The 57,671-nt window shown below is 57.8% G+C and carries 52 protein-coding genes and 2 tRNA genes (1 of these 54 running past the window's edge); 11 read left to right on the top strand and 43 right to left on the bottom strand.

Features of this window, described 5'->3' with window-relative positions:
* The 36 genes from Q666_RS47575 to Q666_RS47415 all read right to left on the bottom strand — a co-directional run.
* A protein-coding gene (locus Q666_RS47575; protein ID WP_022999931.1) for a WD40 repeat domain-containing protein crosses the window boundary here: on the bottom strand, positions 1 to 2,243 show its 5' portion. It extends 850 nt beyond the left edge of the window; 2,243 of the gene's 3,093 nt are visible here — the first part of the coding sequence; it begins with the start codon at positions 2,241 to 2,243; the stop codon falls past the left edge of the window.
* Complete coding sequence (locus Q666_RS47570; protein ID WP_152533337.1) at positions 2,240 to 2,824, bottom strand: hypothetical protein; 585 nt, start codon at positions 2,822 to 2,824, stop codon at positions 2,240 to 2,242. The genes Q666_RS47575 and Q666_RS47570 overlap by 4 nt, the downstream gene beginning before the upstream one ends.
* Before the next feature lie 134 nt (positions 2,825 to 2,958).
* A complete protein-coding gene (locus Q666_RS47565) occupies positions 2,959 to 3,669 on the bottom strand; it encodes a DUF2793 domain-containing protein (RefSeq protein ID WP_022999929.1) in 711 nt (236 codons plus the stop codon).
* Between the two features lie 11 nt (positions 3,670 to 3,680).
* Positions 3,681 to 6,095 (bottom strand): phage tail protein, encoded by a 2,415-nt coding sequence (locus Q666_RS47560; protein WP_081713256.1) that lies wholly within the window; start codon positions 6,093 to 6,095, stop codon positions 3,681 to 3,683.
* Positions 6,085 to 6,288: a hypothetical protein gene (locus Q666_RS47555; RefSeq protein ID WP_022999927.1), complete on the bottom strand. Its 204-nt coding sequence runs from the start codon at positions 6,286 to 6,288 to the stop codon at positions 6,085 to 6,087. Before Q666_RS47555 ends, Q666_RS47560 begins: the two co-directional genes overlap by 11 nt.
* A complete protein-coding gene (locus tag Q666_RS47550) occupies positions 6,285 to 6,518 on the bottom strand; it encodes a hypothetical protein (RefSeq protein WP_022999926.1) in 234 nt (77 codons plus the stop codon). Before Q666_RS47550 ends, Q666_RS47555 begins: the two co-directional genes overlap by 4 nt.
* Before the next feature lie 8 nt (positions 6,519 to 6,526).
* On the bottom strand, positions 6,527 to 7,360 hold the full coding sequence (locus Q666_RS47545) for a phage BR0599 family protein (RefSeq protein ID WP_022999925.1): 834 nt from the start codon (positions 7,358 to 7,360) through the stop codon (positions 6,527 to 6,529).
* A 65-nt stretch (positions 7,361 to 7,425) separates the two neighbouring features.
* A complete protein-coding gene (locus Q666_RS47540) occupies positions 7,426 to 8,643 on the bottom strand; it encodes a hypothetical protein (protein WP_022999924.1) in 1,218 nt (405 codons plus the stop codon).
* Positions 8,643 to 13,496 (bottom strand): tape measure protein, encoded by a 4,854-nt coding sequence (locus Q666_RS64865; RefSeq protein WP_022999923.1) that lies wholly within the window; start codon positions 13,494 to 13,496, stop codon positions 8,643 to 8,645. Before Q666_RS64865 ends, Q666_RS47540 begins: the two co-directional genes overlap by 1 nt.
* A gap of 297 nt (positions 13,497 to 13,793) precedes the next feature.
* A complete protein-coding gene (locus Q666_RS47530) occupies positions 13,794 to 14,222 on the bottom strand; it encodes a hypothetical protein (RefSeq protein ID WP_022999921.1) in 429 nt (142 codons plus the stop codon).
* 34 nt (positions 14,223 to 14,256) lie between these two features.
* Complete coding sequence (locus Q666_RS47525) at positions 14,257 to 15,066, bottom strand: hypothetical protein (RefSeq protein ID WP_022999920.1); 810 nt, start codon at positions 15,064 to 15,066, stop codon at positions 14,257 to 14,259.
* Between the two features lie 73 nt (positions 15,067 to 15,139).
* Complete coding sequence (locus Q666_RS47520; protein WP_022999919.1) at positions 15,140 to 15,655, bottom strand: hypothetical protein; 516 nt, start codon at positions 15,653 to 15,655, stop codon at positions 15,140 to 15,142.
* On the bottom strand, positions 15,652 to 16,254 hold the full coding sequence (locus Q666_RS47515) for a phage tail protein (protein WP_022999918.1): 603 nt from the start codon (positions 16,252 to 16,254) through the stop codon (positions 15,652 to 15,654). The genes Q666_RS47520 and Q666_RS47515 overlap by 4 nt, the downstream gene beginning before the upstream one ends.
* Entirely contained in the window at positions 16,251 to 16,598 is a 348-nt protein-coding gene (locus Q666_RS64860; RefSeq protein ID WP_152533336.1) for a hypothetical protein, read from the bottom strand. Before Q666_RS64860 ends, Q666_RS47515 begins: the two co-directional genes overlap by 4 nt.
* A 55-nt stretch (positions 16,599 to 16,653) precedes the next feature.
* Positions 16,654 to 17,031, bottom strand: a complete 378-nt coding sequence (locus tag Q666_RS47510; protein ID WP_022999916.1) for a hypothetical protein — start codon at positions 17,029 to 17,031, stop codon at positions 16,654 to 16,656.
* A gap of 69 nt (positions 17,032 to 17,100) precedes the next feature.
* Entirely contained in the window at positions 17,101 to 18,177 is a 1,077-nt protein-coding gene (locus Q666_RS47505; protein WP_022999915.1) for a major capsid protein, read from the bottom strand.
* 52 nt (positions 18,178 to 18,229) lie between these two features.
* The gene (locus tag Q666_RS47500; RefSeq protein ID WP_031268951.1) at positions 18,230 to 18,640 is read right to left on the bottom strand and encodes a head decoration protein; all 411 of its coding nucleotides are present in this window, start codon (positions 18,638 to 18,640) and stop codon (positions 18,230 to 18,232) included.
* Between the two features lie 48 nt (positions 18,641 to 18,688).
* Positions 18,689 to 20,032 carry a S49 family peptidase gene (locus Q666_RS47495; RefSeq protein ID WP_022999913.1) on the bottom strand — a complete coding sequence of 448 codons (1,344 nt, stop codon included), beginning with the start codon at positions 20,030 to 20,032 and terminating at the stop codon, positions 18,689 to 18,691.
* Complete coding sequence (locus Q666_RS47490) at positions 20,025 to 21,698, bottom strand: phage portal protein (protein WP_022999912.1); 1,674 nt, start codon at positions 21,696 to 21,698, stop codon at positions 20,025 to 20,027. The genes Q666_RS47495 and Q666_RS47490 overlap by 8 nt, the downstream gene beginning before the upstream one ends.
* Positions 21,698 to 21,916, bottom strand: coding sequence for a gpW family head-tail joining protein (gene gpW, locus Q666_RS47485; protein ID WP_022999911.1), 219 nt, complete (start codon positions 21,914 to 21,916; stop codon positions 21,698 to 21,700). The genes Q666_RS47490 and gpW overlap by 1 nt, the downstream gene beginning before the upstream one ends.
* A gap of 67 nt (positions 21,917 to 21,983) precedes the next feature.
* Positions 21,984 to 24,068 (bottom strand): terminase gpA endonuclease subunit, encoded by a 2,085-nt coding sequence (locus Q666_RS47480; protein WP_022999910.1) that lies wholly within the window; start codon positions 24,066 to 24,068, stop codon positions 21,984 to 21,986.
* Entirely contained in the window at positions 24,065 to 24,763 is a 699-nt protein-coding gene (locus Q666_RS0133230; protein ID WP_022999909.1) for a DUF1441 family protein, read from the bottom strand. Before Q666_RS0133230 ends, Q666_RS47480 begins: the two co-directional genes overlap by 4 nt.
* Positions 24,763 to 25,029, bottom strand: a complete 267-nt coding sequence (locus Q666_RS47475) for an AlpA family phage regulatory protein (RefSeq protein ID WP_022999908.1) — start codon at positions 25,027 to 25,029, stop codon at positions 24,763 to 24,765. The genes Q666_RS0133230 and Q666_RS47475 overlap by 1 nt, the downstream gene beginning before the upstream one ends.
* Positions 25,030 to 25,150: 121 nt before the next feature.
* A complete protein-coding gene (locus Q666_RS47470; RefSeq protein WP_022999907.1) occupies positions 25,151 to 26,374 on the bottom strand; it encodes a hypothetical protein in 1,224 nt (407 codons plus the stop codon).
* 77 nt (positions 26,375 to 26,451) lie between these two features.
* Entirely contained in the window at positions 26,452 to 27,696 is a 1,245-nt protein-coding gene (locus tag Q666_RS47465; protein ID WP_022999906.1) for an integrase arm-type DNA-binding domain-containing protein, read from the bottom strand.
* Between the two features lie 224 nt (positions 27,697 to 27,920).
* Positions 27,921 to 27,996 (bottom strand) — tRNA-Phe (locus tag Q666_RS47460).
* A 378-nt stretch (positions 27,997 to 28,374) separates the two neighbouring features.
* Positions 28,375 to 29,970 (bottom strand): bifunctional metallophosphatase/5'-nucleotidase, encoded by a 1,596-nt coding sequence (locus Q666_RS47455; RefSeq protein ID WP_022999905.1) that lies wholly within the window; start codon positions 29,968 to 29,970, stop codon positions 28,375 to 28,377.
* Between the two features lie 487 nt (positions 29,971 to 30,457).
* On the bottom strand, positions 30,458 to 30,661 hold the full coding sequence (gene yacG, locus Q666_RS0133220) for a DNA gyrase inhibitor YacG (RefSeq protein ID WP_031268946.1): 204 nt from the start codon (positions 30,659 to 30,661) through the stop codon (positions 30,458 to 30,460).
* Between the two features lie 88 nt (positions 30,662 to 30,749).
* Positions 30,750 to 31,376 (bottom strand): Maf-like protein, encoded by a 627-nt coding sequence (locus Q666_RS47450; protein ID WP_006939342.1) that lies wholly within the window; start codon positions 31,374 to 31,376, stop codon positions 30,750 to 30,752.
* Between the two features lie 43 nt (positions 31,377 to 31,419).
* Complete coding sequence (gene infA / locus Q666_RS47445) at positions 31,420 to 31,638, bottom strand: translation initiation factor IF-1 (protein ID WP_006939340.1); 219 nt, start codon at positions 31,636 to 31,638, stop codon at positions 31,420 to 31,422.
* A 117-nt stretch (positions 31,639 to 31,755) separates the two neighbouring features.
* Positions 31,756 to 32,370, bottom strand: coding sequence for a GNAT family protein (locus Q666_RS47440; protein WP_022999903.1), 615 nt, complete (start codon positions 32,368 to 32,370; stop codon positions 31,756 to 31,758).
* 15 nt (positions 32,371 to 32,385) lie between these two features.
* Positions 32,386 to 32,838 carry an arsenate reductase ArsC gene (locus tag Q666_RS47435; protein ID WP_022999902.1) on the bottom strand — a complete coding sequence of 151 codons (453 nt, stop codon included), beginning with the start codon at positions 32,836 to 32,838 and terminating at the stop codon, positions 32,386 to 32,388.
* A 5-nt stretch (positions 32,839 to 32,843) separates the two neighbouring features.
* The gene (locus Q666_RS47430; RefSeq protein ID WP_022999901.1) at positions 32,844 to 33,347 is read right to left on the bottom strand and encodes a UPF0262 family protein; all 504 of its coding nucleotides are present in this window, start codon (positions 33,345 to 33,347) and stop codon (positions 32,844 to 32,846) included.
* A 30-nt stretch (positions 33,348 to 33,377) separates the two neighbouring features.
* Positions 33,378 to 34,685: a histidinol dehydrogenase gene (gene hisD / locus Q666_RS47425; protein ID WP_051990123.1), complete on the bottom strand. Its 1,308-nt coding sequence runs from the start codon at positions 34,683 to 34,685 to the stop codon at positions 33,378 to 33,380.
* 42 nt (positions 34,686 to 34,727) lie between these two features.
* Positions 34,728 to 35,165 carry a DUF2948 family protein gene (locus Q666_RS47420; RefSeq protein ID WP_031268943.1) on the bottom strand — a complete coding sequence of 146 codons (438 nt, stop codon included), beginning with the start codon at positions 35,163 to 35,165 and terminating at the stop codon, positions 34,728 to 34,730.
* A gap of 148 nt (positions 35,166 to 35,313) precedes the next feature.
* Positions 35,314 to 35,526 carry a hypothetical protein gene (locus tag Q666_RS47415; RefSeq protein ID WP_022999898.1) on the bottom strand — a complete coding sequence of 71 codons (213 nt, stop codon included), beginning with the start codon at positions 35,524 to 35,526 and terminating at the stop codon, positions 35,314 to 35,316.
* A 155-nt stretch (positions 35,527 to 35,681) separates the two neighbouring features.
* On the opposite strand from Q666_RS47415, the gene Q666_RS47410 reads away from it, so the two are divergent.
* The gene (locus Q666_RS47410) at positions 35,682 to 36,170 is read left to right on the top strand and encodes a DUF3124 domain-containing protein (RefSeq protein ID WP_022999897.1); all 489 of its coding nucleotides are present in this window, start codon (positions 35,682 to 35,684) and stop codon (positions 36,168 to 36,170) included.
* Positions 36,171 to 36,249: 79 nt separating this feature from the next.
* Here the strand turns inward: Q666_RS47410 and murA are convergent, their stop codons facing one another.
* On the bottom strand, positions 36,250 to 37,539 hold the full coding sequence (gene murA, locus Q666_RS47405; protein WP_022999896.1) for a UDP-N-acetylglucosamine 1-carboxyvinyltransferase: 1,290 nt from the start codon (positions 37,537 to 37,539) through the stop codon (positions 36,250 to 36,252).
* A gap of 175 nt (positions 37,540 to 37,714) precedes the next feature.
* Complete coding sequence (locus Q666_RS66400) at positions 37,715 to 37,897, bottom strand: hypothetical protein (protein WP_022999895.1); 183 nt, start codon at positions 37,895 to 37,897, stop codon at positions 37,715 to 37,717.
* A 605-nt stretch (positions 37,898 to 38,502) separates the two neighbouring features.
* Between Q666_RS66400 and Q666_RS47390 the strand changes: the two genes are divergently transcribed.
* The 3 genes from Q666_RS47390 to Q666_RS0133215 all read left to right on the top strand — a co-directional run bounded on the left by Q666_RS47390 (position 38,503) and on the right by Q666_RS0133215 (position 40,931).
* Positions 38,503 to 38,577: transfer RNA gene (locus tag Q666_RS47390), tRNA-Thr, on the top strand.
* A gap of 251 nt (positions 38,578 to 38,828) precedes the next feature.
* A complete protein-coding gene (locus Q666_RS47385) occupies positions 38,829 to 40,133 on the top strand; it encodes a hypothetical protein (protein WP_022999893.1) in 1,305 nt (434 codons plus the stop codon).
* Positions 40,134 to 40,139: 6 nt separating this feature from the next.
* Entirely contained in the window at positions 40,140 to 40,931 is a 792-nt protein-coding gene (locus tag Q666_RS0133215) for a hypothetical protein (RefSeq protein WP_152533335.1), read from the top strand.
* A 41-nt stretch (positions 40,932 to 40,972) separates the two neighbouring features.
* On the opposite strand, the gene Q666_RS47380 is transcribed toward Q666_RS0133215, so the two are convergent.
* The 3 genes from Q666_RS47380 to Q666_RS47370 form a co-directional block, all read right to left on the bottom strand.
* Positions 40,973 to 41,593 (bottom strand): PhzF family phenazine biosynthesis isomerase, encoded by a 621-nt coding sequence (locus Q666_RS47380; RefSeq protein ID WP_022999891.1) that lies wholly within the window; start codon positions 41,591 to 41,593, stop codon positions 40,973 to 40,975.
* A gap of 68 nt (positions 41,594 to 41,661) precedes the next feature.
* Positions 41,662 to 42,591 carry a DNA-binding response regulator gene (locus Q666_RS47375; protein ID WP_035908266.1) on the bottom strand — a complete coding sequence of 310 codons (930 nt, stop codon included), beginning with the start codon at positions 42,589 to 42,591 and terminating at the stop codon, positions 41,662 to 41,664.
* On the bottom strand, positions 42,578 to 45,991 hold the full coding sequence (locus Q666_RS47370; RefSeq protein ID WP_022999889.1) for an ATP-binding protein: 3,414 nt from the start codon (positions 45,989 to 45,991) through the stop codon (positions 42,578 to 42,580). Before Q666_RS47370 ends, Q666_RS47375 begins: the two co-directional genes overlap by 14 nt.
* Positions 45,992 to 46,507: 516 nt before the next feature.
* On the opposite strand from Q666_RS47370, the gene urtA reads away from it, so the two are divergent.
* The 7 genes from urtA (at position 46,508) to Q666_RS47335 (ending at position 53,165) form a co-directional block, all read left to right on the top strand.
* Positions 46,508 to 47,686: an urea ABC transporter substrate-binding protein gene (urtA, locus tag Q666_RS47365; protein ID WP_208984573.1), complete on the top strand. Its 1,179-nt coding sequence runs from the start codon at positions 46,508 to 46,510 to the stop codon at positions 47,684 to 47,686.
* A gap of 168 nt (positions 47,687 to 47,854) precedes the next feature.
* The gene (urtB, locus tag Q666_RS47360; protein WP_031268940.1) at positions 47,855 to 48,781 is read left to right on the top strand and encodes an urea ABC transporter permease subunit UrtB; all 927 of its coding nucleotides are present in this window, start codon (positions 47,855 to 47,857) and stop codon (positions 48,779 to 48,781) included.
* 10 nt (positions 48,782 to 48,791) lie between these two features.
* Complete coding sequence (gene urtC, locus Q666_RS47355) at positions 48,792 to 49,955, top strand: urea ABC transporter permease subunit UrtC (protein WP_022999886.1); 1,164 nt, start codon at positions 48,792 to 48,794, stop codon at positions 49,953 to 49,955.
* Between the two features lie 9 nt (positions 49,956 to 49,964).
* Positions 49,965 to 50,720, top strand: a complete 756-nt coding sequence (gene urtD / locus Q666_RS47350) for an urea ABC transporter ATP-binding protein UrtD (protein ID WP_022999885.1) — start codon at positions 49,965 to 49,967, stop codon at positions 50,718 to 50,720.
* 9 nt (positions 50,721 to 50,729) lie between these two features.
* Positions 50,730 to 51,419 (top strand): urea ABC transporter ATP-binding subunit UrtE, encoded by a 690-nt coding sequence (urtE, locus tag Q666_RS47345; protein ID WP_022999884.1) that lies wholly within the window; start codon positions 50,730 to 50,732, stop codon positions 51,417 to 51,419.
* Positions 51,420 to 51,477: 58 nt separating this feature from the next.
* Positions 51,478 to 52,707, top strand: a complete 1,230-nt coding sequence (gene fmdA / locus Q666_RS47340) for a formamidase (protein ID WP_022999883.1) — start codon at positions 51,478 to 51,480, stop codon at positions 52,705 to 52,707.
* 83 nt (positions 52,708 to 52,790) lie between these two features.
* The gene (locus Q666_RS47335; RefSeq protein ID WP_022999882.1) at positions 52,791 to 53,165 is read left to right on the top strand and encodes an FmdB family zinc ribbon protein; all 375 of its coding nucleotides are present in this window, start codon (positions 52,791 to 52,793) and stop codon (positions 53,163 to 53,165) included.
* A gap of 145 nt (positions 53,166 to 53,310) precedes the next feature.
* Here the strand turns inward: Q666_RS47335 and Q666_RS47330 are convergent, their stop codons facing one another.
* Positions 53,311 to 53,694, bottom strand: a complete 384-nt coding sequence (locus Q666_RS47330; RefSeq protein WP_152507241.1) for a hypothetical protein — start codon at positions 53,692 to 53,694, stop codon at positions 53,311 to 53,313.
* Positions 53,695 to 53,833: 139 nt separating this feature from the next.
* A partial coding sequence (locus Q666_RS47325) for a VCBS domain-containing protein (RefSeq protein ID WP_023014518.1) occupies positions 53,834 to 57,671 on the bottom strand: 3,838 nt, incomplete at its 5' end.

Raw genomic sequence — 57,671 nt, 5'->3', positions numbered from 1 at the left:
ATGGTCGCAAACTGTAGGACGCCACCAACGGACCATGTCACTTGATTGCCGCTATATTGAACTTCGCTCACCTGAGATGCAGGGAAGTCCGGCTCGAAAGTGAGCCCCGTCAATGGGGTCAGGTCGTCGGTATATGCATGGACGTTCCCTGGGTTACTGTAGTGGACAAGCTCACCGTCTGGTGCCAGGGTATCCAATTCCCCGACAACCGTGAGTGTCCTGATGTAGGTGCTTGCGAGCGGCTTAGTCACCCATTCGAACGACTCGATTCCAGCGTTGCCGCAGACTGCGAGGCGGGAGCCCGTTGCCGAGAAATCGACCACGTTGACGGCGGAAGTGTTCACTGACGAAAATGCCGCTATCTGTGTGAGCGTATCGTTGTCCATGCGGAAGGTGATCAATGTGCTACCAGAGGACGCCGTACCGCCAACAACAAGGTGGTTTGACTGCCCGTTGAAGCTCATCCAATTCCCAACCAAGAAGTCGGACAAATACCCCTGCAATAGCTCTTCACCGACCTTCTGATACGTGTTCAGCGCGACCTTCTTGTAGATGTAGAGGTAGGATTCATTACCGCTTGTGCTGTCGTTATAGAGGACGAAAAAGTGATTGCCGTCTGATGAAAATTCGACACTCCTGACGGGCTTTGGTGGATAAACGTCAACGGTCGTGATCTCAACGAATTGGGTTCCTGAGAAATGGTAGAGATCGATGCCCTTGACCCCTGTACCCGAGATCGCGGGACTGCTGAGATAGGTTTGACCATCGGGTGAGAACACCGCCCTCGGGCCGAGGCTGAAGCCGTTGAAGTTGACGCTAGTATCTTCTTGAACAACCCCGCCGACTATCTCGTAAGCTATTGGTGCCCCGCCCGAAGTGAATGTGAAAAATCGATGTTCTCCGGGGACAATTCCAGCGAGGAAAGACGCGGTTGCTGGTTGCACCACGGCGTTAGTCATCTGCACGTAATCACCGCTGCCGTTCTTCTCGAAAACGATCAGTCGCGGCGCGGCAGACTTGACCCCGATCAGGTATGCCCCGTCATCTGTGAACTTGAGCGAAAGGAAGTTACCGATTGTGGTCAAGTCCTGGGAAATCGACCAGACGCCGCCGCTAAGCCTATAGATCCGCAAGCCGAGCTGGTCAGCCGCGATGTACTCACCATCATCCGAAAGAGCCATCGCGTTGGTGTTGTTGACGTTATGTCCGTATTCAAGTCCCGCTGGCGATGCTTCAACCTGCCGACGTTCGAACAGGTCGAATGTAGTTTCGGCGGGGATGCCGATGGTTTGAATCGCCATGACCGATGCATCATCTGAATATTGGGGAGCTGGCATCGTGAAAGCTCCGGTCAACGTGTCCCCGTGAGACGTTATTTCCGTCCACACGAAGTCGCCGTAGTGACCATAGACCCGCGTAACTTTGTCTGTCGCGGAAGCATCGGCCCCGTGGATTGTGATGACGGCATTGTCGGGAGCGATTGAACCGTATGTCTTCGTGAAGTCGCTGTTTGGGATCGCCTGCGCGAACACCCAACTTCCCGCTTGATCCTCATAGAGTTCAACACTCTGCCCCGCACCTGGATCGATCAGCAACAGCGACCCGTCTTCCGATGTATCCAGGATCGACCCGCTCGGCACAGTAACCGGAGTCATTGCCGGGACCGCGTACAGCACGGTTGAAGCGCTCGTCACGACCTGTAGCAAGTTACTTTCGCTCAGCCGCCGAACCTTCGTGATCGAACTGCCATCAGGCGTGAGAGTCTGAGCGAGGGCGAACCCATTCCCACTGAGCACGTAAATGCGCAACTTCGTGTCGTCGTCAGTTTCAACGGTTGCTAGGGCCTGGTTCTGATTGAAGAACGTCGCATGAGGGATGAATACCGGCGCGGTCGGCAGGACCGTTGTCGTCTCGTGGACGTAGGTTGGACCGGCGCCGATGTAGAGCTTACATTGCTCGGTCGCGGTTCCGCCGAAAAGCAAATAGCGATCATCATCCGAGAACACCCGAATACCGCCCTGGGGGTGAACATCATTCGGATCGCTCAACCCTTCCACCTGACCGGCACGCATGTCATAGGCGATGGCGACCTGATTCAGAGATGGCGAGAAGGCGAATTCAACGACCGGTGAAATAAGCGGTCGGTCAAGATCCACGGCCTGTGCCGGTGTCCCGTTGTTGGATTGAAGATTGATGTTGATGTACGGCTTGGTCTGAAGCGGTTCGACTGTGTAATAGGTCATAGGGTCTGTCCGATAAGCGTGATGGAAACACAACGGGCTCCGGCGACACGGAAAGGGCCTTTGATGACTAGCTTGTCACCCTGGGCAAAATCAGTGTCCGCCGACAACTGAACGAAACCGCTAGGTGCGTCCGCGTCGTTCATTGCCCATCCGATTTGACTGGTGTTCTTGAAGATTGGGAAAGGCGACTGGTCCGGTATGCCGCGCGTTCGATGCCATTTGACATCCGCGAAGAGCCTGAACGGCTTTGTCACGACATGGGCGGCGAGCGTCTCGGTCGGTCTGGGGTCGGAAATCATGAAGGCAATCTCGACGCTCGGATCAAGCGGCGGGAACCGGGCGACCAGCAACCAACTTGTGCCGTCGAAGAGGACGATGGTCCTGGACGCCTCGACATAGACCATCTGACCAACGAACGGGTAGAACACGTATGTTTCACCGGGCGAATAAAGTTTGATCGTCCCGCTGTCGTCCATATCGATCACGCTATAGGCATCATCCCTCGGCAAATCGACGGCAGGGAAAACGCGCCAATCGACACGCTTGACCTGACGATAAATAATGTCGAGCCAAAGGAACATTCGATTGGAATCCCAATCCCAAAGATGCTCACCGGCCTGCCAACCTGCCCGATAAGGATATCTAAGCTCGAAGCTAGAATCCTGGCGGACGATGCTCCCGTATTCTCGCGGAACGTTTTCGAAAAGCTCAGCCATCAGACCAAAGCCCTCTCAACGCCAGCAAGGGTAACCGTCAGCCCTTGCGCCCCGGCAACGCTCACCGGGCCGGTGATAAGGAACTCCTGAGCCCTGGCGTATGCCCCTTCAACTGCTGTTGGCATCACAGAGAAGTCACCCGGTACAGCGAACGTCCCTTCCGTCGATCCCGACAGGAATGTAATCGTGCCGACTTCCTGCCCATTGCGCTTCATGGAGAAAACGACATCTGCCGAGGGTGCGGTATCCAGGAAGGCGCTTGAGGACGGGGCACCGGCAAGGACGGTGAATTCCATCGACGCCGCGTAGCGAAAGAACACCGCGCTGTTATCCCTGAGATCGCCGGGGGCATGGAACGACAGCTCCCGAGGGACCGCTTTGTCAGGCAGCGGGAGAGACAACGCTGTCACCCATTGAGACGTTTCATCGAACAGAGCTATCTCTTGCGTGTCTCGGATGAAAAGCTGCATCCCCGGAACAGGGTCCAAGGTGTACCACTCGCCATCATACCAAGCGTAGACCCGGTCAGTCGCGGGATCGATGAGGATCTGTTTATCCGTGCCGGTCGCCGGGATCGCGGTCGTTCGGCTCTCTGCCGCACCATGGGCGAGCACGCTCATTTGGATCAAGTGTTTGTTGTACGAGTCACCCCAATTGTGACTATGTGGAGTCACCTGGAAAAACTGCACCGGGCCTAAATGCTGCACCATTTGATTTGTCCTTATTCGCTAGGCCAGCCGCCCCAGAAATATCCGAAGTCAGAGCCGAAGCCCTTCGGATACATCTTCTCGGTTAGCTGATCGGCTTGGAGTGAAATGAAACCGTCACGTTCACTGATCGCGTTGAAATAGAGATCCAGGTAACGCCGGGTCTGGAATAGGTCGAGCGTGAACGACACGTCCGAGCTACTGAGCTTTGAAGCGAGTACGTTGTCACCGAAAGCAGGATTGAGGGGGTACTTGTCCTCGCCCTCATTCGGATTGAGATCGACCGGCGCCAGCGTGACATAGGCGTTAACCGCCTGCCCTGTCTCCATCGGAACGCTCGCTTCATTCCAGGCGCGATAAACCGAGTCCTCGGTCAACCGGTTCCGATGCGACCACGTGTATTCGATGGTCCAGACGCGCGGTTCATAGTTTTCAGTTTGATCCCGATCCGCAAACAGAACCCCGTCCATTTGCACATTCGCCGGTCGGTACGGCATGTACGGACGTGGCGGATGCTGCGTGGTCTTCTGAGGAACCAAATCCAGGTCAGTGAGCCCGACAGAAGTGCGAGCCTGAAGCTTGTATTGAAGGATGGTGTCAGCGATGGCGCCGCTTGTGTCATAGCCATTGTAGCCGACACCCATCCAATGAATTCGCTGACCGACTGACCAAGCACGGGGCACGGTGTCATAGACGCCACGGGCACACCGGAAAAGGCCGTTGCCCAGGTCTTCCAGCACCATGATGATCTCGTGATCATATTCGACACCACCACCGATCACACCGAGCCCGCCGACCTCGGGACCGTCACCGAATTCGAAGATCTCACCGGCAAGAATGTCGCTGGTAACTTCCCTCGGCAATGGGGCTTCGAGGACAGTTGAAGCAACAAGCACCTTCTCACCAACAGAAAGGAATTCTTGCGCGCCCGTCTGGATCGTCATGCGGCGGTGTTTCACATAGGACTGAAGATCCGTCTGCGCGGTCTTTCGACTGACGATGGAGAGCGGAACGATGGTCGGGTATTGGTCGTCGCTGACCTGATCGGCACCCGTGATCTGCTGAATGACGGTCGGCGGCGCTGAACTGAAGATTGCGTCGAGGTCTGTGTAATCCGGGTCGGACCCGTTAGGGTCGTGCTCAGGGTCTTCCCATTCAGTGATTGGCGGCTCTTCCGGGGGGACAAACTCAGCAACAGAAATGCCGAAGACATCTTCGAGTAAAGTTACTTTCATCTCGGCGCTGTCAGGCTTGCCGTAATCAACGTCCATCACGCGCATGATCACCTTTTCGATGCCATGCTCGGGCCATGTGAAAAAATAAACTTCGCCTGGAAGAATGTCCCAAAACTGGCGATTGAGATAGACGACGGCGGAAGCAAGAGGGATTGCTGAAGAGCGAATATCACGGGCAGCAACGAAGGCCGCTAGGCTCGCATTTCTGATACCGTAGTAGTCCCTGGACTCCGAGACGACTTCGCCTTGCATGGCGATGTTTGCAAGATCCTGGTAGGTGACAGTCTCGCTTTCCTCAGTCGCCGGGTTCGTCCAGGAAACGACAATCTCATTGACAGTCTCCCCCCAGAGCTGGCGCCGAAAGTTTTCGAGGCGGGCGTTATCCGGGCCGATTTCATCGAGATTGTCTTTCTCGTAGTCGTCCCGAAGCAGTTTGATTTCGAGGAGTCCGCTCTTCGGATTGAAATACAAAAGAGCCTGAATGTGATCCAAAATCTCTTGGATGAATGCCTTGATAGTCTCCTGCCGCATCCAAAGCATGGATAGGCCGAATTTCTCATTGTAGAGGGTTTCAGCGGCGGCGACGAAAGAGCTTGCGTTGATGAGGTTAGGAGATCCCCCCATCCCCCAATCCTCATTAACAAGACACTCGTGAATCAGATGAGCCGGGTTGGTATCGTTGCGGCACCGAAAATCATAATCACCATCGCTTTCACCGGCCTTTCGGGCGGGCTCATATCGGATGACAGCATATGGGGAACTGAGCGTCCTTGAGCCTCGGCGGATGCGGACATCGACGTTGGACACCGAAGGGTAGTTTGAGCTTACCAGGAAGCCTTTTCTGCCGCTTGTAGGGCCACCCAGAAGCAAGAGCGAGAAGATACCCCTGAAACCGGGCATCGTTGCCGCAGTCCGACCGAGGCGCTGCGCAAAAGTCTCAGGTACGACCTGATCGCTTTTGCCCGTCAGGACGTGGACCCGACCGGCGACTCCCCCCTCCCTCTCATTTCCCCCGAAGAGGTCTTTCCGGTCGATGTCGAAATAGCCGTTGTCGGTGACGTTACCTCGCCATACCAACTTGTTTTTCATGAAAATCGCCATGAGGCTATCAATCGGGCTATGGCAGTACCCGATATGCTGCGACAAGTGATAATCGACCCAATTCTTTGTTTGACCCTTCTTCTTAATGCCCATTGTCTTGCTCCCGCATGTATTTCAAGACGCTGTTCCCCATGGCGTCATTCATTTTCTCAAGCTCGTCTTGATCCATACCGTTTCGGCAGAAGTCCATGAAGCTTTTGTCATGGGCTTTGAACCAGTCGCGTATTCCGGCGACGCAGTAGCCGCATGCGTGAACGTCCTGAATGGTGACCTTGCGCCTGCTCATTTCTTGCCGCCCACACGTTCGGTGCGCTTGCGCATCTCTTTGTCGCCATGCCAGAGGTAGTTGCCGCCAACCATTGTTATGTCCCCGAAAGGCACCGGAACCGGACGACCGGCTTCCGCTGTCGGCCCTTCGAGGTCGGTCGCTGCGGCGGGTTTTTGGGCTTTGGGTTTCGGCTGCAAAATGTAGCCGATGATCATCAGCGCAAGGCCGAGGATGAGCTGTACCCACATAGATTACCTCACCAGAAAGGATGATACTTGAAGGGGTTCTTGGTCGGTATCCAAGGTTGCCCGCCGAAGTTCTGAATGTTGTTGTGAAGGTTTTCGCAGTCGCTCATTTGGTGATTGCAACCAAGGGCGATAGAGACTGCCGTACCGACATCAATGTCTCTCAATGGGCCGATGAACGTGATGGCCCCGCCCGCATCGACGGCGCGGATCGTCCGATGCTCCCGCCCCTTATCGGAGTCCCAACTGAGGACACCGTTGACGAACTTCTCGACCGGCATTGCCCCCCACCAATTGGCCTGCAATGAAAGCTTCCCATCATCGATGCTCACCACCGAAGACGTGACCGAGGCGTTCGCTTTGCTGGCAAGGCACTTGTGGCCGTAAAGCACGAAGGGGCAACCGAACTGGAAATTGCGCCGCAGCCCAGGACGATTGAGGCGGATCGGCGTGGAGTCGCAGCTCAACTCGGTGGTGCGATCCTTCTTCGCAGTGGACAGGACGCGGCCAGACCAGACCGCAACAACGTTGTCAGGGCCGACCGGGAAATGACCGGATCGGATGATCACCGAAACTTCCTGCGTCGGCGGGAAGTCGGTGAAGAGCAAGGAAAGATCCTCGTCTACCGGAACCGTGATCGTGACAGACGATTTCTCGACCTTGCCAGAGGATTTGTAGGCTTGCCGGTTGATCGGGATAGCCTTCCACTCAACGCCTTCGAAGCTGATGTCCTCGTCAGCGTTGGTGTATCTCAGGACCGCAGTTTCCCCGGTCCCGTACCGGAACTCGTAAAGCTCGACGGGAACCCCTTGGAAGCGGCTCTCTTCGATCTGCTGGAATGGCATAGGCAGAAACCTTTTCAAGTTTTACTTGACTAGACCATTAACACTTGACTTTAGGCGAGGCAAGCCTACAGATCGAAGTTCTCCAAGGTGGTGATGGTCGGGGCGATGTTCGCGACGGAGTTCGCCTGATAATCAACGTCGATCCGATCACTGGCGAACCGGCACAAGAGAACCCAACAGATCCGGTCTACGGTCGTGTCATTGAACAACAGCGGCGGAAGATCCTCTTTGAGCCAAATGACCGTCGAGTTCGTGTCCGTCAGGATCTCGATGAAATCGACTTCGAGCTGAATCCGCGTTCCGTCTTTCATGATCACCATGAGGCGACGAAAAACCGTGCTGTCTTTGAATGAATGTCCGAAGCTCTGCCCATCAACGACGATGAAGCGACCGTTCCCCGGCATGGAAGAGAAGACAACATCTTGCTCCCATGTCGGCATGAAGAATTCCCCGACACGACCTTTCATCCGATGGAAGAAGCTCACAATCTCACCGATTTCAGCGGACGATGAGGCTAGGAGTTGGATCCGAATATTTCGCCTCGAAAACGCCTGCGGGAGATAGTGCTGAATTCGACCGAAGCCCATGTCCACGTCATCACGGGCCTGCGCATAAGTCACACCGAGGCTGTCAGCGTAGTTATGCCGCTGAGTGAAGAATTCACGCTCGCCCAGGAGTTCATAAGGCGTGCCCTGGTCATAGCTTTCGCCTCCTGGTTCCACCTGGAAACTAACTTTACTGGCGGCAACGCTCGACACTAACCGGTTGGCATCAAATTCGAGGTCCAGGCGCCCCGCCGAAGCCGGGAAAATGCGCGTGCCTGCCGGAAACTCAAACAGGCCGTCGTCTTCCGTAAACAGGATTGTGGTGGTCGTGAAACCGCTAACCGTCCGCGTCTCGATGAGATCGCGATTTACGAGCAAAACCCGGCGACCGGCAGAAAGCCAAAATGCATCGCCAATGTAGCTGCAAGATTGGTTCCCAATCCCAAGGTCACTGACTGTGACCAGCGGTTTCGAGATGTCAGGGACAAGTGTTCTGGCGTGCTGGAACTTCGCCATGTGATTGTCGAGAAGCCATTTAATCTCCCGGTCAAAGGTGGCCGACAATTCGATTTCACGGCGCGGGCGGTTGCGGACAGCTCGGCGTTGCTCACGGCCAGTGTGTGACGTGATCACGTCAGTTTTGAAGACGTAGCTATCCCGATACCCGTCATCCCAATTGATGCGCATCGGTAGAATTTGGTCCCCACTCGCGCGAACGTTTTTTGTGCTGATGATCATCAGTCGATACCCAAAGCTGAGCGGAACCCGGAAGGGTTTTCCTTGACGACGTTGAGAAGGGTTTGTTCGCCTGACGGGGTTGCGAGTCCCTCGCTGACCACCGACCCGCTATCGAAGGCGTTGACGATCCTGACATTCATCGGCTGCTTCGACTGCTTGTCGCCGCCGCCCAGGCCACCGAAGACCTTCGAGGCGATGGAGCCGTCACCTGGATCGACAACCTCCCCCTCTTCCAAGATGGCCGGAACCTCACCGGGCTTCAGACCGGCAATACCGCCACCGTGATACCGCTTAGCGTTGTTGAACCAGGAGACGGGGGCAGATCGGGTCACGGTCGGCCCAGATCCAACCGAGGACGTTCCATCATGGAAGATCGATGTGATTGCGGTCGCCAGGAAACCACCAACACCACCACCGGCACCACCACCGGCCTGAAGAGCATTCAGCAAGGCTTGCTGCACGATCATCTTGCCAATCTCGATGAGGAATTCCGAGGCGAACTGAAGGAAGGCATCCCGGAGAGATCCAAGGACGTTCTCGCCGTTCGCAACCGCCTGGGCAAACCTGTCGAGTGCGTTAGTTAGACCGCTGGCAAGCGACTGGTTCATTTGCTCGCCAGTCACGAAGGCCGTGTTGCCGAGGTCTGCGAGCTGGATCTTGGTGGAATTGAGCTTTGCAATGGCCGCATCGGCTTCAGGACCGCCGATAGCCTGCCACATGGCAATGGCTTTCTGGATCGCCCCATCGAGTTCAGTGTTGACGCCGTTGAGCTGTTCCTTGAGCTGGTTTGCCCGAGTGGTGTCACCCTGACCGGTGTAATACTCAATTTGCTCCATGAGGTTGCGCCGAAGCTCGTAAAGCCGGTTCACCTCGGCTTCAGCGGCCTTCACGCCCTCAAGGCGGTTTTGCTGATCGTAAAGCTTACCTGTCAGCTCAGCGATGCGCTGAACTTCCTCTTCGGAGATATTCTTATTCTCGGCACGAGCGGCGCGGATTGCTTCTTCAATCGCTGCCTGCCGCCCCTTTCCGGCTTCGAGGAGTCCCTGTTGGGCGATCTCGAATTCTTTGTCCGCGATAGTGTCGGCGGTCGCCTGTCGCCCACGTTCCTTTTCTTCGTTGAGCTTCTTCTCTTCAGCGACGAGCTTCTTTGCTTCTTCTACGGTTCCACCGTAAGCGGCGAGAAGGCCCTCCGCCTTTTTTTGGTGGCCGCCCATCTGATTATTGACTTTGTCGAGGACCGTACCAGGGGCGCCGCCGTTGTTAGCATCGCTGGCGTTGACCTTATTCACGTCACCGGCATTGACAGCGGCGTAGATCTGCAAGAGGCCGTCGCCCGCCCGAACGCCTGCATCGGTCAGGTATTTCCCAACCGCCTTCATCTGCTCTTCGATAGGCTGACCTGGGGTGTAGCCAAACCGTGCCGCCTGGGGCTGGCCGAACTGAATTAGTCCCTGGTGCAAGCCGTGCTGCGTCACCTGCCCCCGTTTGTCAGGATCAAAGGTTCCGGCAGTCTCGTAGGAGAAAACCGTCAGAAGGTCTTTTGCGCTGACCCCGAGCTGTTCAGCGAGCTTGACGGTGCTGCGGACAAGTTCTTCGTTGCGCTTGCCGGTATCCGTGCCGCGCTGAGACGTGTAGACCGCCTCGTAGTTCGTGTACTGATCGTTGATGGCCTGACGAGCCCGACCGATCAGCTCCATCGCCTCTTTCAGCTCAGCGACGGTCTTCGGAACACCCCCGGCCTGAATGATCTCATCGAGCTTCCCGAGTTCCTTGAGCTTCTTCATCTCATCCGCAAGCTCAGGGATGAATTCTTTGATTTTGTTGAGAGTTTCGCCGTAGTCCTGCGCCGACGTTTCGGCCTTGCTGAAGCTGTCACTGACCTCGTCACTCGCTTTAGTTAGCCCCTCAAGCGTGACTCCTGTCTCGGCTACAATTTCTTCAAGGCCCTCCATTGCGCTGCCCTTGGAGATGGCAGCGAGTGCCCCCTCACCAAGATGCGTTGCCATACGCTCGGCATTACGCCCGAGAGCAAGAACCTCTTCGGCAACGTCACGCACAGCATCATTGTCCGTGGCGTCGTAAATCTCTTCGACTGCCTTAACGAACTTCTTGGCGGAGATTTCGCCGCGACCTAGCTCGTCTTGCAAACGTCGGATAGCAATCGCATCGTCATCGAAGAGTGTGCCGAAAGTTGCGATGTTTTTCGCGGCAACGGCGTTGACGGCCTTATCAAGTTCTTTCCGCAACTCACGGACATTGGCGTTCGCCTGATCAAGGGTGACATCCTTGATTGAGTCCGCCCAATCCTCAGTCTTGTCTCCCAATTCCTCATAGGCGCCGACAACGCTCTGAAGGATACGGCTGTGCTCATCGAGCGCCCGCGTGCTGTCATCCACGCCCGCAGCCCAACTGCCAAGCAGCTCACCGGTAATGAACGTCAGGCCCGTGATGATGAGTCCGATCGGTCCACCGAGGGCGACCCAAAAGGCCCGCGCGACAGTGGCAGCACCGGCAAGACCAGCCCGAAGGGCAATGAGCGATCCGCGAAACGCGCTAGCCCTAACCTGCGCAAGGGATAGGCTGCTGACGGTAGACATCAACGTGGCGCGATAAGCCGTCAGCGATGTTCGGCTACCGACGATGCTTGAGCGAAGGCTCGTGAAAGCTGTTCTAAGACCGGTAGTCCGTGAGCCGACCCCGTCGAATGCCAATTGAACGTCCCGCGCCGACACCCTGAGTTCACGAAACTTAGTTACGTTTTCCGTGATCCAACTTGCGACCTTCAGAGCGACCAGGGCTTTGACGCCGAGGATGATCACATCAATGTACGGCGGAACCTGCGCCAGGGCCTTTGCGAAGTTGCCGAGGGCGGCACCAATCGACAGGAAGAAGTCACGGCCTTCCCGCGACCGGAACCACTTGTCGAGTTCTTCCAGAGCTTCGTTCAGTCCCTCGATAAAACCGCCTTCAGCGACCCGTAACTGAGCCTGATAAAGCGCGTCCTGGAAACGCCCGAGGTTGGTTGTGGTCGAGGTTAGAGACTTTGCAAGCTGGTCACCGAAACGCGCATTGAGAGCGTCCGCGAACTTGAGCATGTTGGTCTGGGTAGCAAAGACCTTGCCTTCCGCAAGAAGCTTGTCCAGCTCAGCACCACTGACCCCGATGGCGTCGGCCAGAATGAAGAAGGCACCAGGAAGCGCTTCACCGAGCTGCTGTCTGACTTCTTCTGCGGTGAACTTTCCTTTTGAGAGGATTTGCTCAAGAGCCTTGAAGGTTCGGCTCATCTGGTCGGTCGTGAGTTTGTTCACTCGACCGGCTTCAGCGACCGACAGAAAGACTTTCCGTGTCGCTTCGGTTTCCAGGTTGGCGGACGATGCAGCGACAGCGAATTTCGAATAGTCACCGGCAAGAGTCTGAAATGAGATCCCGAGGCGTTTCGCCTGTCTCTCAAGAAAAGCCAATTCCTTGCCGACAGCCTCTTCGTTCTGACCGAAAATCGACCCGAGGCGGTTCTGTGCGGCTTCAAGGGTTTGGTATGCGGTGATCACCCCGCCGACGTTCTGGATCGTGCCGTAGAGCCCCGCATACGCCGTGGCGAGGGACAGGATTTCACCCCTGAGACGCTGCGCCAGGGATAGGGCTTGCCGGGACTCTCCATAGAACGGCTTGAAGATCCCGCGAAGGCCGGTGGTGTTCTGGACCGCTGCGGGGAATTTCTGAAGCGTGGCAAGCTGCCGCTCATACTCAAGACGTGCCTGACGGGATGCCGATGCGGAATCCCGTAGTGCATCACTCGCCGCCCGTGTTGGCCCCTGAGTGCCATTCATGGCCGCTCTCAGGCGGTTCGTCTGAGCCTCAAGCAGTTTCCATTCCTGCCGAGCCTTTTCAACCTCCGCTCGCTGCTGACGGATTGCTGCGGCTGTCTTCGGATCGGCAAATCCACCCAAGCCGGTAGAAAAGCGCTCCATCGCCTTCATTTCGTCCTGGACTCGATTCAGATCGGCAGCGACTTCCTCGGACGCTTTCGACAGCTTGTCTTGCTCAAGGCTGGTCTGACCGATGGCCGCACCGGCTTTCTTTGCGGACGACTGAAGCTGATCAAGCTCGGCTCGGGCCTTCGAAAGTTCAGCCTCAGACTCCTTGGTCGCGGCAGAGGTTCTTTCGAGTTCCTTAGTAAGGTTCGCCTGACCGCGTTCGGCTTCCTTCAGCTCAGCGTTGAGCTTCTTCAGGCTGTCCCGAACGCTCTCCTGGGAATTCTTCTGATCGTCATATGCCTGCGATGCCTTTTGGGCAGCGGCACGGGCGGCGTCCACATTGGCTGAGAAGATGGCGTCGGCAGACTGAGCCGCCCGACCGCCGTTCCCGCCCTGTCGAGCAATTTGCTTCTGGACACTGGCGTATGCAGACTCGGCCTTTCGAAGCTCCGCATTAGCCTGGGCGCGTTCCTTGCGGAGAGCCGCTGTGCGTTCCTTCTGGCCTTCGAGGGACTTACTCAGCTCTTCGCTTTGAGTGCGGAGTTTCGACGTGGCGGCGTCGGCCTTCGCAACATCTGCGGTCAGCTCTTTGAACTTACCAGCCGACTTAGCGAGCGATCCTTCCAGGCGACCGATAGCGCCTTCCATCTTTCCCAGATCGGATGCGACCTTGTTAAGCCCGGAGATGTTCTTGATTTCGCGGCTGAGCGTTTCGAACTCATCGCCCAACTGCGACAGGACCGAACCGGCCTTCCCTGCCGTGCTGTCCACCTTAGAGGCGGACTTGTTGAACTCGTCTATGCTGGACGTGATCTGATCAAGGGTTTTACTGGCCGCATCCTTCGCGCGGATTATAAGTCTTACGTCCTTATCGGCCATCCTGATGCGCCCTCAATAGTCAATTAATTAGTGATACTATACGTAAAAGTAGACAGGCGATCTAGTCGCCTGCCAGCTTTTTGACTTGTTTGTTGAACTGCTTTTGCGCCTTCTTACTGAGAACGGAAGAGACTGCTAATTGAAGCAAAGTGGCGCGGGTCGCTTCGGCGCGATTGTCATGAATTGCCGCCCAACCAGCTTCAACCCAGACGACACCTACGGGATACATGTGAGCGTTAGTGTGCCCCTTGGAAATGAGGTAACTAACTTGCCTCCTGAGATCCCGAATCCAGTCGTCTAGCTTTTCAAGCTTTTCATGGTCCCGGAGAGGCCGTTGAGAACCTTGATTAGAGTCTCCACCGTCTTTTTTGGCCCACCCTCAGCCTCGAAGGTTAGGTTGCCGATCATGTAGACAGCCTCAAGCTGAATGGGCAGGGTGAGCTTCATCGCCTCGGCGTGGGCTTCCGGTTCGTCCGCTGCGGTGCAAATGACCTCCGCGACAAGCTCGGGAAACTGAGTCATGGCGACATCAATCAGAACGTCCATGTTCCCGATTTTGCCGCCCTGGGTAACGTCGGCAGCTTGGCCGACGAGTTGAGTAATCGCGTCACGATGGCGTGCGACGATCAGGCCGATATCGATAGCGGAGAGCCCTCGGACTTGCATGCTATTGCCGCCACCGAGGGGGATCTCTTCTTTTCGAACCAAATAGTCTTTGAGGGACATTGGTGGTGTTCTCCTATTTTGTTTGCAGGGTTAGTTACGAGGCGGTGACCCGGTCGGTGATGTAGATCGCCTGCTTGTTCGCGCCCTTGAGGATTTCGACGCTGAACGGGATTTCCTGCCATTCGTCGCCCTTGAGCGCGAAGTCACCGTTCGGCGTGAGCTTCACCCACGGCATCAGCCAATCCCGGTTTTTGCCTGCCGGATTGTCTGCGATGAACTTCATCGAACCTTCGATAGGCTGAGAGCCCGAGATGATGCGGGTCTGACTGCCGCTGGCGATCTTGTAGGAAACCTTGATCTTGGAGCCCGAGGCGATGCTTCCGCCGCTCAGGACTTCCAGGAAGCCCAGGGTCATGGTGATCTTGTAGTCGGTGTCTTCGACGTAGGTTGTGTCACCGGCTTCGTTGGTCACGATGATGTTGGCCGTGCCAGGGGTGTAAGCTTCCAACAGACCTGCGCCGAGCGGGTTCGCCGGGGTTTGGCCGAGGGAGTAGGACAGGCCGGGGATCACACCGTCGATTTCTTCATCATCAACGGTGGCCGCAACGATGGTGGTCAGCGCGGAAGAGCCGAGGAAGAAGAGCGCAATGTTTTCCGGCGAGATGTGATCGGTGATGAAGGTTGCCGAGCGGTCCGTCTGCAAAGAGATAGACTCGTCCTTTTCGCGGATACCATGATCCGAGTTGTAGTGCGGCAGCTCTTCGTTCTCGACGGTGGCATTGAATTCGGGAGTGTTCCCGATATAGCGGTAGCCGCCCGGTTCACGAGTTCCTGACACGAAGTCCGCAAACCAGAGTTCCCCACGACCGAGGGTGTAATTGGGCTGGTAGTCCGTAGACGGCATGGTGCATCCTCTCTCTTACCGATAGTCAATTTATAATTGACCTGTTAACATAAACTTGACCCTTTCACCAGACCTAATAGGCGTAAGGGTTCTGCAAATCCTCAACGATCCGCAGACTCAGGGTGAGCCAGAAGAAGGCCAGCTCAGAAGGTGTTGCGCTACTGCGGACGGCCCCCGGCCCGATGAACATTTGATCCACGTTGCCGCCGAAGCTCAGGATGTTCCGACCGGCGTCCTTCAGCTTCTCCGCGACCAGAGCTTTCTTGACTTCCGCCATTAGGTAGTGAAGCGCGTCCGAGGGATTCCGCTTGTCGTCATCAGCGAAACCCTGAATGACGAGATCATAGTTGCTGATATGCTTTCCGCGATCATTCCGCTCTTCAGGGCTCTTCTCGGGGATAGGCGGTTCAATGATGGAGATCATGGGCAAGGGGTCATTGTCATCGAAGACCAGCCGCCCCCGAAAGACCGCATCACTGAGTGCATTCGGCTCAAAAGGGTCAACTAGAACGATCCCTTGGCATAGGGTTGTGAGTCGCTTCTGGATCTCTAATCTGAACGGGGCTACGAGGCCCGATACATCGGTCATAGGCTTGACTCCATCAGTCGTAGAAACTCGTTTTCCATGAAATCGAGAACATCGCCCTGGACATCCTGCCGAACGGTCTTGAAGACCTGATCGACCGAGGGGCCATAAAGCAGGTACAAGCCATCCCCAATCTTGAACGGCTTGTATGCTCTGCTCGGTTTCTCCCCCGGCTTCAGCCTAATCGCCAGTCCCCGGTTTGAGGCTTGGTCAAGTGACGCTGTCCCTGATCTCAGCTTTAGGATGAAGCCGCGCTTGATCGTCGCTGACGACCCCGGCTGCACGCTAACGCTGACACCGCCTCGCTTTGAAGTTCCTCCTACAATGAACCTCGCCAAAGAAGTCGGACGCCTGCGTCCCGTAATCTCCGCCTCAAGATTGTTTCCCTGAGCGCGCTTGGTGACTGCAAGGCGTTTGTCACCGCGCAAGTAACTTGCGGGGAAATTGACTTGGTTTTGGATCTCACCGGCAGACAGGGTGCGCGCCTTGTCCGCCCCCTTGTTCACCGTAAAACGGATATTCCGTTCGATGGCCGGTGAGATCTTTTTGACATCCGCAAGGCTGGTAATGCCTTCGATGGCGAAGACGAGATCGTCGCTCATGACGGCACCGGAAAATTGAGCGTCTTCGCCTCTTTCATGCGTGACACGTTTGCAGTGATGCTGATGCCGTTCGGAGGATCGACGTACTCAACCTCATAGGCGACTCCGGGCTTCACAGAAACGATATGACCGCGCCTCGGGCTGATCTCGGATTTCATGAAGACGATGTGAGGGGAGTTGTCTGAAACCTCGGCATAGGAAAGGTTTGTGCCCTTCAAATCACCGACCATACCCCATTGATCATGAACCCGTACCGTCACCGGAGTCGTGTCCGGTATCGTCGCGGGGTCACTCGGATCGATAGGCACGCTCGGCGCATCGAACACAAGAGCGGGGACGCTCATGATCTCATGAAGCGTCCCCCTGGCCCGATCCATTTTGTCTCGGAAAAGGCCCATGTTAGATCTTGGCTGTGCTGCGGCCACGAGTGCGACCAGAGGACTTCGCAGTCTCTTTGTCGGTTTCATCCTTGGCAGCTTCACCGGTCTTGGCATCACCATCCTTGGTGTCGCTGTCGCCATCGCCGTTGCCGCCGCCCTGGCCGTCGTTTTCATCTTCATCTTCGGCAGCTTCAGGCGCGGGCTTCTTGCTGTTCTGGCGTTCCCAAAGAGCCTGTTCGGCTTCAGTCAGATCGCGCACAGCGCCGACCCTTTCCAGGTAATCGACTTCAGATACCGGGCACTGAAAAGGCGCCCCCGGCTCCGCGATCTTGCGCTTCTTGCCGTAGCTGTATTCGATCTGATTGACCGCAATCTTGAGTTCGGTATCGACGGGCATGTCATGCTCCCATTGTTGAGAAAAGGTGTGACGGCGACGAGCCCCGTCACTTTTTACTTGACACTACGGTCAGCCGACGACGGTCGCCTTGAGGGTGCCATTCGGGTTGATCGGAACCATCAGCGGAGCCGACTGGTGCAGAAGGTATTCAACTGCGGGATCACCCTGCTCCATCCAGTTGCGCGGGAAGATCGGCAACGGCTGGTAGTTGGAATACGGGTCCTGGATAGCGCCGAAGCACTGGAAGCCCATGATCCGATCAGAGGATGCCGTAAGAACGAAATCCTTCGGGGACATGAACGGAACTTCGACGCCGTTTTCTTCGTAGGTGTCGCGGTACAGGTACAGCTCGATGCGGCTCCCGGAAGCGCCGCCGACCTGAAGTTCACCGACCTTGATCACCTTGTCAGCCGCGATCAGACCGCGTTCGACCGTGGCACGCGGCTCACGGATGTTGGTGTCCATGTGCTTCAGGAATTCCTCATCCTTGCGGATGACCTTCCAGACATCGGAGCCGAACGTTGCCCGAACCGGGAAACCGCCGTGCTCAGCGTCGAACATCATGTCAGCATACCGCTGAATGTCGTCAAACAGGGACACGCCGGTATCGCCCCAGAAGTTGCCTGCCGTCTTGACAATGGTGTGACCAGCGGCACGGCGGAAGTCGAGTTCGACAGCCGGGTATTCCGGCCCTTCGACGGTGACTTTGCCGTCGATCACAGCGCGTGCGGCCATCCACTCCCAGCGGCGTTCGATGGAGTGAACATGCTGGACGGTCATAGCTGCACGGATGAGATCGCGGCGCTGGTTCGGGGTCAGCTCATTGTCATTGAGCATAGAACGGTCGATACCAGGACGCTTGATCAGCGGCATTGCCGGGTCGATGGCGTCCTTGAGTTTGATGTAGGCGGGCTTGAAGCGGAAAGCGCGTGCCGAGTCAGTGTAGATCGGCTGACCGGAACCGAGCGGACGGACAAAGGGGGCCAGCTTGCGGGCTTCCTTCGGCAGCTTCTCGAAGTCGATCCATTCATCAACGGACGTGAGTTCACGGGTGAACATGTCGGTCCAGTAGGTGAAAGACGGCTCCATGTCGCGCATAACACCGAGCGACCGCCGCGTTTCCCATACCTTGTAAGGTGCAGACATTCCAATTTTCCTTTCTTGCTAATTACGGTCGCATCGGGTCGCGACGGAACGGTTAGCTGGTGCGACGGCGGATCGTGATCTGCGTCGGCGTCGGAGCCCCCCGGAAGGCAGCTTCCTTCTTTGCGTCGGTGTCGTAGGACGCATCCCAGACAAGCGCATCGGGGTTGAAGCAACCGGAATAGATGATCGGCGCGGTGGTCGTTCCACCAACGTTGCCGATGACGGCCTGGGACGCGATCCCGATTGCCTGGGTAACGCCCTCGACTGCCGGGACGATCAAGTCACTGGCGTCGAGGCCGACGACGTGGAACTGCTTGATGTCTTCAGAAGCCTTGATCGTCATCGGAATGCCGGTTGCAAACGGCGGGTGACTGCCAGAAAGCAAAAACTGCTGCTGGTAGCTGTCGAGTTCTTCAAAGGCCGCAAGACCTGTTTCCATGTAAGGGACCGTTACGTCGGCCATGTCCTTAACTCCTGTGTCGTTTCTGTTCGGGGTGCGGGGGTTGGAGGGTTACTTCTTCTTGAAGCCGGGAAGACCGAAGCTAGAAGCGAGCCCGGTGACAGCTTTGTAGTCCTCGGCTTCGTCATCGCTTGGCGTGTCGCTGGAACCGACTTCCGGGTTGGTGCCGTTGTTCATGGCGTCCATGAAAGCGGTGTTGGACTGCGTCCCGTTTTCATCCGCATTGCCCTCGGCCTTCTGACCGTTTTCCTCGGGCAGATCGGAAAGGAACTTTTCAGCGGCTTCCGCCGACATGTCGGTATTCAGGCAGGTGGACATTGCGGCCTTCGGGCGAGCCTGACCAGCTTCACTGCTCAGGATGGTGGAAATGCGCGCACGCTCAGCGGTAGCGCCTTCCTTCAGGCCCTCTGCATGACCGGCTGTCTTGCCTTCAGCGTGGCCCTTGTCGTAGTTCGCCTTCGCAGACTCATCGACCTGAGCCTGAGTGAAGGTTCCTTCCGGATTGGTAGACATCTGTGTGACTCCATCTTGGTTTGTGTCGGCCTGGAAATCGGCCATTGCCTCGTCCAGCGGAGCAACGCTATCTGCCAGACCGAGTGAAACCGCTTCAGGCGCGGTATAGGTGAGAGCTTCGGTGTTGCGGATCGCCTCGGCGTCCATGCCCCGATTGCGGGCGACCGTGCTGACAAAGATCTCGCCAAGCTGATCGACGCGGGCCTGAATGCGTTTCTTGGCGTCGTCGTCCAAAGGCTGTGTCGAATTTCCGTCAACCTTGTGCTTGCCGAAGTGAATGAAAGTTACTTTCCATCCCATGCGGTCGAGTGCCTTGCTGGCGTCAATGTGCATGGTGACGACGCCGATGGAACCCACACCGCCAGTCCTGGACATGACGATCTCGTCAGCGACGGAAGCGATGGAATAGCCCGCCGAATAAGCGAACTCATGAGCGAAGGCCCGAACCGGCTTCGTGCCTTTGAAGGCGTGCATGCGGTCAACAAGGTCAAAGTTGCCCGCGACAGCTCCGCCAGGGGTGTTCAAGTGAAGAGCGATCCCCTTCACGGCATCGTCTGCCATACCGCGTTCGAATGCTTTGCGGATGTACTCGTAGCCGGTCGCATAGCCGAAAAACTGGTAAGGGAAGTCATTCAGGAGGACACCCTTAACCGGAATTGTCAGAATGCCATTCTGGACGCTGTAGGGACGAACGCGGGCCATAAAGCTGTCATCGTCGTCCGCCCAAAAATCATCGTCGTTCGCCGCAGCCGTTTCGTTCGTCAGCTTTTCCCAATCAGGGCATTTCATGAGCCCTTCAAGCAGACCCTCAAAGGTTGCCGCGTGCTCACAGGCGACGAGTGCCGGTTGATCGGCAAACCGCGACAGGATCGCTTTATTCATCTTCACTTACCTCTCTAGGGTCGCCCGAGGCGGCGTTCAGCATGTTGTCGGCCTGAAGCACGAGTCCTCGATCAGACATGACGCGGCGTTCGCGCTCTTGCTGTTCGAAAACCTGCCGCCAGTCTTTGCCGAGGCGGGAAAGCTCATCCTCATAGGTCGAAAGGCCGTTGCGGATACGCAGAGCTGCGGCCTGTGTTTCCTTCAGCTCATCAACCTGCCCCCGGCTCGCTCCGACCCACTCACAGTTGCCGTAGGCTTCCCGGTTCAAGCCTTCCCAGAAGTTAGGGGCGCGGCGCGGTAGGGACTCGATGTCCCCCCGCGAAATCGCTTCCTCAAGCCAAAGGTGAAAAATGTGTGTTGCCAGCCGATCAGCGATGGACTTCTTCTTCGACTGCATGGATTTCCACGTCTCGGCCATAGCTGCCCGATGACCGGAATAGTTCGTGTCGCTGAAGTCCTTTGAAAGCTGCTCGTAGGTGAGCCCGAGGTTCGCAGCGATGTATCGCAGAAGGGAGCTTTCGAATTCGGTTCCGAGGGGGCCACCCTGGCCAGCAGGGCGCAAGTTCAGACGGGTTCCGGGGAAGAAATGAGGTATCTTCACACCGTCAATCGCCATCCCTTTCGAGCCGATGTACTTGTCCAGGGAACCGAGATATCCGCTCGCATACGCCTCAAGCATCTTCGACACTTCGGCGCCAGTCAGATTGTTGCTGCCGAGGATCTGATAAATCGTCTCGGTCGGCATGTCGGATTCAATCGACGCGGCATAGGTCGCGTTGACGACTGCGTTTTGCAGCACGATCTTGCGGAAGCTCTTGGTCATCCGCATTTCGCTCAAAGCTGTCACCATCGCTGATACACCGCGCGACTGGTCGGGGCGAAGCTCTTCGAAGATGTGGATGACCTGCATACGACCCCAAGGCTTGCGCGTCGGGATGTACTTCCAGGTGTAGCGCTCAAGCGAGGTCCAGTCCTGGGGGTGTGTTTGCTGGATGTGGTAGCCGACCGGCGCTCCGTATCGATCCTTCGACACACCAGCACGCAGGAAGCGACTTTCGATCATGCCGGGGGGTGTCGAAAGCCGGTCGGTATCGACCATCTGGACAGCGGTGTTGTAGGGGCGGTCGGCCTGCCGTATCCATTCAGCAGTGACAAGCGTCTCGCCCGTGAAAAGGTGGACGCCGACAGCCATGCGAATGAACTCTGAGAAGGTCTTCTTGCGCGAAGCGTCCAGCCAATTGTTTGGGCTTTCCGCCGTCAACGTAAACTTAGTTTCGACTTCCTCTTGGAACTCCTGAGCCCACGTTTCATCCAAGCCGAGATACTTCCAATTCGGCTTGGAATTGAGGAAGAACATCGCGCCGACAATGTTGTCTTGAAGCGTCTTGCTGGCGCCGCTCACATAGGAGTCATTCCGCACAACGTCTTTGGCACGGGAGTCGATAAGTTCTTTGTCGAAGAGGATGTCCCCGTCCGCGCTGTTGACGGGCGGATGCCACAAAGCGACTTCACGATCATGTCGGCTGGCGCCATCGTATGCTCCGCCTGCAATCATGCCGTCGTCCCCCGCGTCTGCCGGGAGAACTTCAACAGACGCGGGAGACGGAGCCTGATCGTCTAGGCCGATCAGCCGTTGCGTATGGAGGTCTTTGTCGAGAAAACTCATCAGAAAAAGACCCCCATCGGACCACGGGGGACAACGGGCTCACCGAGGGCGAGCTTCAGCTCAGCGATGTAAGCCCGAAGCCTGGAAAGGTTGGTAGGTGAAAACTCAATCCGCTCACCGGACTGATCGACAAGCGTGCGAACGCCGCCGCTCACCATGAGTTCATGGTAAGCCTTCTCTGCTTCCGCCAGCCGCGCTCTAAGAGTTTCCGTATCCAAGGCAAGCTCCCCTATTCAATTCGCATGTACCACGCAAAACTTTACCTGACAAGTTTAACTTGACTTTTTAAGCAAGTTTCTTGCCTAGCTCACTGAGATCGATGGCGCTTTCTTCAGTCTCTGGTTCAAAAGGCCGGGGCTCTGTCTGGGGTAGGAAAACGAGGTCGTTCTTATCCCAAATCTCCGCCCATTGTGGCGGACTTTCCCAATTGATCGTCTCAGCCCTGGCATGACGGCTGATCAAAAGTCCGAGGCAATAGACCAGCAAGTCCCAAGCTTCGTTGCGGTGCTTCTTAGGGTTCTCCCATCCTTTGTTGGTTTTGATCTCGGCGGTGAGTTCCGCGAAGAACCAACTTTCCAGCCAATCCGGGAAATTGACCCGACCGCCCTTCGGCTCCGTCCGATCAAGCATCGCGTTGAGCGCGTCTTTGAGGATATTGGTGTTTAGGATGAGCACAGGGATTTCGCCGCGCGCACCGGCACGCTGGTCTTTGCGCTCTGAGTCCGGGTAGCTGACACGAGCCCGAGGGGTGTTAGGTTTCGCCTCACCTTTGATGAGCTGGAAACGCATATGATGATTGCCGGGGTGCTCGTCTCGCAAATAGCGCCAGAAGCGGTAGGCCATCGTCGTAACGCCGTCACGTCCACCGGAGTCGCAGCCAATCGCCTTGATTGCCATGTGACGCCCGCTGTCGTCGTCCAGAGGGTAGGTCTTTTCGATGACCTCGCTTACAAGAAGTTTCCAGTCTTCAAGGTAGGTCGCGGGCGACACCCAATGACGCTCTCCGTCCTCATCCAACCTTTCGGACTTGAAGATCTTGAAGCGGTCGATGACGGTAATATCCCCGCCTTCCCCGATACCCTGGACCTGGACGATGAAGGCATGTTTTTGAACGTCGATTGTTGCCATCAGGAAGCGCACACCATCAGGGACAACCCGGTCCCCGAGGTCAACGGCGCGTTCTTTCAGGTCTTCTGGTAGACGCTCGCCTTTCATCGAAGGTGACAGGAAAGGTAGTCCCTGATCAACGTTTACGGTCGTTTTCAATGCGCCGGTCAAACCGCTGGTTTCGTATAGCTCCATCGCTTTGAGGTAACGCAGAACAAGCGACTTCCAGTCGATAAATGCTGCGGCGGTCCCTTTCAGCCAAAACGAGGCGATGTCTGAGCGCACAGCGTCACCGACCATGGTGTTCGTCTCAGGCACCCAAATCTGACCATCCTTCACCCACCGACCCGTATAGTTCAGCTCGTGCTTTCCAGGCTGACCCGGCCCCGCCTCATGGGTATGGCTGTAACCGCAATGCGGGCAGTCCAGCGTAGCCATTTCAGCGGCTTCTACGGGGTCGGCGCTGTCGGGGTAGCTCAGTAGATGGAAATCACCCTCAAACGGCTGCTTACAATGCGCGCACTGCCAATAGAGACGGCGGCGATCACCGCGATTATAGACCGACAGAATGCCGTCCGTGGGTGGCGCCTCATGCTTGGTCTTCAGGGTGTAGTTTGAAGACGTGATCTCGTAACCAGGAGACGACTCTGCGACCGTCATAGCGTGGCGACCGAAGGTCTGGGAACGCTTGCGGGCGAGGTCAAAAGGCGGACCTTCCTTGTCCACGTCCTGGGGCATGCGGTCATAGTCCATCAGCCATAGGCGGGGGATGGTCTTACCCGACAGCTCAGAGATCGTCGGCCACTTCACCAACAGCCGCATTCCCGACAGGAAGCGAATGTCATGGACGTTCATATTCTGCCGACCGGGGACCACCTTCGCCCCCGCAGGCTTGGTGTGTCTGAAGAACCGGCGAAGGTCACCCTGCGACCAGTCACGGGCGGTGCCCTGCGTCATGTGAACCAACATCATGTCTGCCGGGTCACAAATTGCGGTGTGGGTGAGAAGGTTGAAGAAGATGTCCGACTTGCCGCAGCGCGCCGGTCCAGCGAAGACGATGGCCGTGTATTCGAGCGAGGTCATTTCATCCATGATCTCGACCAGATACGGCGCTGTGTCGTTCTTCCACGGGCCGATATAGTGACCGGCATTGTTCAAATACCGATACTTCTCCGCCGCTTGTGACACCGTCAAACGCTCAGGCGGACGGATAGCCTCTGCGGTAGCGAGTAGGACTTGCTCAAGGTGAGTGAACTGCTTCATATCAGGTCACCGTGATCACGCCGGAACTTGGGGGCAAAGTCGGTATCGTCCGAAAACTCATCATCTTCGAAATCGTCTTCTTCGAAGGTGTCTCCTGCCCCCGCAAACTGGTCCTCGCCAAGCTGGTTAGGCGTATGCCCTGTCTGAGCGAAGGTCATGAATTCCTGATAGATACTGTCTTGGACATCATCCACGATTTCACGAACTTTCGTGACTTGCTGGTAGTCGATACCAAGCGCGCGCTCGACTTCTTCGGGCAAGAGCTGAAGCTTGGTGCGCATGAGCTGCAAGACCTCCGAGAAGACCTCGATAACCTTGTCCGTTCGCCAGAGGTCGGCGGCTTTCTCTTCGAAGCGCTGTTGCTTCAGTTTGGCGTTCCAATACGACTCCCGGAGTTTCTCGGGCATATCGTCGGGCTTCATGGTCAGGAGAAGGTCTTGGAGCGCGGCCTTGGGGTTCACAAGGCGAGCTGCTGCCTCACGGAGATCGTAGAGTGGTGTGTTGTGCTGGCCGCGCCGTGTGGGTTCAAGATCCCGGAGCTTCTTTTCGATTGTCGTGCGCCCCATACGGAAAGCGCGCATCAGGTAAGGCACCGAGACACCCTGGACGACATTCTCTATATCGTCGGCCCGTAAACTAACTTTCTTCTTGGCGACATACGCGGAGGGGCGAGTCGGTCGTGCGGCTCCTGGCATCAGATGAGATCCGAATTGTCACGCTCTCTTCGCGGCTTTGGCTTGGACTGCTCGGCGGCTCGGCTGGCCCCCGGTCGCTCAGCCTTCTTCCGCTGCTTCCATTCGTAGATTTCCAACGGACACCACCGAGACGCGGAACGGGTCTTGATCGGCTCAGGGAAGCCATCCTCTTTGATGAGGACATAAATCATGGATCTCGAAAAGCCGACACGCTTCGCGACTTCGGCAATCGGTATCATCTCGATCTGTTCAAGCGGGTCCGTCATTTCGCAATCCCATGTCAATTGCGAATTGAATAGTCAATTTTAAAGTGACTGTAAAGACCAATGTGGACGATGCCGGTTTCGGCGGGCGAGATGTGGACAACTGCGGACTGCGAGGGGCATTCTAATGGAATGCGCTAAAAATTGCATTTAAGAGCTGATCCATTTCGGCATATTCAATCCGAAGGGAAGCGGGTTCACCTCCCTTCTTCATTCTGGTTAGAAACCGCTTCGTGACATCGTCTTTGTGCTCCAATGCCCCTTGATAGCGTTGTATTTGATTGTTCCAACCGGTCCATCGAATAGGATGAAGGTCGCCATCGCGATCTGTCAGCGCTTGCTTTCCTAAGAACAATTCTATTGAACAAGCCGCTCCGTTGACATTCATGCGTCGTCGCCCCTCAGGGCCAATCGTTGGATAGTCCTTGGCCAATTCAATATCTGGAAGCACCATTGTCTTGATATTGTTAGGTAGCGCTTTGATACGGTCAATGTGTCGGCTTTCCGCAACGCCTGCTGCATCGTTGTCAAACAAAGCTAGAATGGACTGCTCCATCCTGGCACCAGCAAACGCCTTGACCAGCTTAGTAAGCATTGGGGCGCCACCTTCGATGCTAAATTCCTGAAAATCGACAAACTGGAAAAGATCGGAAAACTCTGGATACATCGCCTTAATAGCTGTCGATAAGACCTCAGTGTCTGATTTACCTTCCGTCAATATTAGCACTGTGCCTGTTTCTCGAACGAACTCTTGAAGGTTGTCTTCGAACCGGTGCAGTCGTCTTAGATTTTGGTGGACGGTCAATTCGGTGTCGAACTCGTCAGCATATGACTGTAGGTCAGTCCAAACGTATTCGGGCTTAAAGTAGTGTAGTTCAAGTGCTAAGCTAGCGAACATGTCATTCAGATCGAATTCGACAACGTCATTTCGAATCCAATGATCAATGCCCAAGGATTCGGCACGTTCTAGCCAACTTTCAAAATTCAGGCCCTTTTGCGACGCAATATCCTGCGTAACGTCGATCCCCTTGTAGGAGTTCATTTCTTCGAGCTTCGCAATGTGCTTCCGAAATTCACGATCCCATAGTTCACGGCAACGCTCGTCAGTGTAACCTTGTAAATGGAGCCTGCGCCGTACATTTTCGGCAGGTGCGAGCAGATATGTTATCTTAGTTTCCTCATCCTCGTACCATTCGAGCATCTTCTGGCGAACGATTGCGTGGGCATTTTTAATGCTACGACGGTACAAATCATCATTTGCAAAACACAGGGTACAGGCGTGTTGCCACATCATGGATAGATCGTAAAAAGCCCGTCCATCCAAGTAGATATCGTTTTCGTCGCTCAACTTACCATCCCGGATTTAGAAAAAACACTCACGCGATTTGGCTCACGTCCGATACTACCGACGTGTAGACTTCATCTCTATATTAAGTTCTCAATGTCGCGCGCTCGCTTAAAGGCACGTTTACTCTGCAATCCCGCTGGCGGAGTTGTCCTGAGCCTGTCGCAGATATCCGCCCACGCCTGGGCCAACTCAACGCGCTCATCCCAATACTTGTACCTGTCGTATGCTCTGCGGCTTTCGTTCGGCTCAATGTGAGCGAGTGACTTCTCGATAACGTCGTTGTCAAATTTATGCTTGCGGAGAATGGTGCTCGCACTCGACCGGAAACCATGGCTGACATGATCTTCATGCTTGTAGCCCATTGCCCGAAGGGCTGAGTTGAAGGCGTTCTCAGATAGAAATCGCTGATTGGAGCGGATGGCGAAGAACGGATAAGGACTGCCGTCACTGACCTCTTTCAGATACTCAAATATCTCGACGGCTTGACGAGGAAGCGGGATATCGTGAGGTCGCCGCATCTTCGCCAGATAGTCCGGGACCGTCCACACCTGTCTTTCCAGGTCCACATGCGACCACTCGCATTTGCGAAGCTCTACGGGGCGCGGATAGCAGTATGCGAGGATCTTTAGTCCAGCTACGAGGGTCGGCCATCCGTCGTAATTCCAGACTGAGCGCAGCAAACCTCCGAACGGCTCTTCCTCAATGATCGCCGGATGCGACTCAGTCTGCTTTGATCTGATCGCACCCCGAAGGGCGTAGGTCGGATCTACGTCGGCCCGTTGACGCGGTATGCCAAAGCGAAAAACAGAACCTATCGTCCCCCTGAGCCGGGTCGCACTTTCTACCTTCCCGAGCTTTTCCAACCTTTGCAAAATCGGAAGAATGTCTGCCGCCGAGATTTCACGAACTGGAAGACGGTGCAGATCCCTCGCCAAGTCCATCAGCAACCATTCATTCTTATTCAGGGTGGCGTCGGCCCTCCCCTCTTCCTTTAGCGTGTCGAGGTAGTCTCTAGCCAAGTCTTTAAATGTCTCGGTGTCCTTCCTAATCCGATCCGCTTCACGCTGCGCCTCACGAACGGGATCGCGGCCTTCCTCAATCACGACGCGCGCCGCCTGCTGCTTCTCCCGAGCTTTTGCGAGTGAGACTGTCGGGTATGAGCCAAAGCTCATGCTGCGGCGTTTGTCTTCAAACTTGAAATCGAAGCGCCATAGCTTTGACCCATTCGGCATCACCAGGATGTAGAGCCCTTTCTGATCACGAAGTTGGTATTGCTTGTCCTTCTTCGGAGCGCGCTTGATAACCGTATCTGTGAGAGGCATTTCTGCGACCCTTTCAGCTTAGGCGAAATACAGTAGGTATTTGGCGTCTAGCGGCCATCTACTGTATTTTCCTACTGTAAAAACACTGGTTGAGGGTGGTCTAGTGTGGACGGGAATGGACAGGCGCGGATTTGAACCGCTGAAAAAACGCCAATAAACCCAAAGAGTTACTAGACCCTTGAGGACAGATGCAGATTGCTGAAGACTGGTATGGAAAAGGGAGATGGTGCCCAGAGCCGGAATCGAACCAGCGACACGCGGATTTTCAATCCGCTGCTCTACCAACTGAGCTATCTGGGCGTGCCTTGCAAGTGGTCCGGGGCGAGCCCCGTTCGCTGAAAGCCCGGTCCTTATAGAGGCTCCCTGAAACCTTGTCCAGCACCCCGGCAAAGTTTTTTGCCGAACGGCCTCACCTCACCTGTTGAAAACTTTCAGCCCCACTAACCTTCTGAAAAACAACATCTTTCCCGAGCCTGACTAAAATCGTTTCGTACTGTGTCACATATATCTCGGCTTCTGTCGCAACAAGGCACGTGGTCGGAGGCTCTCTGGCCCACAGTCAAGTCATCACCTCTATCCTGCGGTACGCACCCGATCTCCCCCAAATACTGACGTGCAAACGAAAGAAGCGCGCCACGAATGGCGCGCTTCTGACAGTCATCAACGATCCTGTAGATCTTATTTTACGGTGATCCGGTCGTCCGTGTAGGCTGAGTAACCGTTCTTGCCCGCAAGATAGTCGGAAACCACATCGGCCAGGTCCGGTCCGAAGTCATAGGCGTTCATGCCGTTGGTCGCGAAGATCTTGTAGCCGTCGCCGCCACCGCGCATGTAGTTGTTGGACACCACGCCATAGACCTTTTCCGGATCCAGCGGGACGTAGCTGTCGCCTTCCATCACCATGACATCGGAGATCCGCTCCCCGGCAGGTTTGGTCTTGTCGAAGGAATACTTAAGACCGGCGACTTGCGGGAAACGGCCCGCGCCCTCTTCCACCTGGCTGACACCGTTTTCCAGAGCCGCGATCACATCGGAACCCTTGAGTTCGAAAGTGGACAGCGTGTTCTGGAACGGCAGCACCGTCAGGACTTCGCCCTTGGTGATCTCACCGGCGTCGATGGAGGCACGCAGACCACCGCCGTTCTGGATGGCGATCTGGACACCCTGGCCCTTGACGCGATCAAGCATGGCATCTGCGACCAGGATCCCCATTTCGCAAGCCTGGGCCCGGCAAACTTCCCGGTCGGCGCCGATGGGAGCATCGGCCTGGGCAACGACTTCCTTGCGGATTTCGTCGAGCGGTTCGGCGAGTTCCTTGATGCGGGACACAAGTTCCGGATTTTCGACGATGGTGTTGTCGATGATGATCGGCTCACCGGCAGCTTCCGTGATGACGCCATTGTCGTCAAAGGTCACGTTCAGCTCGCCCAGGAACTTGCCGTAGGCGTAGGCCTGAACGACGGCGGTCGGCGTTCCATCCGGACCGTCGATCATGGTCGGATACGGGCCTTCGGCATCGTCCGACGTGTTGGACAGGTAAGTGTTGGAGTGGCCGCCGACAATCACGTCGATGCCAGGTGCCTTGGCAGCAACTTCCTTGTCGACGTTATAGCCGGAGTGGCTGAGGACGATGATCTTGTTGACGCCTTCGGCAGCAAGTTTCTCCGCTTCGCGGGTTACGGCTGCAACCGGATCGGTGAAGGAAATATTCGCGCCGGGGCTGGCCAGTTCGTCGGTATCTTCCGGCGTCAGGCCGATCAGGCCGATCTTCTCACCGCCGCGTTCGATGACGATCGAAGGCTTCAGCACATCGGCAAGCTGAGGCTCCTTCGACACATCCGCGTTGGACATCAGAACCGGAAACTCCACCGCATCCATGAAGCCGCGCAGGACTTCAGGTCCATCATCAAATTCATGGTTGCCGACGGTCATTCCGTCGTAGCCGAGCTTGTTCATGAACTCGGCGGCAGCCTTTCCCTTGTAATAGGTATAGAACAGCGTGCCCTGGAACTGGTCACCACCGTCGACGAGGATCGTGTTGTTGCTGGCCGCGCGGCGATCCTTGATGATCGTGTCGAGGCGCGCTGTGCCACCGAAGCATTTGCCTTCTGCATTGTCCTCTTCACCGCAGGTCGAATCGTACTTGTTGATCGGCTCGATACGGCTGTGGAAGTCGTTGGTATGCAAGATCGTCAGCGAATAATCGGCATAGGCTGCCGTCGACAGTGCCGTGGTCACGGACAGCACTGCGGCGCTCAGAAAACGTTTTTTCATCGGACCCTCGCCCTTGGATAGGTTGGTTATGCCGTATCAGGAACGAGACGCCTGACGCCGGCTTCCCGGTGTTCTTAAAAACCCCGTACGCCCCTCAACAAAAGGCATCAACCCTACCGGACAAAACCGGAATTCAGGGCGTCAGGATCGCCGGTATAAAAAGATCTTGGTGCAGTTTTATGACAGCTGCAAGTGTTTGGCGGCATGAAACTGAAAAAAATTTTGCTGGATAAATATTTTTGCAGCGCTGCCTAAAAATAGCTCAATCCCGCCAACTCTGCCGAGCCAAGTTCCGTGGCAGCCGGCTGAACAGGCAAATGGCAAGTCTTCCCGAAAACTCCGGTGACGGGCGGTTTTCAGGGACTTTTGTGAAGATTTTCAGGAAAGGAGCACTGAGGCGCCGAGTTCTGCCTGGAATACCGGCAAGGCCTTCGCACCTGCTTCGCCGGCAAACGAACCGGCGGATCACATGGCGCACCAGGACCTGTCAGGAGCGGTCTTCGTCCGGGAAATTGCTCTCGTCGATATCGTCGGTTTCCACCACGGGTATGGTGTACCCCTCGGAGAACCAGCGGTTCAGATCGATCTTGGCGCAGCGATCCGAGCAGAACGGATAATCGTCCGGCGTCGACAATTTCGAGCAGATTGGACAGGGGCGCATGCGCCGTTCGGGTTTCTGGCTTTCGGCCATTTCACTCTCCGGATTTCTGCTTCGCGCCAACTGCTGAAAAGGCAGCCGGTGATGGATCATCGGCTTGCCGAATACGATCTCGACAGCTTCAGGCTGCCGCTGTCGCCCAGCCCTGATGCACAGGGTATCCGGCTGAACTCAGCAGGTTCGCGGTTTCCACCAGGGGCAGTCCGACCACCGCCGGGTAGGACCCGACCAGTTTGACGACAAAACTTCCCGCGAGCCCCTGAATGGCATATCCGCCTGCCTTGCCACGCCACTCGCCGGAGGAAATATAGTCGTCCATGTCCTTGCGCGTCAGGCGTTTGAACCGCACGCGGGTTTCGACAAGCTTGGAACGGACCTTGCCGTTTGCCTCTGCAACGGCCACCCCGGTGAACACCCGGTGGCCACGGCCCGACAGGAGAGACAGGCACATGAGCGCCTGATCGGTCAGCTCCGCCTTGGGCAAGGCCCGGCGGCCGACCGCAACCACGGTATCGGCAGCCAGCACCACACTGTCCTGCATCGCTTCGGACGCATCGGCCATCTGACGAACGGCTTCAGCCTTTGCACGTGCAAGGCGCAGCGCAAGACTGCGCGGTGTTTCATGCTTCTTCGGCGTTTCGTCGATATCGGCCGGCAGGAGGTGATCCGGCTCCAGTCCGATCTGCTGCAGCAGCGCGAGGCGGCGCGGCGAGGCGGAGGCCAGGATCAACTGAGGGGCATTGGTCATCTAAGAGCGAGCCTTGCAGCCGGGGTCACCTTGAAGGATCCGCTTACTTGAAGCGGTAGGTGATCCGCCCCTTGGTAAGATCATACGGGGTCATTTCGACAAGAACCTTGTCGCCCGCCAGTACGCGGATACGGTTCTTGCGCATACGCCCTGCCGTGTGGGCAATAATTTCGTGATCATTTTCCAGTTTTACGCGGAACGTCGCGTTCGGCAACAGTTCTGTTACGACGCCCGGAAACTCCAGAGCTTCTTCTTTGGCCATTTGATATCCTGAATAAAGCGGGCCCTGCCCGCGGGTGCCGGGGAAACTAACGGATTAGCGGCAGAAAGTGAACCTTTCTTTCCACCGCTATGCAAAGAAACTGCCAGATCCTATGCATCACCCCCTGCGATCGCCATTTCCTGCCGGATTTACGCCGGAAAACCCGGCATTTTCCTGCTGTTCACGCCACTCATCTTCAAGAATTGCGTAATAGAACTCTTCGTCCCAACCACCCTTGAACAGGGCATGCTCGCGAAAATGGGCCTCCCTGCGCATGCCCAGGCGTTCCATCACTCCCCAGGACGCATTGTTGCGGGCGTCGCAGCTGGCGAAGATGCGGTGCAGTCCGAGATCCTCGAACCCCATGCGCAGTAGCGCGCGGCCAGCCTCCGTGGCAAAGCCCCTGCCCTGATATTGAGGGTTCAATGTGAACCCGATCGTGCCCTGGCGCGCCTCCACGTTCGTCACCCTCAGCGAAACGTCACCGATGACACCACCGTCCTTCCGTTTCTCTACCGCTAAGGCCAGTGTCCCTTCACCATCCAGGCACTTCATGTCCGCCCATTTGGTCAGTTTCGACCGGATTTCCTCCAGGCTCCGTGGTTCCCAGAACTGGAAACGAGCAACCTCCGGCAGAGACTGGTAGGCATGGAGTGCCTCCGCATCGCCTGGCTCCATGGGACGCAGTACCAGCCGGTCCGTCAGGACCTGCGACGTGATCTCGAATTTCATCTTGTTCCTTCAGGTTCAGCCGCTTGGCGGCGGCGCCCAGTCCAGGCGCTTCTTGATGCGCATCATGAGCTGATCGCGCACTGCCCGGTATTCGCCCAGGATCTGCTCCCGGCTGCCGGTGGCAAGGGTCGGATCGAGTGTCGGCCAGTATTCGACTTCGACCGATTCCGTTCTCGTCATGTCGAGCGCCTTGTGGTGTGCCTCGGGAGCGAGAGTGACCACAAGATCGAACCCGGATTCGTCCAGATCCTCGAATGTCTTCGGCGTGTGCCGGCTCATGTCGACGCCTATTTCGGCCATGACCGCGTCCACGAACGGGTCAACCTTGCCGGAACGGACACCGGCGGAACGCACATAAATCTGGCCGGGAAAGAGTTTGGCCGTCAGAGCCTCGGCCATGGGCGAGCGTACGGAATTCATTCCGCAGGCAAAAAGCACCGCAGTCGGACGCATGCCCGGCCCGGCCATATCCGTCAGCCCTTCCAGTGCAAGGCGTAAACGAGGGTAAACAGCCGTCGTGCCGTCTGCATGTCGACTTCTATCTTCCCTTCCAGCCGCTCCATCAAAATGGCAGAACCTTCGTTGTGCACCCCGCGCCGCCCCATGTCGATCGCCTCGATCTGGCTCGGTGTCGCGTGGCGGATGGCCTCGTAATAGCTTTCGCAGATCAGGTCGTAGTCCTTGACGATCTTGCGCAGCGGAGACAGTGACAAAACATGAGTGACGACTTCCTTGTCGTCATCGGTCCTGATCCGGAAAACCAGCTTCTTTTCGATTACCGACAGGTTGAGAACATAGCTCGCAGGCGGATGCCCGACGGGCTGAAACGCGTTTTCCTCAATCAGGTCGTAGATCGCAACAGCACGGTCATGCTCCACTTCCGGTGTGGACCGGGCGATAGAGGCTTCGTCCAAAACCACATCAACCAGCTTTCCGCCGGTTTGCTGCGGTTCGGGATCCGGGTGCGGTTCGCTCATCTGGTCGAAGCCTCTTCTTCAAATCGGGAGCTATAAATTCAGTCTGATGGAAACAGAGCGCGCGTGCGCCGACAACCCCTCTGATTCACCAAGAGCGATTGCCGCCGGCCCGAGCTGACGCAGATTATCCGCATTGCATTTCAGGATCGAGGTGCGTTTGACGAATTCCAGCACGCTCAGACCCGACGAAAAGCGAGCCGACCGCGCGGTCGGCAACACATGATTGGACCCGCCGACATAGTCGCCAATGGCTTCAGGCGTATAATGGCCCAGGAACACGGCACCTGCGTTGCGCACCTTTTTCAGCAGCGCTTCCGGATCGGCAACGGCAAGTTCCAGGTGTTCGGGAGCAATTCGGTTGGCTAGCGGCATTGCCGCCTCCAGATCGTCCACCAGGATGATTGCTCCGTAATCCTGCCAGCTGGCACGGGCAACATCTTCTCGCGGCAACGTTTTCAACTGCGCTTCGACGGCAGCTTCCACCTGGCTCGCAAGATCTTCGCTGTCGGTGATCAGGATCGACTGCGCAGCGGTATCGTGTTCGGCCTGTGCCAGCAGATCGGCAGCAAGCCAGTCGGCATTGTTGCCACTGTCGGCCAGGATCAGCACTTCGGACGGGCCCGCGATCATGTCGATGCCGACCGTTCCGAAGACACGGCGCTTGGCAGCCGCCACAAAGGCATTGCCCGGACCGACGATCTTGGCGACCGGGGCAATGGTCTGCGTTCCATAGGCGAGAGCAGCCACGGCCTGTGCACCGCCAATACGATAGATTTCCGTGACACCGGCAATTCTGGCGGCAGCCAGCACCAGCGGGTTCAGCACCCCGTCCGGGCTCGGAACCACCATGACGATGCGTTCCACGCCCGCGACCTTGGCCGGCACGGCATTCATCAGAACCGAACTCGGGTAGCTTGCGGTACCACCGGGCACATAGATGCCGACAGCCTCGACAGCGGTCCAGAGCGAACCGAGTTCCACGCCGATGGGATCGGTATAGCGGTCGTCCTTCGGCATCTGGCGGGCATGGTGGGCGTGAATGCGGTCGTGGGCAAGCTGCAGGGCGTCCAGCGTCTCCTGCGGCACCTTTGCAAGCGCGGCATCAATTTCTGCGGCGGACACCGTCAGTTCGGCCATGCTCTCGGCCTGCAGCCGGTCGAACCTTGCCGTATAGTCGAGGACTGCCTTGTCGCCTTCCGTGCGAACACGCTCGAGAATGTCCCGGACGATCTGGTCGACATCCTCCGACACTTCCCGTTTGCCGGAAAGGAGAGCCTTGAACTGGTCTTCGAAGCGGGCGTCGTTGATGTTAAGGCGTAGAACCACGCAATTCTCCATCATGTGCGGTGCCGTGCACCGTCTGTCATTCCGTGCGGGCGGTCAGCTGAGGTCGTGTTGCGGCAGGTTCGGCGTCGACCATGCGGCGCCCAGGTCCGACAGTTGCGCCTCGATGCAGTCCACCTCGAGCGCAAGGCTGCCACCACCTGCAAAGGCGAGCTGGATCGTGCCGGCCGGCTCTTCGCCCGGCTCGAAGGTCACGGCGAGCAATTCCAGGACGGCACCCTTGGCCTTCTGGTTGATGTTCTGGGCCTTCATGGCCTTGACCTGCGCGAAGGCCAGCGCCGTGCGGCGGCGCTCATGCTCTTTCGATCGCTTGTCGGCTTCCTTGTCCCACACGAACCGGTTCAACACGAACACGGCCTTCTGCTCCTTCGGCAGATAGCGGATATCCGCGATGGTGATCACCGCGTCCTGCAGATGGGCGGAAAGAACCTGAAGGTCTTCCTGGTCAAGGGCGGCAAGTTTCAGCTGGTCCATTTGCTCTTGTTCTGATCCGGTCATGCGTTGTCTGGCAGGACGCATATAAGCGACGTTCTGCCCGGTCCCAAGGCTGTTGCCTAATGGGGAATAACGGTTTTGGCAATCTCCAATGCCCTGAAACATGCCTTGCGGCATCGTGGAGCCCTCAAGGGCCTTCATCCACCCGCTGGCGCAGATCCGCCTTGACCTCGTCCAGCGATGCAATCCGCCGGAAGATCCGACGGCCCAGCCAGAGCCCGAACACAAGCAAGAAGAAGCCCAGAGACGGCCCGTAGGGCGCCGGAACAAGGACAACAGCGAACAGTGCCGCAAAGGCAAAGGCCAGCTGGACCAAAAACCGGATTGTCTGTGCATTCATGCAGTCGCTCCAACTTCGTCCCGCAGGTTATCCCGGCGTCGATTTGTAATCACCCGCCATCTGCCTTCCGTCTTGCAATCAGGGCACGCATTCTGGAAAGTGACGCCAGCACATCAGGGCGACACCCTACCATCACACGAACGCACGGGCACGCAATGCTGAAACGATCCACCTGCCTCGGCCTGCTGGCAGGCAGCCTGCTTCTTTTCCAGACGCCGATGGATGTCCAGTCACAGGATTTTACCGAGAAGGTACTGGGTGAGACCATATATGTCCCGGCCTATTCGCGGGTCTTTTCCCACCCGAACAGGTCCGACCTTCTGGCGGCAACACTTGCCATCCACAATATCGACCCTGAAGCCACCATTACGTTGCAGCAGGTCGATTATCACAACGAGGATGGCACCTTGCTGCGCACTCTGCTTGATGCGCCGGTGGACCTTGCGCCCCTACAGTCGAAAACAGTGCTGATCCCGATCAACGACACCTCTGGCGGCGTCGGGGCGAACTTCCTGCTCGTGTGGTCGTCGGATAGCGGTGCCCTCAGCCCCATCGCAGAAGCCATCATGACCAGTGGCAGCGGCGGTCCCGGCCCCTCTTTCACGTCACGAGGCCGGGTGATCAAGCGGCAAACGGCGGAGTAGATTTCGCGAAAAATGCATTACATGGGGTGCGGCGCAGTCCACGCCGCCCATGTTTTGACACCGTAATCCGATGGCTTTATCAGGCCGAGATGCGCTCGATCTTCGCACCGCAGCGGGTCAGTTTGTCTTCCAGACGCTCAAACCCACGGTCGAGGTGATAGACACGGCTGACCGTCGTTTCGCCTTCTGCTGCCAGACCGGCAATAACCAGCGAGACGGACGCCCGCAGATCCGTTGCCATGACCGGAGCACCGCGCAGGGTCGAGACGCCTTCGATCATTGCCGTGCGGCCGTCCACATGGATCTGGGCACCGAGGCGGGCCAGTTCCTGCACGTGCATGAACCGGTTTTCAAAAATGGTTTCGGTAATCCGGCTCGTGCCGCCGGCCTTCGTCATCAGGGCCATGAACTGGGCCTGCAGGTCGGTCGGAAAGCCCGGGAACGGTTCGGTGGTGATATCCACCGGCTGGATGCCGTTGCCATTGCGGTAAACCTTGATGCCGTCGGCGGTCTGCGTAATGTCCGCGCCGGTCTGGCGAAGTGTCTCGAGCGCCGTTTCCAGAAGGTCCGAACGGGCGCCTTGCAACAGAACGTCACCGCCGGTCATGGCAACAGCCATGGCATAGGTGCCCGTTTCGATCCGGTCCGGAACAACCGCGTGATGCGCACCATGAAGGCGCGGCACACCCTGGATGCGGATGGTCGATGTGCCTTCACCCTCGATCTTCGCGCCCATGGCCTTCAGACATTTGGCAAGATCGACGACTTCCGGCTCACGCGCGGCATTGACGATTTCCGTCTCGCCACTGGCCAGCGTCGCCGCCATCATGATGGTGTGGGTTGCACCGACGGAAACCTTCGGAAACTCGACGCGAGCACCTTTCAACCCGCCCGGGGCCTTGACGATGACATAGCCGCCGTCGATCTCGATCTCGGCGCCGAGCGCTGCCAGACCGTCGATGAAGAAGTCTACCGGCCGCGTGCCGATCGCACAGCCGCCAGGCAGCGAGACCCGCGCCTCATGGCTGCGGGCAACCAGCGGGCCGATTACCCAGAAGCTGGCACGCATCTTGGAAACCAGCTCATAAGGCGCGGTGGTGTCGACGATTTCACGGGCGGTCAGGTTCAGCGTCTGTCCGGCAAGGTCATCCTGGCCACTGCGCTTGCCGTTCACCGAGTAATCAACCCCGTGATTGGACAGGATCTGCATAAGCTGGGCAACGTCGCGAAGGCGCGGCACATTCGACAGCGTCAGGGTCTCATCCGTCAGGAGCGATGCGATCATCAGCGGCAGTGCCGCATTCTTCGCGCCGGAAATCGGAATGACACCATTCAGTTCCGCACCGCCAACGACCTTGATACTGTCCATGTTTTTCCCCGAACAGGACCGTGCTCACCGCACGGCCATCCCTTTGCATACGTCAAGAAACTCACATCAAACGTGCGGTCTACACGCAAGTTATGGCCCATGCAAGGCGCGCAACCGGCTGCGACCGGGCAATTTTGGGGCGATACAGTCCTGCCGAACGTCCGGCTGGTGGCCCTCAGTCGGCGTCCCGCGTCTTGGCAGCAGACTTGCGGCGGCGCAGATTGGCTCTCAAGGCTTCGGCCAGCCGGTCTTCGCGGGATTTCGCCCCGGCTTTGTCCGAGGCCTTTTCGCCTGACTGCTTGCCGGATTTTCCGCCGCCGCTTTCAGCGGACTTGTGCTGCTGGTCTTTTTCGCCCATGGCGCGCCTGTGTGATGATCCTGTGATTCATTTGTCTAGCAAGCTGCCCGCAGCTTGCCTAGGCGTCTTGTGTCTTCCGCCTTGTTTGCCGCTAACCCTGCCAGCTTCAGCAGCATTCGGTCTTCCAATCGCTGCCCAAAACGTGTCCGCGGCCATGCCGCCCCCCACCAAAGATAAGCAGCATCGCGCCAAGTAGCCTGCACACGGTGCTGAGCCTCGCCTTCAGTCTTCCCTGTTCCCAAACTTCTGATTTCCCCGGACGCTGCTTCCACACGCCTTTCGGCGAGGGCCTGTCTCCCCTCTCCCGAAAAGGCCAATCTGCTCTGCGCCTCGACCGGCAAGATTGCTTAATATCCACAGGCGAAACAGGGCCAAAAGCACCAGCTTTGCCGCGCCAACCCTTCAATCGTCCCGGCTTTGACGGGAGGGAGCAAATGACTGCGGAAAAAAATCCCAAAACACTGCTTGCGTCCCCGAAGGTCTTATGGCAAAAGCCCCCTCATTCCGGTCGGCACCGCTGATCGGCACCAGCACTTGCGTCTTGCAACTCAAGCTTTTCAAGCAAAAAAGTTCGACGCCGCGCCTGTCCCAAAGACAAGCCAGATGCTGCCGTAGCTCAGGGGTAGAGCACTCCCTTGGTAAGGGAGAGGTCGAGAGTTCAAATCTCTCCGGCAGCACCATTTCACATTTCTTCCCGCAAAAGACGCTAACGCCCTGAATGGTAAGACAATTTCTGGCGTTCTACAGTCCTCGATTCGGGTGTATTCCAAGCGCTCATCAAAAGCCAATCTGAAGACTGTTTTCTGCAACGCGATGGCGCATGGGCCTTCAAGGCTTTTCCTCGCGCTCCATTGCCGGAATAACGCCGCAATGCTTGGTTTTATGGGGTAAAGCCCTAGCTAAGCTGCTTGCGAGCTTGTGAGGAAATGCGATGAATGAGAGCCAGACGAAATTGACTGCTGCGGAAGCAAAAGGCCTTCGCACTGCCAAGGAGCTTGAAGCTCATCTTGCTTGGCTTGAAACCTTCACACCTGCGGCGCTCGGCGTTCTGGCAATCGCTTCCGGTATCTACACCTACCTAGGTGTGTCCTCTCTGCTGGAGGATACGGGCGCGATGAGTTTCTTCGCGGCGGTCGCCTATTCCGTCGCCGTATCAGTCGGAATTTTCGTATTCTGGAGCTACATGCTTCGGCTCATGCCCGCGATGCGCAGTGCGGCGGGTTTCATCGGGCTTTCTGTTTCAATGCTCGTGGGGTCGGCTGCAATCATTGCCATGTCGAGCTGGCTCAACGCTGCCGCGCTTGCGGGATCGGCGGCTGTCGAACAACACCTGGATACGACAGTCCGCGACTACCAGGCGGCTTTGGAGCAGGCACATGAGATCGCCCTTTCGGGCCAGGCTCTCGGTCGCGAGGTTCAACGTGCCATGGAAGCGTTCGAAGCACTCGCCCAACAGGAACGCTCCGGCGAGCTCTCAGGCACAGCGGGTGAAGGCGCAGTCTTTCGAGTTCTGACGCAAAAAACCGAAGAGCTCCAGAACCTTGAGGAGCAGATTTCAGAACAAAAGCCGCTGATCGACTCTGCCTTTGCCCGGGGCAACGAAATTCTTGGGCGCATGCGAGCTCTGACGGTTGCCCCCGGCCCGGTTGAACAAAGGTCGGTCGCGTTTTCGGAGGAAAGCGTGCGTCTTGCCGGCGTTATTGCAAACCTGAACCAGTACTCCGTTGCACCGCTCGTCGCTCGAGCCGCCGAGGACTTGCCCGCATCTGTTGTACTTCCCGAACTTGATGGCCGAAACAGCAGCGTTCGGGACGCTCAATCAAGCACCATCGCATCCGTATTGAACGCCCTCGACCAACGCAGCCAGACCCTGCGGCGCGCAGCCGATGAAGTGCTGGCGTTGGAGCCACCACAGGAGACGGCCTATAATCCGATCTCAAGCGCCGACGCTGTGATCAGGTACGCAGGCAACTTTGTCCCCTCATGGGCTGGTGCTATCGCGATCGACCTCCTGCCCGCCGTTCTGGTCTTTGTGGTCGCAATCACCCAGGCATCGATCCGTAGCGGCCGGGATGGGCTAAGCATCGAGGAAACCCTGACGCTCGCAGACCTCAAGGCAGCAATCAATGCGATGAAGGATGTCGAGGCTTCGATGGGTGCGGCAGACAAGGAAGTCTTGCGCCGTGTCGCAAATGCGGAAACTTCCGAGCCCGCAAACCTGAATGCCGCGGAGTAGCATGACGTGTTTTCCGAGCGCCTTGATACGTCGCGGATAACCATCCAGCGCAGCTTGAAGTGGGTTTTGGTCGCTCAGGCGATCCTGGCAGCCTTGCTGGTGCTCTCGCATCTGCAGGCTCAATGGACCCCGGGAGCTAGCGGCAACGATGCACTGCCGTCCGGACCCACGACACCCGGCGATCAGGTGAGGCACTACGATCCATCTCGAAGCTTTCCCGACTTCATGCGGACACCTGCCCCGTCGAATGTCAAAATTCCGGGTGACATGCCTCCCAGGCTTCAGTTTGAAGTGATCGACAGAGGTGAATTGGGGGAAGCGATTTTCCTGAAGGGCCGGATCTCATCTGGAGACGCCGAACGCTTTACGAGCTTCCTGGCCAGCCTGGAAGAAGCCCCCAAAGTGGTTTCACTCCATAGCCCCGGTGGCAATGTGAGTGAGGCATTTGAAATTGGTCGTAGCCTGCGCGCAGCTGAGCTGGATACCACCATGCTGCCTGGTCTGGTGTGCCTTTCGTCGTGTCCTTACATTTTTGCAGCCGGTGTCAATCGTTCAGCCTCCAAGGATGCTGCCGTAGGCATGCATCAGCACTACTATGACACCCCCGGCTACATGCCTGTTTTCCTGGCGGTGGAAGAAATTCAGTACGGCCAGGGGGAAACGATGGAATACCTGATAGAGATGGGTATCGATCCAGGCCTGATGGTCCATTCTCTCAATACGCCCCCCAAGGAAATCTACATCCTGGTTGAAAATGAGCTTCTCGGCACCCGGCTCGCGACGGAAATCCTGGACTGAGCACCGATCAGCAGAGGTCGGGTCTGAGCCCGCTCCAAAAGCTAGAGATGCAATTGGCCCGTTGCAGTGAGCACAGCGGAACCGGTCAGCTCAACAGCGTCGGGGCGCACGAGAAGCCGAATATGGCTTTCCCTACCCATAGAAACTCCCTGTACGACCGTGAACGTTTCTTGTCCTCCAGCACCGCTGCGGTTGGCCAATAGCCACCCCAGCGGGCCTGCGGCACTTCCTGTTGCCGGGTCTTCCCGAATGCCTACCGTTGGATTGAAGAAGCGGGCATAGGCTTCCCCTCTCTGTTCACCGGATGTCGTGAAAACATAACATCCTTGCGCACCGGCACGCTCCAACAACGGAAGAAGCATGGAGGCGTCAGGCTCCGCACGATCAACTTCGTCGCGCGAAACGAGCCTGACGAGCATATGCGCCGCACCCGTGGAGACCACAACCGCTTCCTGCGGCCCAAGGGCCGGCTCAGTCTTGTCGAGCCCCAGTGCTTCGGCAAGCGCCTCCAAGTCCCCGACGTCGCCAATATGGCGCGGCATGGCCTGAGCCAGGGAGACAGTGGCCCGCCCATTTTCCCGTCCGATCGAAACTGGAAGAAGCTCTTCCCCCAGTTGCTGAACAAATGAGGCGCCTTCACCTAGTTGACCCGTTTCTGCCAACCACCGCCAGACACCAGGTGAAAATCGACGCGATGCATCCTCCAGCAAGACTTTCTTGCGAGCCGAGTTCAGCCTTCCAGGATGCGTCTCAGTGAAACAACCGCGGCCGAGGTCCGGTTTTCAACGCCCAGCTTGCCGAAGATCCGGTCCAGATGCTTGTTCACCGTGCGCGGGCTCATGTCCAGAATGGAGGCGATTTCCTTGTTGGACTTGCCGTTGGCAATCCAGATCAGGACTTCGGCTTCGCGTTCCGTCAGGTCGAAGGCATCCTTCAGGATTTCGGAAGGCACGCTGTCCGAGACATCCGACACGCGCAACAGATGCTCACCCGCACTGATGTTGCCGGCATAAGTGAACCGCAACTCCCGTCCCTTGATGCGGGCAACAATGTCCTCTTCCTTCTGGGCAGCCTTTCCCTGTGGCAGCAGGTAGTGGCGCAGCCAGTCGACGGCAGCTTCCGGCAACTGCCCGGCAGCAGCTGCGTCCTCGGCCGTGCCCGTACCAAGCAGCGCAGAAGCCTGCGGTGTTGCCCAGCATACGGCGCCCGAGAGGTCGACCGACATCAAGTAACGACCGGATGCATCAAGTGCGACATGGGCGCTGCGCGAATTTCGGGCGTTGGAAATATGCACGCGCAGACGGGCGATCAGTTCGTCCGGGTTGACCGGCTTGGTGACATAGTCGACGCCACCTGATTCCAGGCCCCTGACAATATGTTCCGTCTCGCTCAGTCCGGTCATGAAGAGAACCGGTACATCCCGAAGGTCTTCCAGCGCCTTCAGGCGCTTGCTGGTTTCGAAACCGTCGAGCTCCGGCATGATCGCGTCCATGAGGATCGCATTGGGAATCACGCGGGCTGCGATTTCTATCGCCTTTCGACCGCTTTGGGCCACCAGAACTGTGAAACCGGCTTCCTCCAGGGCGTCCGAAAGCATGCCCAGGGAAGAAGGCGTGTCGTCGACCAGCAGCACCGTCTCGGCCTGACTAGGAGCACTCATGATCATGTCCGAGCCTTTCCAGAAGCTTGTCGTATTGGGTGAGATCGAATTCCTTGATGAGACGCCGCATGTGGTGGACAAAGTCCGCCGCATGCGGCTCATGCGCCTCGATGTCGTCGAGTTTTGCCTTGATTCCACGCACATAGCCGATGTCGCTCAGCTGTTTCAAAATGCCGAGGCTCTCTTCCGACGGCAGACAGGCCTTCTCGAATATCGCCCTGCCCGACGATCGCAGGCCCTCTGCCGGCGGCGCTGCCGCGGGGTCGTCCGTGCGCCAGACGAGTTTCAATGCCAGCTGAAGCTTGTCCTGCAATTCCTGCAGCCTCACAGGCTTCACCAGATAATCGTCATGATAGATCCGGTGCACCGGGTCCCGGCCACTGTCATCCGCATTGGCCGAAATCATAATGATGACCGCATCGCCAAATCCGCTTTCCCGCAGCTTGCGGGCAAGGTCCCAGCCACTCATGCCCGGCATGCTTATGTCGAGCAGAAAGGCATCGGGACGTTCGTCCTGAACCATCGCCAGACACGAGCGGCCGCTCGCAGCTGCAAGAACCTTGAAACCGAGTGGCGACAGGAAATCCCTGACCAGGGCCCTTTGGGCGGGATCGTCATCCACCACCATGATCGTCTGGATCGGACCGTGATACCCGCGAATGCGTTTTTCCGCCCGCCCCGCCTGGATCGGCGCTTCCGCGGCGCTCAGCAGCATGCGGACCTTGAACGTGCTGCCGGCACCAACCGTGCTTGAAACCTGGATGTCGCCGCCCATCACCTCACTCAGGAGTTTGGTGATCGTCAGACCGAGCCCCGTCCCCGGAACGGCCTCCTTGCCGTCTTCCTCTATGCGTTCGAACGGATTGAAGATCCGCTCGAGATTTTCAGGAGCGATGCCGATGCCGGTATCGACCACTGCAAATTCGGCAACCTGGCTGTGATAGGACACCTTCAGTTTGACGCTGCCTGTGTCTGTCCATTTGATGGCGTTCGACAACAGGTTGATCAGCACCTGCCGCAAGCGCTTCTCGTCACCGAACACGAACACCGGAAGGTTTTCCGCAGGCTCGAACAGAAAGCGCAATTCCTTGGCGTCGGTCTGAAGGCGGAACATGTCGACGGTCTGCGCCAGGAATTCATGCAGGTTGAACCGTTCCCGGTAGATGGTGAGATGCCCGGCCTCGATCTTGGAGATGTCCAGCAGGCCCTCGATCAGCCCGGCCAGGTGATCGGCCGAATGCTGGATCACCTTCACGGCGTCTCGTCTGTGGGCGGGGATTGCCGGGTCCTTGCGCATCAACTGGGCGTAGCCGGAGATCGCATTTAGCGGCGAGCGCAGTTCGTGGCTGATGCCGACCACATAACGGCTCTTGGCTTCGTTGGCGGCCTCCGCGGCTTCCTTGGCTTTCTGCAGCTTGGCGTCGGTGCGTTTGTGGGCGCGGATTTCCTTCATCAGAAGGCTGGTCTGGCGCCTTGTTTCCTCATTGGCGAATTTCCGGCTTTCGTGGACAAGAACGAACAGCCAGGCCATGACACCCGAGGTGACCAGCAGAATGAAGAAGACCTGGGTCAGCGCCCTGCCGACCCCTTCGCTGCCCGCTCCCGGCGAAATGGTTTCCGCCTCGACATAGACAAGCGACAGGATCGCTCCGAGCGAAGCGGTGATCAGGATCATGACACTGAAATAAAGCCCGATCCGGGAGCTCATCCAGCCGGCGATCCGGTCCGGAAGGATCGAATGAAGCAGAACAGTGACCTGGTCGCCGATGCGTGCTTCCTGTTTGCAGTCATCCTCGCAGCGCGCGTCGAGAGAGCAGCACAGCGAGCAGATCGGCCCCGAATAGACCGGGCAATGCGCCATGTCCTCATGCTCGAACGTATGCTCGCAAATACAGCATTGAATGTCAGGGGGACGTTCGCCGTCGGGGGTTACAGCCCGTACCGGTTCACGGGCGATATAATATTTGCCGCCGGTCGCGTAGGCGATCAGCGGGGCAAGGAGAATGGCGGTAAACAGAGCAATGTAGCTTGCCAGCGCATGAGCGGCCTGGCCGAACACCCCGGAATAGGCAATGAGGGCGATCAGGCTTGCCGCGCCCATAGAGCCAAGGCCAACCGGATTGATGTCGTACAGATGGGCACGCTTGAACTCGATATGTTTCGGGCTGAGCCCAAGCGGCTTGTTGATGACAAGATCGGCAAAGATCGCGCCGATCCAGGCAACGGCAACCACAGAATAAAGACCGAGCGTGCGTTCCAGCGCTTTGTAGACACCAAGCTCCATGAGCGCGAGTGCAATTGACACATTGAAGACCAGCCACACCACCCGGCCCGGGTGGCTGTGGGTGAGACGGGAGAAGAAGTTCGACCAGGCAATGGAGCCGGCGTAGGAGTTGGTCACGTTGATCTTGACCTGGCAGACAATCACGAAGAGCCCTGTCAGGGCGACTGCCACCTCCGGCGTCGTGGCCCTGGTGAAGGCGACCAGATACATGTGCGTCGGCTCGATTGCCTTGTCCGGGCTGAGGCCGCTCTGCAGGGCCAGAACCACCAGGAACGACCCCAGCAGCAATTTCACCGCGCCGATAAGGATCCAGCCAGGACCTGCCGCCAGAAGGGCGAACCACCATTTCAGCCTGTGCCCGCGCCGTTGACGCGGCAAAAAGCGCAGGAAATCGACCTGTTCGCCGATTTGTGCGATCAGCGAGAACAGAACGGCGCTTGAAGCACCGAAAAGGAGGAGGCTGAACTGGCCGCCCTCGTCGCCCAGCCGGCCGGAGAAGTTCTGCCAGTCGTCCAGTGGGGCAACGCCCTGCCAGGCCAGGAAAGCAAACGGCAGGATCTGCAACACGATCCAGAGCGGCTGGGTGTAGATCTGCAGCCGGCTGATCAGGGTGATGCCGTAGATCACCAGCGGAATGACCACAAGCGTGCACAGAAGGTAACCGATGTTGAGCGGCACACCGAGGAACAGCTCCAGCGCCGTTGCCATAATGGCCGCCTCGAGGGCGAAGAAGATGAAAGTGAAACTTGCGTAGATCAGCGAGGTCACTGTCGAGCCGATATAACCAAACCCGGCTCCGCGGGTGAGCAGGTCGATATCCACGCCGTATTTCACGGCGTGATAGGCAATCGGAAGGCCGGTAATGAAGATGAGCAGGCAGACGACGGCAATCGACGAGACCGCATTCGTGAAACCGTAGTTGTAGGTGACGGCAGCCCCGATCGCCTCAAGGGCCAGGAAGGAAATTGCGCCCAGCGCGGTGTTGGCAACCCAGACCGGAGACCAGCGGCGGGCGCTTTTGGCGGTGAAACGGAGCGCAAAGTCCTCCAGGGTCTGATTTGCGACCCACTGATTGTATGTTCTCCGCAGGCGTACAACCCGCTGATGACTACCCATTGCCCATCACCATCCCGCCCGCCGGAACCGGCGCGCCAGCCCACTCATTGTGCATCGCATCTATTTTTCATGCACATTTTTGTTCAAGATTTGCGACCTCCCCCTCGAATTGATCAACAACCGTCGATCGACGAACTTCCTAGCAATTTCTATGCCTCATTCAAAAAATATTAAAAAATTTCAATATTCCCATCAATACAAGTCATTCGAATTCAAAAAATACGAATGACAACTTACCTTAAGATCGAATTTCAGATTTTTGGACTATGAATTTATTCCAAACATGGAAGTCTTTCACATGCGGCGGTGCGGAGAAATAAGTCAAATAACCCACAGCAACTGACGCATTGCGGCAGTGCACAATTCCAGACGAGCCTTGGATGCATGCGGAGGAGCTTCACGGCGCTCTGCTTCAACCTCAACCTCAGAGGGGTCCAGAGAATGAAACGTCTGAAAGACTTGATTGACCACCGGCTGTCTCGCCGGTCCGTGCTGTCAGGCACGGCAGCCGCGGCAATGCTGGCCACCGCCAGCACATTTGCACCTGCCATCGCCGACGACGCCAACACGACTGGCCTTGCGGTCACCGAAGACACCGTGAAGGTCGGCATCCTGCACTCAGTCACCGGAACCATGGCGATTTCCGAGACCGGGTCGGTGCAGGCGGAAAAGCTCGCGATCGACCAGATCAACGCCATGGGCGGCGTGCTTGGACGCAAGATCGAATACATCCAGGAAGATGGCGCATCCGACTGGCCGACCTTTGCCGAAAAGGCGAAAAAGTTGCTGGTGAACGACAAGGTCGCGGCTGTTTTCGGATGCTGGACATCCGCGTCGCGCAAGGCCGTTCTGCCGGTCTTCGAGCAGTATAACGGCATGCTCTACTATCCGACCTTCTATGAAGGCCTGGAGCAGTCCCCCAACGTTATCTACACCGGCCAGGAAGCCACCCAGCAGATCATCGCCGGCATCGACTGGGTCGCCAAGGAAAAAGGCGCCAAGAGCTTCTATCTGCTTGGTTCAGACTATATCTGGCCGCGGACGTCCAACAAGATCGCCCGCAAGCACATCGAGAAGCTTGGCCTGGAGGTCGTCGGCGAAGAGTACTATCCGCTCGGCCACACCCAGTTCAACTCGGTGATCAACAAGATCAAGCTGAAGAAGCCGGACGTGATCTACGCCATCGTCGTGGGTGGTTCCAACGTTGCCTTCTACAAGCAGCTGAAGGCTGCCGGCATCGACATGACCAAGGAAAAGCCTGTTCTTCTGACCATCTCGGTAACCGAGGATGAAATCCGCGGCATCGGCGGCGAGAACATCGAAGGCGCTTATGCCGCGATGAAGTACTTCCAGTCTCTCGACAATGAGAACAACGCCGAATTCGTCAAGTCCTTCAAGGAAATGTGGGGCGACGACATCGTTATCGGCGACGTGACGCAGGCCGCCTACCTCGGCCCCTGGCTCTGGAAGGCCGCGGTTGAAAAAGCCGGCAGCTTCGACATCGACAAGGTGCGCCTTGCCTCCCCGGGCATCGAGCTCACCACCGCGCCGGAAGGCTATGTCCGTGTCCATGAAAACCACCACCTGTGGTCCAAGACCCGGATCGGCCTTGCCAAGCCGGACGGCCAGTACGAGCTGGTTTACGAGACGGCCGACCTGATGGAGCCGGATCCGTTCCCGGAAGGCTACCAATAAGCCTCCGACAGTTCCCCCAGGGATGGAAACGCCCTTCCAGAAAGCGGGCATAACCGGGGCGCTGCGTGGAGGCAGCCTGCGCAGCGCCCGTCCCCTTCGTTTCAAACCCTTATTCGCAGCAGGGGAGCAGGCGTTCCGCCTTGACCCCGCAGCATGGAGACGCGCGCAATGTTCGCCGATTATTCATGGACGGAACTCGGGTCCATATTCGCCATGCAGGGTTTTGCCGGACTGATCCTGTTTTCCGTTTTCGTCCTCATGGCCCTGGGTCTTGCAATCATTTTCGGCCAGATGGGCGTCATCAACATGGCTCATGGCGAGTTCATGATCCTGGGCGCCTATGTCACCTACCTTTGCTCCAATTTCGTCGAGACCTATGTCCCGTCCCTGTTCGGCATCTACTTCTTCTTCGCCATGGCATTGGCCTTCGTCGCTGCGGGGGCCCTCGGGGCACTCGTCGAATGGTCGCTCATAAGGCATCTCTACAAGCGTCCGCTGGATACCCTGCTGGCTACCTGGGGCCTGAGCCTCATCCTGCAGCAGGCCTACCGGTCGATCTTCGGCGCGCGTGAAGTCGGCGTCAGCCTGCCGAACTGGCTGCTCGGGTCCGTGCCGCTGACGGACATCATCGAAATCCCGATCAACGGCATCTTCGTCATGGTACTGACCCTGGTCATCGCCATCGGCGTCTATTTCATCCTGTTCCGCTCCCGCATGGGCATGCAGACCCGTGCTGTGGTCCAGAACCGCGTCATGGCCGGGGCCGTCGGCATCAACACCGAAAAGGTCGACCGGCACACCTTTGCCCTTGGCTGCGGTATTGCAGGCATTGCGGGCAGCGCCTTCACCATGATCGGCTCAACCGGCCCCACCGCCGGGCAGCTTTATATCGTCGATACCTTCCTGATCGTCGTTTTCGGCGGCGCTGCAAGCCTGCTCGGAACGATCGCGTCTTCCTTCGCCATCAGTCAGGCCCAGTCCACCATGGAGTTCTTCCTTTCCGGCTCCATGGCGAAAGTCCTCACCCTGCTGACCGTCGTCGGGATCCTGATGCTGCGCCCCGAAGGTCTCTTCTCCCTGAAAATCCGTCGCTGAGGAGGTTCCGATGACACATGTGAAATCCCTGCTGTCTCGACAGGAACTGATCGGACTGCTGGTCGTGGCCGCGCTGATCTTCGTCTTGATGCCCCTGTCGATGGACATCTTCCGTCTCAACCTGTTCGGCAAATACCTGACCTATGCCTTCGTCGCTATCGGGCTGGTGCTATGTTGGGGCAAGGGTGGCATCCTGAGCCTTGGGCAAGGCGTCTTCTTCGGCCTGGGCGGCTATTGCATGGCCATGTACCTGAAGCTGGAAGCCTCCACGCCGGAAGCGACCGCGATCCAGTCCACCCCGGGCATTCCCGACTTCATGGACTGGAACCAGATCACGTCCCTGCCCTGGTTCTGGGAACCCTTCAACAGCCTGACCTTCACGCTGCTGGCCATCATCGTCCTTCCCGCGCTGTTCGCCTTTGTTATCGGTGCGGCGATGTTCAAGCGAAGGGTTGGCGGTGTCTACTTCGCCATCATCACTCAGGCAATTGCAGCCATCCTGACGATCCTGATCATCGGACAGCAGGGCTACACCGGCGGCGTCAACGGCATCACGGATCTCAGGACCCTGAAGGGATGGGACATTCGCACCGACGAAGCCAAATACGTTCTCTACTACGTCAACGGAGGTCTTCTGATCGCCGTGCTGCTGCTGAGCCAGTTCGTTCTCAAAAGCAAGCTCGGCCGTCTCTTGGTCGCCGTCAGGGACAAGGAGGACCGGGTCCGGTTTTCCGGTTACGACGTCTCCAACATCAAGATCTTCGTCTTCTGTTTTGCCGCGGTCCTGTCAGCCATCGGCGGCGCCATGTTCACCTTGCAGGTCGGCTTCATGTCCCCCTCGTTCGTGGGCATCGTTCCTTCCATCGAGATGGTCATCTTCTGCGCGGTCGGCGGCAGGCTTTCCATCTTCGGCGCGGTCTACGGAACGCTGCTGGTGAACTGGGCCAAGACCACCTTTTCCGAAACCTTCCCCGAATTGTGGCTCTTTGGCCTGGGCGGGCTCTTCATCGCCGTTGTCCTGGTGTTCCCGAACGGGCTGTCCGGCCTCTATCGCACCTACCTGGCACCGCATGTCGACCGGCTGATTTCACGGGGCAATAGCGGCAACAGGTTAGAACCAGTCAGCCCTCCCCCCGACCTTGACGGCGAAGCAACCGCAAAGCCAGCCGAGTAGGAGAGACACATGAACACCATCAGCAACAACACCGACTTCCTGCTGTCCATCGAAAACCTGTCTGTTTCCTTTGATGGCTTCAAGGCGGTGAACGACCTGAACCTTTACGTCGACGAAAATGAGATCCACGTCATCATCGGACCGAACGGCGCGGGCAAGACAACGGTTCTCGATCTGATCTGCGGCCGCACCAAGGCGACCGCCGGTTCGATCAAGTTCCGCCAAAAAGAACTGACCCAGCTGCGCGAACACGAGATCGTGCTTGAGGGGGTCGGACGCAAGTTCCAGAACCCGTCCATCTATGAGGACCTGACGGTTTTCGAGAACCTGGAGCTTTCCTTTCCCCGTGGCCGCAGTGTCTTCGGTGCCCTCACCTTCAAGCGCGATGCGGAGGTGACGACCCGCGTGCGCGAGATTGCCGAAATGGTGTTCCTCGACACGCTTCTGGACATGCAGGCAGCCCTGCTCAGCCACGGCCAGAAACAATGGCTGGAGATCGGCATGTTGCTGATCCAGGACCCGGAACTCCTGATGCTCGACGAACCTGTTGCCGGCATGAGCGTCTCGGAGCGCAAGCAGACCGCGAAGCTTCTCAACGAAATCACCAAGGGACGTTCGGTGATGGTTGTCGAACACGACATGAAATTTGTCGAGGACATCGCCCACCGCGTCACCGTCCTGCACCAGGGCAAGATCCTCTCCGAGGGCTCCATGGCAAAGGTGCAGGCCGATCCCAAGGTCATTGACGTCTATCTCGGCCACTAGGAGGCGACCATGCTCAATGTTGCACAGTATCACGTTGCCTACGGCCAGAGCGAAGTCCTGCACGGCCTCGACTTCACGGTCGCGCCGGGAGAAATCATCGCCATCATGGGTCGCAACGGCATGGGCAAGACCACGCTGATGAAATCCCTGATGGGGATCGTGCCCACCAGCAACGGCGCTGCCGCGGTCGACGGCGTCGACATCACCACCATGAAGAGCTACGAGCGCGTCGCCAGGGGCATCGCTTACGTGCCTCAGGGGCGGATGATCTTTCCGACCATGACGGTCCAGGAAAACATCGAAACCGGCCTGACCATCAGCGGCCAGATCAAGGTTCCCGGCGACATCTACGAGCTGTTTCCGGTGCTGCTCGACATGAAGGGCCGTCGCGGCGGCAATCTCTCGGGCGGCCAGCAACAGCAGCTGGCGATTGCCCGCGCGCTGGCGACCAACCCGAAGGTGCTGCTGCTGGACGAACCGACCGAAGGCATCCAGCCGTCGATCATCCGCGAGATGGGCCGGGTCCTGAAACGTATCCGCGACGAGCGCGGACTTTCCATCGTTGTGTCGGAACAGGTTCTGTCCTTCGCCCTCGACGTCGCCGACCGGGTGCTCGTCCTGGAAAACGGCCGCCTTGTCCACGACGAACCGCGGGCAAGCGTCGACGAGGAAAAAGTCTCCGCGTTCCTGTCCGTCTAACCAGCTCATCCAGTTCAACAGCGCACGCTTTTCAGGCGCAAATCCAGAGGAGAACCCCATGGCAGATACACTGATTTCGGTAGATTTGAGCGAGTCGCCGCATACCAATGAAAAGGTCCATAACCGCTGGCATCCGGATATTCCGATGGCGGTCTGGGTGGAGCCTGGCGACGACTTCAAGATCGAGACCTATGACTGGACCGGCGGGCAGATCAAGAACGACGACGACGCGGCGGATGTGCGCGATGTCGAACTGGAACAGGTGCACTACCTCTCCGGTCCGATCGGCGTCAAAGGGGCCGAGCCGGGCGATCTACTGGTCGTCGATATTCTCGACATCGGCGCCAAGGAAGAAATGCTCTGGGGCTTCAATGGCTTTTTCTCCAAGCAGAATGGCGGCGGGTTCCTGACGGAGCACTTCCCGGAAGCCCAGAAATCCATCTGGGATTTCGAAGGCATGTTCACGCGCTCGCGCCATGTGCCGGGCGTCAGCTATGCCGGCCTGATCCACCCGGGTCTGATCGGCTGCCTGCCGGACCGCAAGATGCTGGACCTGTGGAACACTCGCGAAAAATCATTGTTCGATACGGATCCCGACCGCGTTCCGGCACTTGCCGCCCTGCCGAACACCCAGTCTGCGCATATGGGACAGCTCAAGGGCGAAGCGCGCGACAAGGCAGCTGCCGAAGGCGCACGGACGGTTCCCCCGCGTGAGCATGGCGGCAACTGCGATATCAAGGATCTGTCGCGCGGTTCGAAGATCTATTTCCCGGTCTATGTGGACGGTGCCGGTCTCTCCATGGGTGACCTGCATTTCAGCCAGGGCGACGGTGAAATCACCTTCTGCGGCGCGATCGAAATGGCCGGCTGGCTGCACATCCGGGTCAACCTGATCAAGGGCGGGGTCGCAAAATACGGGATCAAGAACCCGATCTTCAAACCCTCACCGATCACGCCGAAATATGACGACTACCTGATCTTCGAAGGCATCTCGGTCGATGAGGCAGGCACACAGCATTACCTTGACGTGCACATTGCCTATCGCATGGCCTGCCTCAACGCCATCGAGTACATGAAGAAGTTCGGCTATTCCGGTGCGCAGGCCTACGCCATCCTGGGAACGGCCCCTGTGCAGGGACATATTTCGGGCGTGGTCGATATTCCAAATGCCTGTGCCACCTTGTGGTTGCCGACCGACATCTTCGACTTCGACATGATGCCGGGTGCGGACGGACCGAAGACCTTCATTGACGGATCGGTCGACGTTCCGCTTGCCCCGGATCTCTGATCCGCACGCGACGACGAGACGGGCCCTGCCCGTCTCGAACCCCTTCCGCCGGCGAGCCGGCTTTCCGTCTTTCAGGATCAATCATGCCGACCTACGATTATCTGTGCGCTTCCTGCGGTCCCATCTCGGCCAACCGGCCGATGTCCGCCCATGCGGATCCGATCGAATGTCCGATCTGCAAGGCGGAAGCTCCGCGCGCGATCCTTCAGGCGCCGCATATGTCGGGCCTGTCTCCCAGCGACCGGGCAGCCCATCAACGCAATGAAACTTCCCGGCACAACCCGAAATTCTCGACCAAGTCGGATCGTGACGACAGTGCGAGGGAAAACCGAAGACGTCACCCGTCGGGCTGCTCGTGCTGTTCCGGCTCGAAAGGAAATTTTCGCTCAAGTGCGGTCTACAAGGCCGACGGCAGCAAGACGTTCCCCTCAAAACGCCCCTGGATGATCAGCCACTGACAGGTCGCGTATTCAGGGATACGTGGCAGGCTGCCTTGTTCCACTTTGTAAAAAGCTGCGTGAGGAGGAGGCGGCCACTCGGTCAGGGATATAGTTTGCGTGGCCTTGCTCACGTTGGCCGAAACGTCTTCAACGTGGCTGTTGGTCAGTCGCACGCGTCGTAGCGGCTGTCGCCGAATTCCAGCCAACGCTGACCGTCGTCTTCGAACACCAGGTATTCGGAGTGGTCTTCCCCCAAGAGGGCAACCACAAAGCCGCGCGGCGGTTGTGTTTTGCCGAAGTAGCTATAGGCCGTCATAGCTCTTATATCGGTCCCGTTCACCGTCACGACAGCATCCCATTCCCCTTCGGGTTGTTCCGGTGTGTGGTATTCAATTCTCTGTTTTCCTGCCGCCTCGCCACAATAGGCGACACCTTTGGACGGCTGCGCCGACACCCGGACGAACCGCCCGTTGAAGATGGAACACGAGGCACCTGCCAACTGGTTCGGGCCGCATCCCCTTTCGAGTGCCCATGAGCTGCTGTGCATCCTTTCGCCGGCAGGAAAAACAGCGCGCCACTGTCCGGCGGTAGCGGGAACCGCTGCAAAGGTGAGTGCGACAGTGAAGCAAATTCCGAATTTGAACATATCTTTTAGTCCCGATTGGAATTTAGGCGGCCTGACACGCCTACCCGTGCTGGTTCGTATCGTCATTTGGATTGGGCAAGAGAGGATCTGGCAAATCGGCAACAGAAACGTCATCCGGAGCGGCGGTACTCGCACCCTGTTGTCCGTCATCATCCAGGCCTGACACATCATCGCCCGGCAGCGTCGCTGGGTCTGGCAGATCGCTCAAAGTCGTGGTGCTGGCAGGATCGACACCGACTGCATCAAGATAGGCGCCCAATTGGTCTGCATGTACCGGTGGAGCCTGAGGCACCTCCGGATCCTGTCCGATTGCATCGAAATAGGAAGCCAGTCTCCCGGCTCCGGCGTCAGCAGGTTCAATTGGCGGCTGCTGCGGCGCATCCGGATTGGTGTCACCGGTCAGGCTCTCGACGTGACCAAGCCCGGTTGTAGCATCCGCAACGTCTTGGGAAGACGTGTCGTGGTCTGGCGGCGGAGCTGGATCGGCACTCATCAGATCGATGGTGATGTCGTCAATATCTGGCTCATCGGGCGCGTCATGCTGAACGGTTGGCACAGGAGAGAAGGTAATGCCTTGCAGCACCGTGTGATCGACATGGTGGCCACTGCTGCCGTGAACGCTTTGAACATCGATCTGGACCTGAACATCCGCAGTCCCGGCAGAGGCGCCCTGCTGAACGATGTGGAAGGTGTCGATGTGCTGACCAGACGCACCGGAAGTTCCGCCCTGTTTTATGACACCCGAGTTCTGTTGATAGTGATACTCGAAGTGCCCGGTTTGCTGATCAATGACCAAAGTCCCGTAGAGGCCTTGAAGCGAAAGGACGACACCGCCATGCCCATTGTCGATGCCCCATCCACCTTGGCCACCGCTGTTGAACGTTCCGGAAAGATGTTGTGAGCCCACGCCCTGCACTGCTGCAACGGATGGCGTCACGGCGGGTGCGTCGTAGGTACCGGTCACGGTAATGACGAGATTTTCCGTATCGGTGGCACCGGCTCTGTCGGTCACGGTCACCGGGATAGTGAGTTGTTCGACCTGGCCTTGCGCCAGATGCTGGTAGGCGGCGTGAGACGGATCAAAAGTCCAGGAGCCGTCGGTGTTCATCGCGAAACCATCGACGGGATGACTGATCGAGAAGCTCTTCGTGTCGCCTGTATCCACGTCCGTGGCGATCATCTGTCCCGTGACGACCTTGCCGTCTTCCACTGCCGATGCGGTGGCAGCAGTCAGGACCGGACCATCGTTGGTGCCGGTTACGGTGATAACAAGGCTTTGCGCGTCAGTTGCCCCGGCGCTGTCGGTGACAGCGACCGGGATGGTGACCTGCTGGGTCTGACCGGCTGCCAGATGCTGGTAAGCCGCATGGCTTGGGTCGAAATTCCACGAACCGTCCGTGTTCATCGTGAAGCCGTCGATGGGCTGACCGATGGAGAAGGTCTTGGTATCTCCGGCGTCGATATCCGTTGCCACCATCTGTCCTGTGACAGAACTGCCGTCTTCGGTAGCCGAGGCTGTCGCTGCCATCAGGACCGGGGCATCGTTGGTCCCCGTAATGGTGACGGTGATGTCATGGGTGGTCCCGTCAAGACTGGCGACTGTGAGCGTGTCCGTGAGCGGCGTGCCACCTACCTGGAGCGCCTGAACGGCGGCCTGACTGTTGTCGGCCGTATACGTCCAGTGGCCCTGGGCATCCAGCGTGAATGTGCCGTATGTCCCCGCACCAGCCACGCCCGTGACCGGCGCAAACGCCGACTCGCCTGCATCCGGATCAACAATCATCAGGGTGCCGTCCACCGTCAGCAAGCCTCCAGTGACGTGCTTGTCTTCCGTCACCAAGCCCGTGTCGGTTCCCGTGATGACTGCTGCGTCCGGTGTCGCCCCCAGAACCAGGCTTGCGGTTTGCGAGACACTTCCGCCGTGACCATCGGTGACCTGGTAGCTAAGGCTCACCGGACCGTTGTAGTTGGCATCCGGAATGAAAGTGAAGCCGTGGGCCACGTCTCCCGTGATGGTACCGTGGCTCGCGGTCAGGTTCGAGACGGAGAGGACATCTCCCGTGTCAATGTCCGTGGCATGGGCGAGAAGCTGCGCCGCAGAGATCAGAACAGCCTTGTCCTCCGTCCCTCTGCCGAGATCGACCGGGCTGGACACAACGGGACCGTCATTGCTGCCGGTGACCGTGATGACGAGGTTCTGGGTGTCGGTCGCCCCGGCGTGGTCGGTGACGGTGACCGGGATCGTCAACTGCTGGGTCTGGCCGGCGGCAAGATGCTGATAGGCGGCATGGCTGGGGTCGAAGCTCCAGGACCCGTCCTGGTTCATGGTAAAGCCGTCCACCGGCTGGCCGGCCGAGAAGGTCTTTGTGTCGCCGTGATCGACGTCGGTTGCCACCATCTGGCCGGTGACGGACTTGCCGTCCTCCGTCGCCGAGGCCGTCGCCGCGCTCAGAACAGGAGCATCATTGGTGCCATGGACGGTTATATCGATCCGGTGCGCGGTGCCGTCGGCCGAGTGCACTTCGTAGATCGCATGGCCCTCTTCGCCCGCCGCGAGGGCCTGCACGGCCGGATGGGTGTTGTCGACCTCGTATCCCCACCATCCGCTGGGGAGAATGTGCAAGTTGCCGCCGAAGGGGTCCGAGACCGCGTGTTCGCCCAGGCTGTTGGACTGGAAGTGGTCGAAGGCCGTGCCATCCGGATCGTGGACGGTCAGGATGCCGCTTACACCGAGCTCATGCACGGACGATCGTCCGACATTCTTGTCCTCGGTGAGATCACCCGTGTCGGTTCCCGTGATGACGGCGGCATCATCGGTCGCAGCCAGCGTCAGCGAAGCGGACTGGGCGGTGCTTCCGCCGTGGCCGTCGGTGACCTGGTAGCTCAGCGTGACCGGGCCGTTGTAATCCGGGTCCGGCGTGAAGGTGAAGCCATGCGTAGCATCGCCACTGATGGTTCCGTGGTCCGCACTCAGCCCCGTCACCGACAGAATGTCGCCCGTGTCGATGTCGGTGGCATGGGCCAGCAGCTGTGCCGCCGAGATCTGGAAAGAATGATCTTCCGTTCCCCTGCCGAGATCGACCGGGCTGGACACAACGGGCCCGTCGTTGCTGCCGGTCACCGTGATAACGAGGTTCTGGGTGTCGGTCGCCCCGGCGTGGTCGGTGACGGTGACCGGAATGGTGATCTGCTGGGTCTGGCCCGCCGCGAGATGCTGATAGGTCGCATGGCTGGGGTCGAAGCTCCAGGAACCATCCTGGTTCATGGTAAAGCCGTCGACCGCCTGACCGGCCGCGAAGGTCTTTGTGTCGCCGTGATCGACGTCGGTTGCCACCATCTGGCCGGTGATGGACTTGCCGTCCTCCGTCGCCGAGGCCGTCGCCGCTCTCAGGACCGGCCCGTCATTGGTGCCATGGATGGTGATATTGATCCGGTGCGCAGTGCCGTCGGCCGAGTGCACTTCGTAGATCGCATGTCCCTCTTCGCCCGCGGCAAGCGCCTGGACGGCCGGATGAGTGTTGTCGACCTCGTATCCCCACCATCCGCTGGGGAGGATGTGCAAGTTGCCGCCGAAGGGGTCCGAGACCGCGTGTTCGCCCAGGCTGTTGGACTGGAAGTGGTCGAAGGCCGTGCCATCCGGATCGTGGACGGTCAGGATGCCGCTTACACCGAGCTCATGCACGGATGATCGTCCGACATTCTTGTCCTCGGTGAGATCACCCGTATCAGTCCCGGTGATGATGGCGGCATCATCAGTCGCAGCCAGCGTCAGAGAGGCGGTCTGGGCGGTGCTTCCACCGTGACCGTCGGTGACTTGGTAGCTGAGCGTGACCGGGCCGTTGTAATCCGGGTCCGGCGTGAAGGTGAAGCCATGCGTA

Origin of the sequence: Labrenzia sp. C1B70 (genome assembly GCF_000475395.1) — a bacterium.
GTDB lineage: Bacteria > Pseudomonadota > Alphaproteobacteria > Rhizobiales > Stappiaceae > Roseibium > Roseibium algicola.
The sequence above is the reverse complement of the archived record's forward strand: the minus strand, read 5'-3'. Positions and strand labels throughout refer to the sequence as shown.

Bases quoted from the DNA above. Each gene is read 5' to 3' on its own strand.
- Q666_RS47570 (WP_152533337.1), bottom strand. From the start codon at position 2,824: ATGTTCCTTTGGCTCGACATTATTTATCGTCAGGTCAAGCGTGTCGAT.
- Q666_RS47565 (WP_022999929.1), bottom strand. From the start codon at position 3,669: ATGGTGCAGCATTTAGGCCCGGTGCAGTTTTTCCAGGTGACTCCACAT.
- Q666_RS47560 (WP_081713256.1), bottom strand. From the start codon at position 6,095: ATGGGCATTAAGAAGAAGGGTCAAACAAAGAATTGGGTCGATTATCAC.
- Q666_RS47555 (WP_022999927.1), bottom strand. From the start codon at position 6,288: ATGAGCAGGCGCAAGGTCACCATTCAGGACGTTCACGCATGCGGCTAC.
- Q666_RS47550 (WP_022999926.1), bottom strand. From the start codon at position 6,518: ATGTGGGTACAGCTCATCCTCGGCCTTGCGCTGATGATCATCGGCTAC.
- Q666_RS47545 (WP_022999925.1), bottom strand. From the start codon at position 7,360: ATGCCATTCCAGCAGATCGAAGAGAGCCGCTTCCAAGGGGTTCCCGTC.
- Q666_RS47540 (WP_022999924.1), bottom strand. From the start codon at position 8,643: ATGATCATCAGCACAAAAAACGTTCGCGCGAGTGGGGACCAAATTCTA.
- Q666_RS64865 (WP_022999923.1), bottom strand. From the start codon at position 13,496: ATGGCCGATAAGGACGTAAGACTTATAATCCGCGCGAAGGATGCGGCC.
- Q666_RS47530 (WP_022999921.1), bottom strand. From the start codon at position 14,222: ATGTCCCTCAAAGACTATTTGGTTCGAAAAGAAGAGATCCCCCTCGGT.
- Q666_RS47525 (WP_022999920.1), bottom strand. From the start codon at position 15,066: ATGCCGTCTACGGACTACCAGCCCAATTACACCCTCGGTCGTGGGGAA.
- Q666_RS47520 (WP_022999919.1), bottom strand. From the start codon at position 15,655: ATGACCGATGTATCGGGCCTCGTAGCCCCGTTCAGATTAGAGATCCAG.
- Q666_RS47515 (WP_022999918.1), bottom strand. From the start codon at position 16,254: ATGAGCGACGATCTCGTCTTCGCCATCGAAGGCATTACCAGCCTTGCG.
- Q666_RS64860 (WP_152533336.1), bottom strand. From the start codon at position 16,598: ATGAGCGTCCCCGCTCTTGTGTTCGATGCGCCGAGCGTGCCTATCGAT.
- Q666_RS47510 (WP_022999916.1), bottom strand. From the start codon at position 17,031: ATGCCCGTCGATACCGAACTCAAGATTGCGGTCAATCAGATCGAATAC.
- Q666_RS47505 (WP_022999915.1), bottom strand. From the start codon at position 18,177: ATGTCTGCACCTTACAAGGTATGGGAAACGCGGCGGTCGCTCGGTGTT.
- Q666_RS47500 (WP_031268951.1), bottom strand. From the start codon at position 18,640: ATGGCCGACGTAACGGTCCCTTACATGGAAACAGGTCTTGCGGCCTTT.
- Q666_RS47495 (WP_022999913.1), bottom strand. From the start codon at position 20,032: ATGAATAAAGCGATCCTGTCGCGGTTTGCCGATCAACCGGCACTCGTC.
- Q666_RS47490 (WP_022999912.1), bottom strand. From the start codon at position 21,698: ATGAGTTTTCTCGACAAAGACCTCCATACGCAACGGCTGATCGGCCTA.
- Q666_RS47480 (WP_022999910.1), bottom strand. From the start codon at position 24,068: ATGAAGCAGTTCACTCACCTTGAGCAAGTCCTACTCGCTACCGCAGAG.
- Q666_RS0133230 (WP_022999909.1), bottom strand. From the start codon at position 24,763: ATGCCAGGAGCCGCACGACCGACTCGCCCCTCCGCGTATGTCGCCAAG.
- Q666_RS47475 (WP_022999908.1), bottom strand. From the start codon at position 25,029: ATGACGGACCCGCTTGAACAGATCGAGATGATACCGATTGCCGAAGTC.
- Q666_RS47465 (WP_022999906.1), bottom strand. From the start codon at position 27,696: ATGCCTCTCACAGATACGGTTATCAAGCGCGCTCCGAAGAAGGACAAG.
- Q666_RS47455 (WP_022999905.1), bottom strand. From the start codon at position 29,970: ATGAAAAAACGTTTTCTGAGCGCCGCAGTGCTGTCCGTGACCACGGCA.
- yacG (WP_031268946.1), bottom strand. From the start codon at position 30,661: ATGGCCGAAAGCCAGAAACCCGAACGGCGCATGCGCCCCTGTCCAATC.
- Q666_RS47450 (WP_006939342.1), bottom strand. From the start codon at position 31,376: ATGACCAATGCCCCTCAGTTGATCCTGGCCTCCGCCTCGCCGCGCCGC.
- infA (WP_006939340.1), bottom strand. From the start codon at position 31,638: ATGGCCAAAGAAGAAGCTCTGGAGTTTCCGGGCGTCGTAACAGAACTG.
- Q666_RS47440 (WP_022999903.1), bottom strand. From the start codon at position 32,370: ATGAAATTCGAGATCACGTCGCAGGTCCTGACGGACCGGCTGGTACTG.
- Q666_RS47435 (WP_022999902.1), bottom strand. From the start codon at position 32,838: ATGGCCGGGCCGGGCATGCGTCCGACTGCGGTGCTTTTTGCCTGCGGA.
- Q666_RS47430 (WP_022999901.1), bottom strand. From the start codon at position 33,347: ATGAGCGAACCGCACCCGGATCCCGAACCGCAGCAAACCGGCGGAAAG.
- hisD (WP_051990123.1), bottom strand. From the start codon at position 34,685: ATGGAGAATTGCGTGGTTCTACGCCTTAACATCAACGACGCCCGCTTC.
- Q666_RS47420 (WP_031268943.1), bottom strand. From the start codon at position 35,165: ATGGACCAGCTGAAACTTGCCGCCCTTGACCAGGAAGACCTTCAGGTT.
- Q666_RS47415 (WP_022999898.1), bottom strand. From the start codon at position 35,526: ATGAATGCACAGACAATCCGGTTTTTGGTCCAGCTGGCCTTTGCCTTT.
- Q666_RS47410 (WP_022999897.1), top strand. From the start codon at position 35,682: ATGCTGAAACGATCCACCTGCCTCGGCCTGCTGGCAGGCAGCCTGCTT.
- murA (WP_022999896.1), bottom strand. From the start codon at position 37,539: ATGGACAGTATCAAGGTCGTTGGCGGTGCGGAACTGAATGGTGTCATT.
- Q666_RS66400 (WP_022999895.1), bottom strand. From the start codon at position 37,897: ATGGGCGAAAAAGACCAGCAGCACAAGTCCGCTGAAAGCGGCGGCGGA.
- Q666_RS47385 (WP_022999893.1), top strand. From the start codon at position 38,829: ATGAATGAGAGCCAGACGAAATTGACTGCTGCGGAAGCAAAAGGCCTT.
- Q666_RS47375 (WP_035908266.1), bottom strand. From the start codon at position 42,591: ATGAGTGCTCCTAGTCAGGCCGAGACGGTGCTGCTGGTCGACGACACG.
- Q666_RS47370 (WP_022999889.1), bottom strand. From the start codon at position 45,991: ATGGGTAGTCATCAGCGGGTTGTACGCCTGCGGAGAACATACAATCAG.
- urtA (WP_208984573.1), top strand. From the start codon at position 46,508: ATGCTGGCCACCGCCAGCACATTTGCACCTGCCATCGCCGACGACGCC.
- urtB (WP_031268940.1), top strand. From the start codon at position 47,855: ATGTTCGCCGATTATTCATGGACGGAACTCGGGTCCATATTCGCCATG.
- urtC (WP_022999886.1), top strand. From the start codon at position 48,792: ATGACACATGTGAAATCCCTGCTGTCTCGACAGGAACTGATCGGACTG.
- urtD (WP_022999885.1), top strand. From the start codon at position 49,965: ATGAACACCATCAGCAACAACACCGACTTCCTGCTGTCCATCGAAAAC.
- urtE (WP_022999884.1), top strand. From the start codon at position 50,730: ATGCTCAATGTTGCACAGTATCACGTTGCCTACGGCCAGAGCGAAGTC.
- fmdA (WP_022999883.1), top strand. From the start codon at position 51,478: ATGGCAGATACACTGATTTCGGTAGATTTGAGCGAGTCGCCGCATACC.
- Q666_RS47335 (WP_022999882.1), top strand. From the start codon at position 52,791: ATGCCGACCTACGATTATCTGTGCGCTTCCTGCGGTCCCATCTCGGCC.
- Q666_RS47330 (WP_152507241.1), bottom strand. From the start codon at position 53,694: ATGCACAGCAGCTCATGGGCACTCGAAAGGGGATGCGGCCCGAACCAG.